The 55,654-nt window shown below is 51.2% G+C and carries 62 protein-coding genes, 1 pseudogene and 1 riboswitch (1 of these 64 cut by a window edge); of the genes and pseudogenes, 14 read left to right on the forward strand and 49 right to left on the reverse strand.

Annotated elements, in window-relative coordinates:
* Positions 1–302: 302 nt before the first annotated feature.
* Positions 303–1,190: a nucleotidyltransferase-like protein gene (locus tag DFP95_RS18720; protein WP_245987730.1), complete on the reverse strand. Its 888-nt coding sequence runs from the start codon at positions 1,188–1,190 to the stop codon at positions 303–305.
* 200 nt (positions 1,191–1,390) lie between these two features.
* On the opposite strand from DFP95_RS18720, the gene DFP95_RS18725 reads away from it, so the two are divergent.
* A complete protein-coding gene (locus DFP95_RS18725) occupies positions 1,391–1,768 on the forward strand; it encodes a DUF2614 family zinc ribbon-containing protein (protein ID WP_115994184.1) in 378 nt (125 codons plus the stop codon).
* A 105-nt stretch (positions 1,769–1,873) separates the two neighbouring features.
* On the opposite strand, the gene DFP95_RS18730 is transcribed toward DFP95_RS18725, so the two are convergent.
* The 8 genes from DFP95_RS18730 to gatC form a co-directional block, all read right to left on the reverse strand.
* On the reverse strand, positions 1,874–3,622 hold the full coding sequence (locus DFP95_RS18730; RefSeq protein WP_245987731.1) for a glycosyl hydrolase family 18 protein: 1,749 nt from the start codon (positions 3,620–3,622) through the stop codon (positions 1,874–1,876).
* Positions 3,623–3,782: 160 nt separating this feature from the next.
* Positions 3,783–4,214: a Fur family transcriptional regulator gene (locus tag DFP95_RS18735; RefSeq protein WP_115994186.1), complete on the reverse strand. Its 432-nt coding sequence runs from the start codon at positions 4,212–4,214 to the stop codon at positions 3,783–3,785.
* A gap of 128 nt (positions 4,215–4,342) precedes the next feature.
* Positions 4,343–4,999 carry a DUF6677 family protein gene (locus tag DFP95_RS18740; RefSeq protein ID WP_115994188.1) on the reverse strand — a complete coding sequence of 219 codons (657 nt, stop codon included), beginning with the start codon at positions 4,997–4,999 and terminating at the stop codon, positions 4,343–4,345.
* A 19-nt stretch (positions 5,000–5,018) separates the two neighbouring features.
* A complete protein-coding gene (locus tag DFP95_RS18745; protein ID WP_115994189.1) occupies positions 5,019–5,723 on the reverse strand; it encodes an MgtC/SapB family protein in 705 nt (234 codons plus the stop codon).
* 110 nt (positions 5,724–5,833) lie between these two features.
* On the reverse strand, positions 5,834–6,301 hold the full coding sequence (locus DFP95_RS18750; RefSeq protein ID WP_115994191.1) for a GNAT family N-acetyltransferase: 468 nt from the start codon (positions 6,299–6,301) through the stop codon (positions 5,834–5,836).
* Positions 6,302–6,379: 78 nt separating this feature from the next.
* The gene (gatB, locus tag DFP95_RS18755; RefSeq protein WP_115994192.1) at positions 6,380–7,813 is read right to left on the reverse strand and encodes an Asp-tRNA(Asn)/Glu-tRNA(Gln) amidotransferase subunit GatB; all 1,434 of its coding nucleotides are present in this window, start codon (positions 7,811–7,813) and stop codon (positions 6,380–6,382) included.
* A 12-nt stretch (positions 7,814–7,825) separates the two neighbouring features.
* On the reverse strand, positions 7,826–9,286 hold the full coding sequence (gene gatA, locus DFP95_RS18760) for an Asp-tRNA(Asn)/Glu-tRNA(Gln) amidotransferase subunit GatA (protein ID WP_115994194.1): 1,461 nt from the start codon (positions 9,284–9,286) through the stop codon (positions 7,826–7,828).
* Positions 9,287–9,305: 19 nt separating this feature from the next.
* Entirely contained in the window at positions 9,306–9,593 is a 288-nt protein-coding gene (gene gatC / locus DFP95_RS18765) for an Asp-tRNA(Asn)/Glu-tRNA(Gln) amidotransferase subunit GatC (protein ID WP_115994196.1), read from the reverse strand.
* Positions 9,594–9,743: 150 nt separating this feature from the next.
* Here gatC and DFP95_RS18770 point away from each other — a divergent pair, with 150 nt between their 5' ends.
* Complete coding sequence (locus tag DFP95_RS18770) at positions 9,744–10,820, forward strand: EAL domain-containing protein (RefSeq protein ID WP_115994198.1); 1,077 nt, start codon at positions 9,744–9,746, stop codon at positions 10,818–10,820.
* Between the two features lie 119 nt (positions 10,821–10,939).
* Here DFP95_RS18770 and DFP95_RS18775 read toward each other — a convergent pair whose 3' ends face one another.
* The 14 genes from DFP95_RS18775 to uptA all read right to left on the reverse strand — a co-directional run bounded on the left by DFP95_RS18775 (position 10,940) and on the right by uptA (position 20,902).
* The gene (locus DFP95_RS18775; RefSeq protein ID WP_115994199.1) at positions 10,940–11,320 is read right to left on the reverse strand and encodes an ATPase; all 381 of its coding nucleotides are present in this window, start codon (positions 11,318–11,320) and stop codon (positions 10,940–10,942) included.
* Between the two features lie 126 nt (positions 11,321–11,446).
* A complete protein-coding gene (locus DFP95_RS18780) occupies positions 11,447–12,655 on the reverse strand; it encodes a M24 family metallopeptidase (protein ID WP_115994201.1) in 1,209 nt (402 codons plus the stop codon).
* Between the two features lie 139 nt (positions 12,656–12,794).
* Positions 12,795–13,277, reverse strand: coding sequence for a hypothetical protein (locus DFP95_RS18785; RefSeq protein WP_115994202.1), 483 nt, complete (start codon positions 13,275–13,277; stop codon positions 12,795–12,797).
* A 15-nt stretch (positions 13,278–13,292) separates the two neighbouring features.
* Positions 13,293–13,724 (reverse strand): hypothetical protein, encoded by a 432-nt coding sequence (locus DFP95_RS18790; protein WP_115994204.1) that lies wholly within the window; start codon positions 13,722–13,724, stop codon positions 13,293–13,295.
* Positions 13,721–13,867: a hypothetical protein gene (locus DFP95_RS28970; protein ID WP_181907510.1), complete on the reverse strand. Its 147-nt coding sequence runs from the start codon at positions 13,865–13,867 to the stop codon at positions 13,721–13,723. The genes DFP95_RS18790 and DFP95_RS28970 overlap by 4 nt, the downstream gene beginning before the upstream one ends.
* Positions 13,868–13,899: 32 nt before the next feature.
* Positions 13,900–14,049, reverse strand: coding sequence for a hypothetical protein (locus DFP95_RS28975; protein ID WP_181907511.1), 150 nt, complete (start codon positions 14,047–14,049; stop codon positions 13,900–13,902).
* A gap of 15 nt (positions 14,050–14,064) precedes the next feature.
* Positions 14,065–14,955 carry a hypothetical protein gene (locus DFP95_RS18795; protein WP_115994206.1) on the reverse strand — a complete coding sequence of 297 codons (891 nt, stop codon included), beginning with the start codon at positions 14,953–14,955 and terminating at the stop codon, positions 14,065–14,067.
* A gap of 24 nt (positions 14,956–14,979) precedes the next feature.
* Positions 14,980–15,915, reverse strand: coding sequence for a type II secretion system F family protein (locus DFP95_RS18800; RefSeq protein WP_245987732.1), 936 nt, complete (start codon positions 15,913–15,915; stop codon positions 14,980–14,982).
* A complete protein-coding gene (locus DFP95_RS18805) occupies positions 15,912–17,327 on the reverse strand; it encodes an ATPase, T2SS/T4P/T4SS family (protein ID WP_115994207.1) in 1,416 nt (471 codons plus the stop codon). Before DFP95_RS18805 ends, DFP95_RS18800 begins: the two co-directional genes overlap by 4 nt.
* Positions 17,324–18,160 (reverse strand): CpaE/TadZ family protein, encoded by an 837-nt coding sequence (locus DFP95_RS18810; protein ID WP_115994209.1) that lies wholly within the window; start codon positions 18,158–18,160, stop codon positions 17,324–17,326. Before DFP95_RS18810 ends, DFP95_RS18805 begins: the two co-directional genes overlap by 4 nt.
* Positions 18,160–18,867: a CpaB family protein gene (locus DFP95_RS18815; protein ID WP_115994210.1), complete on the reverse strand. Its 708-nt coding sequence runs from the start codon at positions 18,865–18,867 to the stop codon at positions 18,160–18,162. Before DFP95_RS18815 ends, DFP95_RS18810 begins: the two co-directional genes overlap by 1 nt.
* Positions 18,868–19,044: 177 nt before the next feature.
* Complete coding sequence (locus DFP95_RS18820) at positions 19,045–19,671, reverse strand: MBL fold metallo-hydrolase (protein WP_115994212.1); 627 nt, start codon at positions 19,669–19,671, stop codon at positions 19,045–19,047.
* A gap of 11 nt (positions 19,672–19,682) precedes the next feature.
* Positions 19,683–20,249, reverse strand: a complete 567-nt coding sequence (locus DFP95_RS18825; RefSeq protein ID WP_115994213.1) for a thioredoxin family protein — start codon at positions 20,247–20,249, stop codon at positions 19,683–19,685.
* Between the two features lie 41 nt (positions 20,250–20,290).
* On the reverse strand, positions 20,291–20,902 hold the full coding sequence (gene uptA, locus DFP95_RS18830) for an undecaprenyl phosphate transporter UptA (RefSeq protein WP_115994214.1): 612 nt from the start codon (positions 20,900–20,902) through the stop codon (positions 20,291–20,293).
* Between the two features lie 190 nt (positions 20,903–21,092).
* Between uptA and DFP95_RS18835 the strand changes: the two genes are divergently transcribed.
* Both DFP95_RS18835 and DFP95_RS18840 read left to right on the forward strand, forming a co-directional pair.
* Positions 21,093–21,542 (forward strand): cupredoxin domain-containing protein, encoded by a 450-nt coding sequence (locus DFP95_RS18835; RefSeq protein ID WP_115994215.1) that lies wholly within the window; start codon positions 21,093–21,095, stop codon positions 21,540–21,542.
* Positions 21,543–21,594: 52 nt separating this feature from the next.
* Positions 21,595–21,906 (forward strand): dehydrogenase, encoded by a 312-nt coding sequence (locus DFP95_RS18840; RefSeq protein WP_115994216.1) that lies wholly within the window; start codon positions 21,595–21,597, stop codon positions 21,904–21,906.
* Positions 21,907–22,014: 108 nt separating this feature from the next.
* Here the strand turns inward: DFP95_RS18840 and DFP95_RS18845 are convergent, their stop codons facing one another.
* The 7 genes from DFP95_RS18845 to yyaC form a co-directional block, all read right to left on the reverse strand.
* The gene (locus DFP95_RS18845; protein ID WP_115994218.1) at positions 22,015–22,377 is read right to left on the reverse strand and encodes a hypothetical protein; all 363 of its coding nucleotides are present in this window, start codon (positions 22,375–22,377) and stop codon (positions 22,015–22,017) included.
* A gap of 154 nt (positions 22,378–22,531) precedes the next feature.
* Positions 22,532–23,242 (reverse strand): PilZ domain-containing protein, encoded by a 711-nt coding sequence (locus DFP95_RS18850; RefSeq protein WP_115994220.1) that lies wholly within the window; start codon positions 23,240–23,242, stop codon positions 22,532–22,534.
* 104 nt (positions 23,243–23,346) lie between these two features.
* Positions 23,347–23,434, reverse strand: a riboswitch (cyclic di-GMP riboswitch).
* A 59-nt stretch (positions 23,435–23,493) separates the two neighbouring features.
* Positions 23,494–25,149, reverse strand: coding sequence for a histidine kinase N-terminal 7TM domain-containing diguanylate cyclase (locus DFP95_RS18855; protein ID WP_245987733.1), 1,656 nt, complete (start codon positions 25,147–25,149; stop codon positions 23,494–23,496).
* A gap of 174 nt (positions 25,150–25,323) precedes the next feature.
* Positions 25,324–26,493, reverse strand: a complete 1,170-nt coding sequence (locus DFP95_RS18860; protein WP_115994221.1) for a class I SAM-dependent methyltransferase — start codon at positions 26,491–26,493, stop codon at positions 25,324–25,326.
* Entirely contained in the window at positions 26,490–27,152 is a 663-nt protein-coding gene (locus tag DFP95_RS18865) for a DUF6483 family protein (RefSeq protein WP_115994223.1), read from the reverse strand. The genes DFP95_RS18860 and DFP95_RS18865 overlap by 4 nt, the downstream gene beginning before the upstream one ends.
* A 4-nt stretch (positions 27,153–27,156) precedes the next feature.
* A complete protein-coding gene (locus DFP95_RS18870; RefSeq protein WP_115994225.1) occupies positions 27,157–27,951 on the reverse strand; it encodes an alpha/beta fold hydrolase in 795 nt (264 codons plus the stop codon).
* A 29-nt stretch (positions 27,952–27,980) separates the two neighbouring features.
* Entirely contained in the window at positions 27,981–28,496 is a 516-nt protein-coding gene (gene yyaC, locus DFP95_RS18875) for a spore protease YyaC (protein WP_115994226.1), read from the reverse strand.
* Positions 28,497–28,699: 203 nt separating this feature from the next.
* Here yyaC and DFP95_RS18880 point away from each other — a divergent pair, with 203 nt between their 5' ends.
* On the forward strand, positions 28,700–28,921 hold the full coding sequence (locus DFP95_RS18880) for a DUF1128 domain-containing protein (protein ID WP_115994228.1): 222 nt from the start codon (positions 28,700–28,702) through the stop codon (positions 28,919–28,921).
* Between the two features lie 47 nt (positions 28,922–28,968).
* On the opposite strand, the pseudogene DFP95_RS29830 reads toward DFP95_RS18880, so the two are convergent.
* Positions 28,969–29,144, reverse strand: a pseudogene (locus tag DFP95_RS29830) (IS1182 family transposase); the annotation flags it as partial.
* Between the two features lie 300 nt (positions 29,145–29,444).
* On the opposite strand from DFP95_RS29830, the gene DFP95_RS28980 reads away from it, so the two are divergent.
* Together DFP95_RS28980 and DFP95_RS18890 are read left to right on the forward strand one after the other, a co-directional pair.
* Positions 29,445–29,606, forward strand: coding sequence for a hypothetical protein (locus tag DFP95_RS28980; RefSeq protein WP_181907512.1), 162 nt, complete (start codon positions 29,445–29,447; stop codon positions 29,604–29,606).
* A 40-nt stretch (positions 29,607–29,646) separates the two neighbouring features.
* On the forward strand, positions 29,647–30,543 hold the full coding sequence (locus DFP95_RS18890; RefSeq protein WP_115994232.1) for a LysR family transcriptional regulator: 897 nt from the start codon (positions 29,647–29,649) through the stop codon (positions 30,541–30,543).
* Between the two features lie 203 nt (positions 30,544–30,746).
* Here DFP95_RS18890 and DFP95_RS18895 read toward each other — a convergent pair whose 3' ends face one another.
* The 3 genes from DFP95_RS18895 to DFP95_RS18905 are packed head-to-tail and all read right to left on the reverse strand — an operon-like array spanning position 30,747 to position 34,531.
* Positions 30,747–32,342, reverse strand: coding sequence for a UDP-glucose--hexose-1-phosphate uridylyltransferase (locus tag DFP95_RS18895; protein WP_115994233.1), 1,596 nt, complete (start codon positions 32,340–32,342; stop codon positions 30,747–30,749).
* Positions 32,343–32,356: 14 nt separating this feature from the next.
* Positions 32,357–33,343 (reverse strand): UDP-glucose 4-epimerase GalE, encoded by a 987-nt coding sequence (galE, locus tag DFP95_RS18900; RefSeq protein WP_115994235.1) that lies wholly within the window; start codon positions 33,341–33,343, stop codon positions 32,357–32,359.
* 3 nt (positions 33,344–33,346) lie between these two features.
* Complete coding sequence (locus DFP95_RS18905; RefSeq protein WP_115994236.1) at positions 33,347–34,531, reverse strand: galactokinase; 1,185 nt, start codon at positions 34,529–34,531, stop codon at positions 33,347–33,349.
* Between the two features lie 180 nt (positions 34,532–34,711).
* Between DFP95_RS18905 and DFP95_RS18910 the strand changes: the two genes are divergently transcribed.
* Positions 34,712–35,578, forward strand: a complete 867-nt coding sequence (locus DFP95_RS18910; protein WP_115994238.1) for an AraC family transcriptional regulator — start codon at positions 34,712–34,714, stop codon at positions 35,576–35,578.
* 2 nt (positions 35,579–35,580) lie between these two features.
* Here DFP95_RS18910 and DFP95_RS18915 read toward each other — a convergent pair whose 3' ends face one another.
* The 3 genes from DFP95_RS18915 to DFP95_RS18925 form a co-directional block, all read right to left on the reverse strand.
* Positions 35,581–36,600 (reverse strand): asparaginase, encoded by a 1,020-nt coding sequence (locus tag DFP95_RS18915; protein ID WP_115994239.1) that lies wholly within the window; start codon positions 36,598–36,600, stop codon positions 35,581–35,583.
* Between the two features lie 150 nt (positions 36,601–36,750).
* The gene (locus tag DFP95_RS18920; protein ID WP_181907513.1) at positions 36,751–37,758 is read right to left on the reverse strand and encodes a glycosyltransferase family 2 protein; all 1,008 of its coding nucleotides are present in this window, start codon (positions 37,756–37,758) and stop codon (positions 36,751–36,753) included.
* A gap of 17 nt (positions 37,759–37,775) precedes the next feature.
* Positions 37,776–39,602: a glycosyltransferase family 39 protein gene (locus DFP95_RS18925; protein ID WP_115994241.1), complete on the reverse strand. Its 1,827-nt coding sequence runs from the start codon at positions 39,600–39,602 to the stop codon at positions 37,776–37,778.
* Between the two features lie 118 nt (positions 39,603–39,720).
* Between DFP95_RS18925 and DFP95_RS18930 the strand changes: the two genes are divergently transcribed.
* Positions 39,721–40,053 (forward strand): YtxH domain-containing protein, encoded by a 333-nt coding sequence (locus DFP95_RS18930; RefSeq protein ID WP_115994242.1) that lies wholly within the window; start codon positions 39,721–39,723, stop codon positions 40,051–40,053.
* A 98-nt stretch (positions 40,054–40,151) separates the two neighbouring features.
* A complete protein-coding gene (locus DFP95_RS18935) occupies positions 40,152–40,646 on the forward strand; it encodes a hypothetical protein (RefSeq protein WP_115994244.1) in 495 nt (164 codons plus the stop codon).
* A 167-nt stretch (positions 40,647–40,813) separates the two neighbouring features.
* Here DFP95_RS18935 and DFP95_RS18940 read toward each other — a convergent pair whose 3' ends face one another.
* From DFP95_RS18940 to DFP95_RS18955, 4 genes are all read right to left on the reverse strand, one after another.
* A complete protein-coding gene (locus tag DFP95_RS18940) occupies positions 40,814–41,149 on the reverse strand; it encodes a hypothetical protein (protein ID WP_115994245.1) in 336 nt (111 codons plus the stop codon).
* A 90-nt stretch (positions 41,150–41,239) separates the two neighbouring features.
* Entirely contained in the window at positions 41,240–42,010 is a 771-nt protein-coding gene (locus DFP95_RS18945) for a sigma-70 family RNA polymerase sigma factor (protein WP_115994247.1), read from the reverse strand.
* Positions 42,007–42,447 carry an anti-sigma B factor RsbW gene (gene rsbW, locus DFP95_RS18950; RefSeq protein WP_115994248.1) on the reverse strand — a complete coding sequence of 147 codons (441 nt, stop codon included), beginning with the start codon at positions 42,445–42,447 and terminating at the stop codon, positions 42,007–42,009. Before rsbW ends, DFP95_RS18945 begins: the two co-directional genes overlap by 4 nt.
* Before the next feature lie 32 nt (positions 42,448–42,479).
* Complete coding sequence (locus tag DFP95_RS18955; protein WP_115994250.1) at positions 42,480–42,800, reverse strand: STAS domain-containing protein; 321 nt, start codon at positions 42,798–42,800, stop codon at positions 42,480–42,482.
* Positions 42,801–43,056: 256 nt separating this feature from the next.
* On the opposite strand from DFP95_RS18955, the gene DFP95_RS18960 reads away from it, so the two are divergent.
* Positions 43,057–44,283 carry an NAD(P)/FAD-dependent oxidoreductase gene (locus tag DFP95_RS18960; RefSeq protein WP_115994252.1) on the forward strand — a complete coding sequence of 409 codons (1,227 nt, stop codon included), beginning with the start codon at positions 43,057–43,059 and terminating at the stop codon, positions 44,281–44,283.
* A 126-nt stretch (positions 44,284–44,409) separates the two neighbouring features.
* On the opposite strand, the gene DFP95_RS18965 is transcribed toward DFP95_RS18960, so the two are convergent.
* The 8 genes from DFP95_RS18965 to DFP95_RS19000 all read right to left on the reverse strand — a co-directional run bounded on the left by DFP95_RS18965 (position 44,410) and on the right by DFP95_RS19000 (position 53,806).
* Complete coding sequence (locus DFP95_RS18965; RefSeq protein WP_115994253.1) at positions 44,410–44,892, reverse strand: general stress protein; 483 nt, start codon at positions 44,890–44,892, stop codon at positions 44,410–44,412.
* Between the two features lie 103 nt (positions 44,893–44,995).
* Positions 44,996–46,630 carry an ATP-binding protein gene (locus DFP95_RS18970; RefSeq protein ID WP_115994254.1) on the reverse strand — a complete coding sequence of 545 codons (1,635 nt, stop codon included), beginning with the start codon at positions 46,628–46,630 and terminating at the stop codon, positions 44,996–44,998.
* Positions 46,631–46,652: 22 nt separating this feature from the next.
* Positions 46,653–47,492, reverse strand: a complete 840-nt coding sequence (locus tag DFP95_RS18975; protein WP_115994256.1) for a CheR family methyltransferase — start codon at positions 47,490–47,492, stop codon at positions 46,653–46,655.
* The gene (locus DFP95_RS18980; protein ID WP_115994258.1) at positions 47,489–51,148 is read right to left on the reverse strand and encodes a response regulator; all 3,660 of its coding nucleotides are present in this window, start codon (positions 51,146–51,148) and stop codon (positions 47,489–47,491) included. The genes DFP95_RS18975 and DFP95_RS18980 overlap by 4 nt, the downstream gene beginning before the upstream one ends.
* A complete protein-coding gene (locus tag DFP95_RS18985; protein ID WP_115994259.1) occupies positions 51,145–52,305 on the reverse strand; it encodes a PP2C family protein-serine/threonine phosphatase in 1,161 nt (386 codons plus the stop codon). Before DFP95_RS18985 ends, DFP95_RS18980 begins: the two co-directional genes overlap by 4 nt.
* Before the next feature lie 118 nt (positions 52,306–52,423).
* Positions 52,424–52,747: a YflT domain-containing protein gene (locus DFP95_RS18990; protein ID WP_115994261.1), complete on the reverse strand. Its 324-nt coding sequence runs from the start codon at positions 52,745–52,747 to the stop codon at positions 52,424–52,426.
* A gap of 89 nt (positions 52,748–52,836) precedes the next feature.
* Entirely contained in the window at positions 52,837–53,319 is a 483-nt protein-coding gene (locus DFP95_RS18995; RefSeq protein ID WP_115994263.1) for a hypothetical protein, read from the reverse strand.
* Position 53,320: 1 nt separating this feature from the next.
* Complete coding sequence (locus DFP95_RS19000) at positions 53,321–53,806, reverse strand: DUF948 domain-containing protein (protein WP_181907514.1); 486 nt, start codon at positions 53,804–53,806, stop codon at positions 53,321–53,323.
* Between the two features lie 176 nt (positions 53,807–53,982).
* Between DFP95_RS19000 and DFP95_RS19005 the strand changes: the two genes are divergently transcribed.
* From DFP95_RS19005 to DFP95_RS19015, 3 genes are all read left to right on the forward strand, one after another.
* Entirely contained in the window at positions 53,983–54,147 is a 165-nt protein-coding gene (locus tag DFP95_RS19005; RefSeq protein WP_115994267.1) for a DUF1328 domain-containing protein, read from the forward strand.
* A 331-nt stretch (positions 54,148–54,478) separates the two neighbouring features.
* Positions 54,479–55,522, forward strand: a complete 1,044-nt coding sequence (locus DFP95_RS19010; protein WP_115994268.1) for a nucleotidyltransferase family protein — start codon at positions 54,479–54,481, stop codon at positions 55,520–55,522.
* Positions 55,519–55,654: the 5' end (the start) of a glycosyltransferase family 4 protein gene (locus DFP95_RS19015; protein WP_115994270.1), read on the forward strand. It continues 1,046 nt past the right edge of the window; 136 of the gene's 1,182 nt are visible here — the first part of the coding sequence; its start codon is at positions 55,519–55,521; its stop codon lies off the right edge, out of view. Before DFP95_RS19010 ends, DFP95_RS19015 begins: the two co-directional genes overlap by 4 nt.

Consider the following 55,654-nt stretch of genomic DNA (forward strand, 5'->3'; position numbering starts at 1 on the left):
AATCTGTAGTGCTGGTTTGCCTTCCGCAGACTCGAAAGTCCGCCTCAGACGTTTGTTGTTTCTTACGCTCAATGTTCAGTTTTCAAAGAACAATTTGTGTTTCGTTTTTCGTCGGCCGCGCTAACGGCGACTTTTATAATATACCACAGTTCGTACCTTCGATGCAAGCTTTATTTTCATTTTCTTTTGCGTCGATCGTTTTTCTCTGCGTCCGCATCTTATAGCATTTTCAGCGGCGAGATATAATTTATCACAGAAAGAAGCACCAAGTCAACGGATTTTTCGACATTTTTTTAATTGATTTATTTACTGCTAGCGGAGGTGTATCTGAGCTCTAACAATCCTTGTATGGATTGCTTGGCAGCTTTCGCAGTTTCGCGTATACACCCTCGTTGAACAAGCTTCTGGAGAAGAACCGATAACTCCAGCGAGAGTCCGGCTAAGTCGGGATGTTGAAGCAGTTCGGCGGGCGACCAAGATTCGCTACGGCTTTCTATTAAACGAATGAGAAGCGCGCAGGAGGATTCCATTTTATTAAGAATAGAAAATTCGCAAGCGAGCAGAACGAGCTGAACCCTCTGCTCGAGCGTTTCCCCGCTCGTTGTTAATTCCTCGAACAGCTTATATATTCCGGGATTCACTCGATGCATCTGCTCCCACACCGTCAGCTCGGGGTGCATTCCCTCCTCCACTAACGCGATATGAGCCCAATAATGTAAGGAAGCCAATATATTAGAATAGGCATCCAACACCCGACCGTCCCTAAGATCCTGCTTAGCTTGCAAGTACGATCGTACGAACTGAGAGAACTCGCTAAGAATCTTCTGTTCGCGTATGAGCGGCGACCAATCCATCAACCTGTCTCGTAAGCTCGTTAAATATCCGTCCCTGTCGACCAATACCTCGCCTTGAAGAAGCCAATAGATAACGTTTCTATTGGGACTGCTCACGATCCACCTTTCCAATATATCCGGAGTTACTCTTCTCACCAAAATTCTAGTGTCGTTCCATATCCAATGCTCCGTCCCTTTCTCGGGAGTCGGGGTTTTCGTTACGATGAGAACAAGGCGGTCCATACCGTCGATCAATGGTTGATACGAGAAGGGATTGGCTACTAGAAGAAGGCTAATAACCCCCTCTTCCTTACCTAGATACTCCAAATACAACGTCTTTTTGTCTGACTGCGCCACTCATTGTCACATCCTTATGAGTATTTCAGGACCGCTCGAACACACACTAGGTGGTCTGTCCGCAAAATGTGAGCTATAATTAATTTTACGAGTATGGTCTAGTTCTACAACATACGTCCCGTTTCCTGCTTATCCAAGGCTGCGAAACGGTGATGAACCGAAAATGGCGAAACGTTGTTATAAGATGGGAGACTAAGGCAATGAAATGGAAAGCTAGCAAAATATCGACGATGCGTACATGGGGGCTGCTGCTTGTCATCGTCGGCATGGGAATTATGGTATTCGGAACAGGCGGGATTCTCGTATTCGGAGAAGTCGGTAAAATCATCGCCGCTATATTCATGGTATTCGGGATCATAAGCTGCTTCGTAAGCATGGGAATTTATTTCTGGGTCGGCATGTTATCCACTAGCGCGCCGGTCATCGATTGTCCCGAATGCGGCAAACGTACCAAGATGTTGGGCTCGACCGACCGTTGCATGTATTGCCATACGATTCTAACTTCGGATCCCGCGAAAGCGACAGGCAATCCGCAACCGGAAAAAGCGAACGAAACTCCATTGCATACCCAACCTTAACACCCTTAATCCAACAACCTCATAATCCATAAAACAAAACCTCCGACATCAGGGACTAGCGTCCACGATATCGGAGGTTTTGTACGTCTTCGTTATAAATAGGAGTTATGGCCGGCTTTGCAGTTCTTTATCAAGCACGCCCCATATATCGCTAGATTCGAATCCGCGCCGCCACGAAGCGACTCCGGCTAAATTGTACTTTTTGGCCAATAAGGCCCTAGCTTGTATAGAGGTCGCGTCCTCGATCCAAATCTTCTTGATCGTAGTTCCTTCTTTGAACTCCACGTAGTTCTGTCCCGTCTCCTCCGAATAAACCGGCTTAAGCTTCTTTTCCTTGATCAGCTCGTTCACCGCGTCCATATCCATCGTTTTGGACGACATTCTATCTTCTTCTTTGTCGGCCGTAGGGTTGTCGGTCCACATCCGCGTATATAAAGGCATTCCGAGAATGAGCTTGTCTGATGGAACACCGTCTTCCTCCAAGATGCGTTTAATTGAAGTCTCTACCCACGGAAGAGAAGAAACAGAACCTGCCACGGGGCTAGCCGCCCAGTGTTCATCGTACGCCATGACCATCATGAAATCGACAATCGATCCCAACCGCTCCCTATCCAAGAAGGCGGACCACATCTCGCTATTCGATATAGGCGTTACGTCTATCGACACGACAAGATTCTGTTCATGCATGATCGGCGTCATTTCCCTCATGAATTGTACCAGGTTATCTTTATCCTTCGTATATACGTTCTCGAAGTCTATATTGATACCTTGGAGCTTAAACGTCTTCGCATAGGCTAACATTTGCTGAATCATGGCAAATCGCGATTCATAGGAAGCAAGTGCGGTATGCGTCCGATCCGGTTCGAATCCGTTGCTGAACAGTCCCCATACTTGGATGCCTTTGGAACGCGCCCACGTGGAGTAAGAGGAATCGGCTATGCTACGTATTTTACCTTTTCCATCCACGAGCTCGAACCACGTCGGACTTACCACGTTTACGCCAGCGAGCGCTCCGATCTTGCTAGTATCGGGATTAGCGGAGTACACGGCCTCCCAAGTCAGATTAATTCGTTTGCCGGTTCCCTTCCAGGCGACAAAAGGCTCATCCGTACTCGTAACCGGATCTATCGTCTCGATAGCGAGCAGCGAAACTCCTGCCTTGGCAACGTATCCGATATTTCCGGATTTAGATTGGGCCATATACCATCCGTCCGACTCGCCCCACAACCGCAGATCCGATCCCCCCGGAATATCTTCGACAATAGCAAACGATTTGCCAGGGCCTTCCCGCAATTTGATTCCTTTAACTGTTTTCTCGGGTACGGCTGCATGCTGAACCGCTTGCTCCGGCATGAAGAAGGAAACTATGCCGCTGGATTCTCCAATCTCCATCTTTACTCCGAACAATTCCGTTAAGGGAGCAAGGGGCAAGTAGAGTTCTCCATCTACCTTTTTCGCGGCAAAAGTCAACGCAAAGGGTTTTCGATTCAAAGTGGCATCCAGCTCGCCGGTCTTAAAATGCAGCACTTTCGTGTTCGTAGTCAAAATAATGGATTCCGTCTTTTCCTCGTAATGTACTCCGTCTCCAAGCAAGCTCTGGGCTACCGGCAGAGGAACGAGCAACCCCTTCTCGGTGCCTTGCGCATATGCTTCCGTCCATTTGCCTTGGATCATGATAGGAAACGGCTTGGAAGTATATTGAGGCTTCACGTAGGAAGAATTGGCGGAATGCGATGCTTGCCACCACATGACGGATGCTGCCGCCACTACGAAAACGAGCATTAAGAATATCCAGCGACCGGTTCTTCTGCGCGAACGGCGAGGACCGGCCATTAAATCCGTATTCAAGTTCATTCACTCTCCGTTTCCGCGTTTCTCGATGCTTGGCTTGTCCTCATAGGAAGGAACGATCCGATTGACCGGAAGGTTGCTAGCCCTCGAGTTAGATGATTATCAAATAAAAAACACGCCAAGGCTTTGGTCCCCCGCGTGCGTTAAAATGAAATCGTTGCGATTAAGAATGCATGCCCTTGCACGTCGGACAAAGTCCGTAAATCTCCAAACGATGACCAAAGACGCTGAAACCGGTCGATGCGGTAGCCGCTTGCTCCACTTCTTTGACCGGAGGGTGGTCGAAATCGACTATCGTGCCGCATTGGGTACAGGTCACATGATAATGATCGGACATATCGGCATCAAAACGACTGGAATCGTCGCCGTAAGTCAGCTCGCGAACGAGCCCTGCTTCCACGAAAACCTTCAAATTATTATAAACGGTAGCGACGCTTAAGCTCTGATAATGCGGAGAAAGCGCGCGAAAGATATCATCTGCTGTCGGATGGGTGAATGATTCCATAAGATATTGCAATATAGCGTACCGTTGCGGCGTCATCCGGACACCTCCGGATTTGAGCTGGTCCACGGCATGCTCGACCTTGGAGTCCATGCTCTCACAGCCTTTCGTATATCGTCAGCGTATAGAATACAAGTACATTTATATTCTACGTTTCGTATCCGAAGATTGTCAATGGAAGATCCAACCCGAACGCATGCGGATTTTTCCAAGCGATAAGCTTATTCTCCCTTGCGCGGGTGTCCTCGCGACTCCCATAACCATAGGCCGATCCCAGCCCCGATCAGAACGATCGCTCCCAACATGGAACCGAAAGAATTGAATAGCCAATTCGTCCAATTGCTGCCTGCCATGACAAGAATAGCGATACCGGCTCCCGCGAGCACGAGAATGCCCATCGGAGGCGCCCCTCTGGAAAAGCTCTCCTGGATGCTCGGCACATTCGGAAACCCTCCCCTGCCCGGGGGATTCACGTTGGGAGCAGCATTGCGTTCATTCACTACGTCCGTGTTTTGGATGGCATCGAACAAATTGTAGAAGTAAATGATCGGCAGCAACAAGCTAAGCAACACGATAGACAAAATATTTTCCGCTTCGATGGAAGCGAATACGATTGCCGTAATATCCAGAGCAACGAGCAGCATAAGCACGATGCCTTTAATCATCAACCCTAAATACATATGCCCGATTCCGGGAATTAGGAACGCCAATATTCCCGCCGTCCATTTGCTTCTCCTGACATAACTGCGTCGCCTCTCCTCATGCCTTTGCTGAGTGTCATGGCCGGACCATGGATCCTGGCTGAACTTCTCGCTAGCATTTGGATTTGGAGGCAACGGATATTCCTTTGCGTTTTCCCAATTTTCCGGCTCCTTCATGCCATTCCCTCCGACTCGATTATTCCGCCGTAACGGACCTAACGCCATTCATCTGTTTAAAATCGTCAGCTATCGCTATGAGCAAATCTCTATGGGGAAGGATGACGGTGATTGCGATCCGTTGAATGCCGGATTTGGCTTCTTGACCGGTATCTTCCTCGTCCACGAACCGAACCTTCACCAATTTAGCTCCGCGCTCGTTCAAGACGCTTTGGAAGCTTTCTATCCTTACCGTTTCGTTGTCGGCCTTAAGCGTGAACGTGCACTCGCGTCGATGGTTTACGTATCGTTTTTCGACGATATTTAATCCCCATAGAATCAGAAGCACCATCACGGCCGACAGGACGGCCGGTAAATAAAAGCCCGCGCCAACTGTAAGACCTACCGCCATAACGACCCAGATCGATGCGGCGGTCGTCAATCCGGTAATCGATTTACCCGTAAACAGGATCGTTCCGGCCCCTAGGAAACCGACCCCCGTGATGACTTGGGCGGCAAGGCGGGCAGGATCCAATCTGACGTTGGGCTCATCCGCGAAGTCCGCGAAACCGTACATGGACAAAATCATAAGCAAGCAAGAACCAAGACAAACCAACGTATGCGTTCGCAAGCCGGCCGCGTGGTTTTTGCGTTCTCTTTCAAAACCGACAAGCCCTCCCAAGAACACGGATAAGAGCAGTCGGATGACAAGATGCACGTTGTCGATCACCCATGGATTGTGCATGCGCATCCCTCTCATCGTATTATTTTTTTATTGTATCACGCTGGATTTTTGCCCTACAATGGTTTTTGGACGGGGTCATACCTAGGCTGAAGTCGGAGTTATTAATTATGCTATTCGCGCGGGTAACGAACAAGACGAAGCAATTCGATGCCTTGCATCGGACTGAAAGTATCTTGGCCGACAAACCCGAAGCGTTCGTACAGCCCGATAGCCGGGATGTTGCGGACTTCGGCCGTCACGGACCATAACGCTCCCGGAGATTGTTCCGCTAGCAATCGCTGCAACAGTTGCTTACCTATGCCCTGCCTATGATAGCCTGGGTCCACCATAACCCTGCATATCGTGAACCTCCCGTCCTTCTCCTTCTCGTACGAAATCGCTCCTACGAGATCGCCTTGAGCATCGCGACACCCTAAGAAGGTTTCGCCGCAAGCTTGGATCGATGCTACCGTATCGCTTAGAGGAGGCAGTTCGGAAACCCCGATGAGCTCCGCCTCGACCCGATAAGCCGGATGCTGCAGAGCCCAGATTTCCTCCGCGATCTCCTTGTCGCGGATATCCAGCATACGGACTTCCATCACAATACCCCCTTAGCATAATGATGTAACAAAACGGCAAACCCGCCTTTCGGCGAGTTTACCGTTCGATTGGATCACCTATGCGTTCAATCGGTCGACCAACAGCTTGTTGACCATTCCCGGATTCGCTTTGCCTTTCGTTTCCTTCATGATCTGGCCTACGAGAAAACCTATCGCTTTCTCTTTGCCGTTACGGAAATCTTCTACGGATTGCGGATTAGCTGCAATGACGGCATCGACGATGGCCACGATCGCGCCTTCGTCACTTATTTGTACCAGCCCTTGCTCCTCCACGATCTGCTGCGGAGATTTGCCGGTTTCGACTAATCCCTTAAACACCGTTTTGGCGATTTTGGAGCTTATCGTGCCTTTCTCGATGAGTTGAATCATCTCGCCCAAGCCCTGACCCGTAATCTTGACGTCGCCTAGCTCGAGATTATTGGCGTTTAGATATCCGAGAAGGTCGCCCATGATCCAATTCGCGGATGCTTTCGCATCGCTAGTATGCTTCAAGCTTTCCTCGAAGAAATCCGCTAGCTTCATCGAAGCGGTTAGCACCCCTGCGTCGTATGCGGAAAGTCCATAACCCTCGACGTATCGCGATTGACGAGCATCCGGCAATTCCGGGATGGACGCGAGGACGCGAGCTTTCCACTCCTCGTCGATATGCAATCTAACCAGATCGGGATCCGGGAAATAACGATAGTCGTGCGCTTCTTCCTTGCCGCGCATACTGATCGTTTTCCCTTGCCCCTCGTCCCAGCGGCGAGTTTCTTGAACGACCGTGCCTCCGCCGTCCAATACTTCCGCTTGGCGGATTTCTTCGTATTCGAGACCTCTTTGGACTCCACGGAAGGAGTTCATGTTCTTCAGTTCCGCGCGCGTCCCGAATTTCTCTTGCCCATAAGGTCGAATACTGATGTTGGCGTCGCAGCGAAGGCTGCCTTCCTCCATTTTGACGTCGGAAACGTCGCAATAGAGCATAATAGCGCGAAGCTTCTCCAAATAGGCCTTTGCCTCTTCCGGAGAACGGATATCCGGCTCCGAAACGATCTCCACAAGCGGAGTTCCGACGCGGTTCAAATCGACTAACGAACCGAAACCGCCGTCCATATGGGTAAGCTTGCCGGCATCCTCTTCCAGATGAAGGCGAGTGATCCCGATTCGTTTCGTCTTGCCGTTCACTTCGATGTCGATCCAGCCATTCTGACCGATCGGCTGATCGAACTGGGAAATTTGATAAGCTTTCGGCGAGTCCGGGTAAAAATAGTTTTTGCGGTCGAATTTACACCAATCCGCGACTTCGCAATTAATCGCCAACGCGGCTTTCATCGCGTATTCCACTGCTTGACGATTCAAGACCGGCAATACGCCGGGATGCCCCAAGCAGACCGGGCAAGTGTGAGTATTAGGCGGGGCCCCGAAGGAAGTGGAGCAACCGCAGAAAATTTTCGTTTTCGTATGCAGCTCGACGTGTACCTCGAGGCCGACGACCGTTTCATATTTGGACATGTTGTGCTCCTCCTAAGACAGTGCCGGACGCAGGTCGTGGAACCCGGTTTGGCTTTCGAATGCGTGCGCCGCTCTCAATACCGTCCGCTCGTCGAACGGCTTGCCGATGATTTGCAAGCCGACGGGCAAACCATCGGCCATCCCGCACGGTACGCTGATGGCAGGCACTCCCGCCAAGCTGACGGGAATCGTGCATATATCGTTTAAGTACATCGTCAGAGGATCTCCGACTTGCTCGCCTAATTTAAACGCGGCCGTCGGTGCCGTCGGTCCGATAATCAAGTCGAATTTCTCGAATACTTGGTCGAAATCTTGCTTAATCAAAGTCCGAACCTGCTGAGCCTTCTTATAATAAGCGTCATAATAGCCCGAGCTTAACGCATAAGTACCTAACATGATCCGTCTTTTCACTTCGGCTCCGAACCCTTCGCTGCGGGAGCGACGGTACAGGTCGATCAGGTTGGCAGGGTTGTCCGCGCGAACGCCGTATCGAACGCCGTCGAAACGAGCCAAGTTCGAGGATGCCTCGGACGATGCCAACAAATAATAAGTCGCGACGGCATACTCCGTGTGCGGAAGGGAAACTTCTTCCCAAACGGCTCCCATCGACTCGAACACTTTCAATGCTTCCAGAACGCGCTCTTTCACTTGAGGATCGATGCCTTGACCCAAATATTCCTTGGGAACGCCTATCCGCAAGCCTTTGACTTCGCCGGTCAGTGCCGACACGTAATCGGGTATCTCTACGTTGGCGGAGGTCGTATCCCTCTCGTCATGACCCGCGATCGCCTGCAGGACATAGGCGGAATCTTCTACGTTCTTCGTTATCGGGCCGATTTGGTCAAGAGAAGATGCGAACGCGACAAGGCCGTAACGGGAAACAAGACCGTATGTCGGCTTTAATCCGACGACGCCGCAATAGGCTGCCGGCTGCCGAATGGATCCGCCCGTATCGGAACCTAACGCGAAGTAAACTTGGCCTGCCGCGACCGAAGCCGCAGAACCGCCGCTGGATCCGCCCGGAACCCGCTCCAAATCCCAAGGGTTGCGAACGACTCGGTAAGCGGAATTCTCGTTGGATCCGCCCATCGCGAATTCATCCATGTTGAGCTTGCCCATGGTAACCGACTGTGCGGCACGCAGCTTCGTGACGACCGCCGCATCGTAAATCGGATCGTGATTTTCCAGGAACTTGCTTCCGCAAGTCGTGCGAAGACCTTCGGTGACGATGTTATCCTTGATTCCGGTCGGGATTCCGAAGAGCAATCCACGTTCTCCTTCGGACGCCAACCGCGCATCAAGAGCTTGAGCATCCTTGCGCGCTCCCTCTTCGTTCAACGTCAGGAACGCTCCGATCTTGTCGTCCGTATCGGAAATCCGTTTAATGGAATGCTCCACCAGTTCGGCAACGGATAATTGTTTATTGTGAAGACGATTATGTATTTCGGATAATCTCAAATCGAAAACGGACATTCTATGCTCCTCCTAATTTCTATTCCAGAACTGCCGGCACTTTAAATTGCCCGTCCTCTTCTTCCGGAGCATTGAGGAGAACTTTCTCAATGGGCCATGAAGGTTTAACTGTATCTTCCCTCATCACGTTGGAAAGGGGGAGTACATGGCTGGTCGGCTCGATTCCGTCCGTGTCCAGTTGGTTTAGTTTTTCGGCATATTTAAGAATAGCGTTCAGTTGTCCGGCGAATTGTTCCTTTTCCGTATCGGACAGCTCAAGCCGCGCCAGATTAGCTACGTGCTCGACTTCCTTGATCGTAATGCTCATGCTTGTATAACCCTCCTTATTTCCGCATATCCGCTCATTCTTTTCATTATATCGGACAAACTAAGGGAACTCAATCATTCGAAGGTGCTTCAATTTACCCGTTATTGGGTAATATATTTTTACCGTCGATCACGGATAGGAGGGATTTCGATGTCCCATTACCATAAAATTTCAACTTCGCTCCCTTTAAGGGATGCGGGCTTGGTAGAGTTTGCAGCTGAAAGTTCGGAAACGCGAAGCTTGTTAAGAGAAGCCATATACGATTTCGAGGACGGCGAGGATGCGCCGATAACGTTTCGCTACGATAGCCAAGAACAATTACTTAGGTTCCTGAGCAAATTGCAGCTTCGATTAAAATCGAAGGAAGACGACATCCCTGTTCAATGCCGTATTTGCTACGACCACGAACAAGAGCCCGGTTTGTTCTCTGAAGAAGAACCGTCAAGCAAAGATGGTTGGTTTGCTCTCACCGAGTTATTCGGCGAAGTAAGCGGTAGAAGCATATCGGAATACATTTTGCATCGGATGTTCACGACGCATTTGCAGCCCGTCGTACAGCCCAACGGCAATATCGTCGGTTATGAATTTCTATTGCGGCCGTTACCCGAACAAATGCCTTTCCGTCCTGCAGAGCTATTCGAAACGGCCAGAAAAACCGGACAGCATTCTTTCTTGGACCGTGAAGCGAGACATTCCGCTATCCGTCTTAGCGCGTCCCATCTCCAAACCGGGACGAAGCGATTTATCAACTTTTTGCCTTCGTCCTTGCATAAGCCCGACACTTGTTTAAAGGGAACTTTCGAACTGATGAAGGAAACGGGCACGGATCCTCGCGATTACGTCTTCGAAGTGATGGAGACGGAGTCTCTGGATGATCCGCGATTAGCCAAAGTATTCGACGTATACCGCCAAGAAGGCGTAAGTCTGGCTCTTGACGACGTAGGTAGCGGATCCGCGACTTTGGATACCGTCGATCGTTTGCAACCGGATTACGTTAAAATGGATCGTAGGTGGGTCAGCCATTGCGACAGCGACAACGGTAAACAGAAATATATCGAGAAATTGCTCGAACGCGTTTCCCGTTTCCACGGCGTCGTATTGGCGGAAGGCGTGGAACGAGCCGAGGAATGGGAATACCTGAGAAAAGCGGGCGTACCTTTATTTCAAGGCTTCTTGTTCGGTCGGGCCTCTCCCGTACCTTCAGCCATTCCCGTTGCCGCATTGTAATCGGCAATCAAACGAGAACGCACCCGACAAATCTGGGTTTATCCAGATTTGTCGGGTGCGTTTTCCGGTTCATGCGCCTTTATGCCGTACGTAAACCATGAGCTTGAGTTGAAACTCGGTTAGATCCAAGCCTTTAAGTTTACTTGACGAATGAATTCGTCGCGGGTCAGCACATCCTTGCTTGGTTCCTCGACGGGCTGTTCTTCTTGCCCGCCGTTCATAATGTGCTTAAAAAGCTCTTCGTTTCGCGTAACCAGGGCAAAATCTATCAGGGCTTCCCTCTCGATGCGGTCGACTTCGAGCTCTAGCAAAATCTCTTCCAATTCAATATCTTCGCAAGGCACGTAAAACTGCCTATTCGCTTTCGGTACTCGAATAATATAGTCGAACGCGCTGTCGTTATTGCGGTCGTAAGCTATTACGTAGCCGTATTCGCCCAGAGGCAAATTTTGCTCAAACCGGTCATCCACGATGACGATTTTCTCCCCCAGCTTCAGCATACCGATTCTCCCCTTCCGATGCGTGCGGTAATATTACTATCCTACTAGAAAAGGGTCACCATATGCAAATGTTGTCGGATACGAGTCGGAAAATGATTCTCTCGGCATTGGAAAATCGGCATCGAATCACTTGATTACATAGATGCTTTCAGGTGAAAGAGTCAACGCCTTGCATCCCGTTTCCGTAATGAGATAAGTGTTTTCCAACCCGACGACTCCTAAACCAGGGAAAGTAAACTTCGGTTCGATAGCTAGAGTCATCCCTTCCTCCAGCGGCTCGTTGAACCCTCTGGCGAGAACCGGCCATTCGTCTATTTCCAAACCGATGCCGTGTCCTAAAAACTTTACTTGATCCCGTCCGAAGCCCATGAAGTGATCGGACAACCCGGCAACTTTAGCCATCTCCAAGGCATGGGCGTACAATTGCTCGGGCGTGGCGCCGGGACGGAGATACATCTCGATACTTCTGACAATCGATTCCGCGCAATCATAGGCGGCCTGAAGCTCGGAGGTAAGTTCGCCGATAACGGCGGTGCGAGTCTGATCGATCGTATAGCCGTCGACGCAACAGCCTATGTCGATAAGAATGGGCTCATTTCTACCTATTGGCCTAGTGCTTACGCTTTGCGGAGCGGCGGGCGATAGTCCCCGCCCTCCGGCCGGACCATCGAAATACGTCGGTTCAGCCGCGGCATCACCCGCAGAGATTACGCCCGTCATGATCTCTTGGTTATACCCGCGCATCCGCATTAAACCGATATGTCCTTGCGAGCGCATCGATTTTTCGATAACCGAGATGAGCTCTAGCTCCGTCATCCCTTCCTTTAAGCTGGCCAATCCGGCTTCCAACGCCTCGGCAGCCACTTCGGCGGATCTACTTATTCTCTCTATTTCATAAGCGGATTTCACGCTTCGGACTTCTCTAAGCAAGGCAGAAGCATCCTTCCATTGCGCTAGGGGTATCGACTCCGTTAAACGCAAATAGAGCTGGGCCGGCATGACGTCAAGATCGGCACCAATAATAGGAGCACGGTCCGATGAATCGAATAGGATCGAATAATCACTTGAAAGCTGCTCGCCGAAGTTCCGGAAGGAACCTAACTCCTCCGTTCGAACTTTCGACTCGCTTTTTGCGCGAATTATACTTCTTCTCACGTAATAAACGGGCTCTCCGACCGCCGGCATAAACAAATAACCGGTTTGCATGGAACCGGTGAAATAATAGAGTCCGACATTCTGCGAAATCAAACAGGCGTCAAAGCCGCCTTCGGCTAACTTTCTTTGCATCCTCAGCCTGCGGTTCAACCACTCTTCTTGCGGCGGGGATATATGCATTTTATCGCCACTCCTTAGTTGTCCATCCATTCGCTATCCATTAGAGCAAAGATAGGACACGGAGTCAACTTGGAGATCGATTCAGGGGGAACCGAGCGCTACGATCTGCTTCGACCGTTAGGGGGACAAGTCTAATCCATCAATAAACCAACTCCGCCGTACCTTTCAAATCCCACTCGACCGGACCGAGCACCCCGAAAAGCCTTGGATACTTTACATGAATAATTAAGACCACTCCGGGGCGAAAGAGCGTCACTTCGTAGTCATATAGGTCATTCCGATAAACGAAAGGAAACTCAGAATCATCGTTTATGACTTCGAATAATCGGATTTCGACCGCATCCCTCAGAAAACTGCCCTGGACCGGATTCATCCCGTCATCAAGCGACAGGTTCGCTTGCAAATAATACAGCGTCGCCTCTTCGGCCAACGAGGCATCTATCGAGAGCACGCCCATTTCAAGCTTATCGCGATCCAATTGCTGCGCCGAGGCATGAGCGGCACGATCCACGGCGCGCTTAGCCTCGTGTACCGTGCCCATCGCGATCTCTTCGTCCACTTGCAATACATGAAGCATCCACCATAGGACGATCATCAGGACGCTAAACACTAATTTGGCCATAAAGGCTATGACTCCTTATCCGGTTGGAACATATTCGCTCATTTTCATTCCGCCTCCCGAAATACGGGCATCGTCCGAGTTAGGAGCCAAGCCGATTAGACGATCGATATTGAGCAGGTTCTCGTAAGGGTACGCGATGCGAAGTTTAATTCCGGTTCCTCTTGGCAAAGGGACGGCGGAATTATCCCCTTCCGCTCCGGAAGTGGAGGTCACTTCATATTGGAGCAAGGAGGCCTCGAATCCGAATTCCGAAAGCCGTCCTCTCGATTCCGCGAGCATATCTCCGTCGATATATCCGTACCGGCCGCTAGCTCCTATTTCAAGCAGATAGTCTGCTTCTTGTTGAAGCAACGCTTGGCGGATGACGAGCACGTGTTTATATATAGGCGAAAACATCAACCAACAAAACAAGGAAGCGAATAACACGAACACAAGAAGCTGCTTCACGGACTAATCCTTGAAATCCGTTCCGCCATGTTTCCGCCCGAATTCGTAATCTTGGCTTTCGTACCTTCGTCGCCTAAGCTAATCGTCGAATATAACAAAACTACGGTTACTATCAGCAGCATAGTCATCAACAGTTGTCGCATCTTCCGGAATCTCCTTTCCTATATCCTCCTCTTTAGGGTTGGAGGCTTCCTAGCGTAGTGTTGGCTGTCGTGCCATGAGTTTCGATTCGTGCGCGAGTACCCGTATTATCTTGAGCAACGATGGCATTAAACATCAGCGCAACGACGATCAGCATCATAACGGTTATTAATATATTTCTCATTCGAACGCCTCCCTTCTATGGATTGAGAGCGTCAAAAAGCTTAGAAGCCTCTTGCACCCAGGGGTAAAGAAAGATTTGAAAAGTATATAAAATAGGGATTCCAGCCAGCACGAACAACAGATAGGACGTCGTTTCCTTACGACTGTCCTTGGCTAAGTCGATCTGAGATTTATAGTCTCTGACGACCTCCCTGAGCATGTCGTATATTTCATCGCTTTCGTTAAGCCTGAGCGATCGCATGCTTTCGGCAAATCCGTACGCCTCGTCCGTTCCCAGCCTCTCTTTGAACAACTTCAAGGCCGCGTCGGCGTCATGGTACCATTCATTCAGCAACAATCCCATTTCGCTTCGAATGTGCCGCGTCAAGGAAAGACATTTCATAAGCTTGCCGTGGAGATTCATTCTTGAACCCGTATAGTAGAGCAATTGACTGCTAACCGCAACGATCTCTCGCCTGATTCTGTCTTTCCGATAGCGGCGAATAGACTGCAGCCACATACGGTCGCATGCCGTTATCCCGATTGCGGCCGCGAGTCCAAGGAGCAAATTAATTCGCAACAAGGATGAAATCAAACCGTTTTCTCCCAATAAATAAACGCCAGCCCCTATCAACGGAAGCAAAAATAACAAACACCGAACGTAAGACAAGTAAGCCTCGGGAGGGAATCGGATTCCGCACCCGGCAAGCAGCATTCTCCTTTCCTGGAGACTAATGCTCTCCCTGTCCGTATGCCATAGCTTAAGCCACCAAATCGGCGCCTGACGATGCTTCCATCCTCGCAAATGAATCCGCCAACGGTTATTGGGAACGAAAGAGACCCTCAATATCAGCATGAAGCCGAGAAATAAGAGCGCAAACTGGACTAGCCAGCCTATCCCGACAACCATCGTCCGAGTGAATTCCATCTTGTTCGCCCTCCTATCCCCCTCTTAAATTCTTCTTCTAGATAAGTAGAGTCCCATCATTAGGGAGCCGAAAAGCAGCACGACGGCATTCAGCAGCATGCCTCTCCCTCCGGAGTCCACAATATAGTATTCATAGCTGCCTTCGGGATTCAGACGGAAGTTAACGCCCATGAACAAAACCAAAAACAAGATCGGAGCAAAATTGGCCATTCTGATCTCGAGAAGCCTATGCCGTTCCTGTTGGTTGGCGATCTGTGCTTTGCGCATATCGAAAATGAGCTCCCTCAAGTTGTCCGATACATTGTTTCCTTCCTCCAGCGCTACTCTCAGAATGCTCCCGAAGTAATCCGACCACACGCTTCCAAAAGATAGAGAAAACCTGCGCAGACTTCCCTCGTCATCCCCTTTAACCGATAAGTTTCGGTAAAGCTGATCGAATACCGCCTGCACTTCTCCCGGAAGTCGACGTTCTTCGACAGTTCTCTGCAAGGCAATTCGGATATGACGGCAGCCGGTAACGAGATAACACTGATAAAACAGCTCCACTGCAGGTAGGAATTCTAATCGGGTCGCCATCTGCCGATTTACGAGCGACATGCGCAGAAACAAATACGGTAAACACCCCAATATAATCAGCAACATCGCCACCGACCGGATAGACTGAAACACCATCACGCCCGCTGAGATGCCCGTCAATGAGAGAGTTGCGGAACAGTAGACGAATCCTTTCGGACTCAATCGCCATCCTAATGCCGATAACAGATCTGATATATGCCGCATCGGCTTGTTTAATCGCCCCCAATATACGGATATTTCCGTATTCCAGCGAGTTTCCTTTGCAGTATGCAGCCTGCGTTTAAGAGAATGAACATCTATCCAAATCGACAAGCTTTGCCGAATGCAAAAGTACAGAAGAATGAAGAGAACAATGATAAGTGATACGATCGCCGCTTTCATCATTTGTCACTTGCCTCCCCTAGTACGGAAACAGACCCCGACTCCAAACTTCGAAAACCCTCTGGATCGTTTCTTGAAATTTTCTTCAATGACTTAGCGGAGAACGTCTCTTCGAATATCCAATTTCCCGAGGATTCATCGAATCGAACCAAGTCTCTAATTCGAATAGCCCCGTCTAGCCACTCGAATTCCCCAACCCGGGTCAGCTTCCGAACGCCGTTGATCATTCTCATCTCAAATCCGATATGAGTCACGTGCTCGGTAATCCGTCTGATCATCGTAACCGGATTCATCCCCCTACCATCTAACATGCACATGTCGGTAATCGTATCCGGGACGTCTTCCAAACCGTTGGCATGCACGGAAGTGATACTCCCTTCATGCCCCCTCGTGCAGGCTCTCACGTAAATATTGGCATCTTCATCCCGAATTTCCGCATGGCATATTCTTTGCGGGGATTGCCTAAGCGCCAGCTTAAAAGCCTGACGCGGACCATGGACCGGATCATCCTCGTCCGCCTCGTACTCCACGACGTTTTTGTCCGGAAAGTCTCTGGCGAGCATCAGCTCGTAACGGCTTTCTATCGTTATGATTCTCTCTTCATTCGGCATGGCGGAGATTAGAGCCTTGATTAAATGCGTTTTTCCGGTGTTCGTCGCACCGATCACTACCATATTGAACCGGCTGCGGACGATAATCATGAGCAGTTCGCGGACACGATCGTCCATCGTTCCGTATTCCGGTTTACATAACGTCTCCAGATTAAACCTCTTTACCGTGTATAGTCGTATGGTCAGAGTCGGCTGCGCCGTAAATCCGAAGCCGGTTAACGTCACTCGCGAGCCGTCGAGCAGAAGGACCTCCGCCCATCTCTTGCGAGGATTGATTCTGTCGTTGTTAAATAGAACAAGGTTTTGTTGAATTCTCTCCACGTGGCTCAACTCTTGAAACCGATAGGGGGAGGCTGTCGCCCTGCCATCCCGCACCTCGAAAATCCGCGTGCCTACGACTTGAACCTCCTCCAATCCCTCGCGGTTTCGAAGAACAAGCTCCAATACATTCATCCCGATAACTTCGGCGAACAATGCTTCAGCCAGCGTCGCGTAAGGTAGGCTGCCGAAGGACAGATGTTGCAGCCTTTTCTTGATGATCCAATCCGAAATAACCGCTAGCATCTCTGCCCTTTCCTGGGGAAATCCGATTACCGCGCGATTCAGCTTCTCGGCATAAAGTCTTCGCTCTTCTTCGCTCCATCCTCTCGGAGTCGCTAACATGTGACGCACTTCTTCCGTATACGCCCGTAAGCCCATCAATCCATCCTGCCTTTCGCCGGAGGACGTCGTCGATTGAATCGAGCTTTGCAAGTCGGCAGCATATGCCGAAGGAGAGAACCTTTTGGCGGCTACCTCGCTCATACGTCTCTCCGCCTATGCACCATCAGCCTGCGCATCCATGGCCGTTCCGTCTTCTGAAGTCTTTGCGCCCAATTCATACGCTTAAGCATTGGTGTAGCTAACGCATCGAATGCCGCCGCGTTTTTCTCCTCTGAGGCCAGCCACTCATCCAATCTGCCGCTGTCCAATTGCAAGTGGACGCTTTCGAGCAGCTTCAGCTCCGTGAAATCGTTACAGCCGGTCTCTTTGCGTATTTCCTTCATCCTAAATCCCCCCGACGTTCGATGATTGCGATGCAACAACACCAACCGGAACTGTTCCGGCAATATTCCGAATTGCGATCCTACTTGCCCCGTCCAGCGGTGGATATCCTCTTGGAAGTGGCTGAGGCTGTCCGTAGTGACCAGGAACCTTTCATCGGCTTCCCGCATTGCGCATACGGTCGCCGCATTATCCCAATACGCGCTTACGTCCGCGATCGTTAAATCGAACGCTTCTCGGGAAGCCGCCAACAACCGTTGCACGTCTTCCGGCTCGTAATATTCGGCCTGTTCTCTCGCCATATTGCCGAATAATACGTGAAGCCCTCCAAGCTTCGGAGAACGGAAAGCATACTGCCGTAGCTTATCGCCGGTCAACGTACCTGCCCTGATCTCGGGCTTGACCCCATCCAAGGTCACGTCCGGCTTGTCTATCCCCAAATATAAATGGGTCTTGGCGCTCTTGAGATTCAGACAGAGGTACCCAACCTTACGCCCCGTCAATGACGCTATGCGATAGGCCGTTCCGAAAGCGGTAAGGGACGTTCCGATATTCGGCGTCGATCCTCCGAAAGCAGCTAAGATTCCGGACATTATCGCTCCCCCTCCTTAATGGACGAAGCTTGGAAAGCAATCACCAGCTTAGCGCTTCCCCCTTTACAAGCAGAATCGAGCATCAGCCACTGTTCCTCCGTTAAATTCAAGTTAATAGAATCGATCGTCCCGTTCGCATCTCTTCTGGAAGCGTACATTCCTTCCTTGTCACCGCTCGCCATGGAAAGCAGATTCGGATTTTTCGGATTGTCGATTTCCAGGTTCGCGGCCGTCTTAACCCCCGCCACCCGGATCGAATCCGTATAAAGCTTGCGGGAAGCCGTCGAATCATCCGACAAATAAACGACAACCTCATCTCCGGCGCGTATGCCGTTCGATACCGATTTGACGTATTCTCTCGGGATCTGGAACGTAGATTGACCAGCCCCTGGCAACAACCGATATTTATCCACCTTCCAGCGCAGCAACGGTTCGTCTCCTCCGAGCGGTACCGAGGTTTCCAATCCGATCGCCTCCTCTAAATCGGTGATCATCTCGGACGTTATGGCCGACCGGGGCAGCGTGACGATCTTCAGATGATCCGACGTCAGCTTAGTACCCACGGAGACGAAGAGCTTGGGAACGACGACCTCCGTCGTCTCTTGCAGTTGGATCTGCCTTAATTGAAGCAAGTACACACCGTAAACGAGCAAACCCGACAGAACCGCGGCCGACAAACTGATCGTCGCCTGTCTTCGTCTATTCATCCCATTCCCTCTCCCTCTTCGGAAAATAAAAAAGAACGCAAGCGTTGGAGGATTCCCTCCATCGCCTGCGTTCTTCGCAGCGAACATTGCCTATATCGGCTTGATAAGGCTCACTATATCAAATGGCCGATCGCATGTAAAGCCTTTTTTTGACAAATTACAACACCGCTTGCCTTTTTATCTAACAAAAGGGTTCTCGCGTCTTTCATCGCCGATCGTCGTCTCCTGCCCGTGTCCGGGCAATACGAGAACGTCCTCCGGCAACGTGTATAGCTTCTCGCGAATCGATCGATAGAGCTGCTCCTGGTTGCCCCCGGGCAAATCCGTCCGTCCGACCGAGCGATGAAACAGGGCGTCTCCGGCGAAAAGCAGATCTCCAACATAGAAGCTTACGCTACCCGGAGAGTGCCCCGGCGTATGCTTCACAAGAAACGTTTCGCCGATCAACTCCAACGATTGACCGTCGGTAAGTAAATTCTCCGGCGCATCCGTCGTGATCTGCGGAGTAACGTCCGCCCAGCGATTGGAGCCGTTTTTCCCCGCGTCTGTTAGCCAATCCTTCTCGGCAGAATGGATATAGACGGGACAGCCATATCGTTTACGCAATGCATCCACACCGCCGATATGGTCGAAATGGGCATGCGTCAACAGGATCGCTTCCACCTTCAATCCGTCTAACTTGCGCATAAGCGCTCCGTCCGCCGTCCCCGGATCGATAACGACGGCATTCGTCCTTTCGGAGTTCACGACGACATATGCATTCGTCTGCAGAGCTCCCAAGGAGTAACTTTGAAATGTCAGCATCGGCGTTTTCCTCAAACCCCAGACAGAATTTCGCGAATTTCCTGCAAAATAATGGTCTGATAGCCGGTATCCTCTCCGTAACGTCGTCCCATTTCTTCTCTGGCAACCTTGATATTTTCTTGGTAATCGGGCGCTTCCCTATCCGGGTTGGCAGCTTTAAAAGCGATCATAACTTCCTGAACATGCTTAGGACGCGCTCCCCATTTGCCCAGAAGATGTCCTCCCGTATCTATGAACAACACGACCGGTATCGCGCGGCCGCCCATTGTCAGGTGCTCATCCATAAGATCTAAATTCTCTTCCATGATCAACACTTCCGTCGGAATTCCCGCTTTCTCCATCGCATGGAATACGACCGGAATATTACGCACCACGTCTCCGCACCAATCCGCCATCAGGATCATGCAACGAAGATCGTCGCGGTTGTTCAAGGATTCGTAGAACTCTTCCAATTCGGGATCGTTCCATTGAAAACGGTCTTGCCATGACTTGAAAGTGTCTTGGTTCTTCGTCATGCCGTCTACGAATTGACGCGGAGTAATGCCCTTATTTAACTTTGTCGCGATTAATTGGCTCATCGTTCTTATAACCCCTCTCATAATCGGATCTACTGTTTATTTTAGTTGGTTTTGCGTCTTCTTCGCAAATATTGATTTATGAAAAAAACGATTAACAAAGCGATTGCTGCCCAAAGAATCCATTTGATAAGAGGAGCGGCTTCTTCGCCAACTGTATCCCAATTATCGCCCAAAGACGAGCCCAGCCATACGAATAGAATAGACCATGGAATCGAAGCCAGAATCGTTAGCCAAGTAAACTTCCACAAATTCATCCTCGCCATTCCAGCGGGAATGGATACCACTTGCCTCATGACCGGTACGAAACGTCCGGTGAAAACGATCATGGGTCCGTATTTCTCGAACCATCTTTCCGCGATGTCGATATGTTTGGACTTCAGGTGTAAGTACTTGCCGAACCGATCCAGGAACGGCCTGCCTCCATAGCGACCGATCGCGTACAAAAGCCACTGTTGCAAGATCGCTCCGATGACTCCGCAAATGACGGCCACCGGAAAAGAAATGATGTCTTGATGGACGAGATAGCCTGCATAGCCAAGCACGATTTCGCTCGGAATGACTTCGATGGCAAGACCGATAATAATGCCCCAATAACCTAAACTCTCTATCCATACTAGAATTTGAGCCAACCATTCGTGCAGCGTATCCATCATAAATAAACCTACTTTCTTTCCCGAGTAAAGCTGCTTCGATGTGTTCGATAACCGTCTCTATTCTAGCACAACGCGGCCTCTTTCTTCCAGTAATACGGTACTCTTACAAAATCGTCGCAGGCTTGTCATGACCGGACGGGCCCATGCATACACTGCGATAGGTGGACAAAGTTGAAGAGGAGAGAGCGGAATGAGCAAAATCGTAATTCTTAACCGGAAAAAGATCCAGTTGTACACGGTTATCGCGGCTGTCGTCATCTTGGCCGGCGCTTATATCGGCTGGCAACAGTCCAAGCCCGCGTTGGCGCCCGCAGGAGACAGTCCAAGGGTTCTCCAAATGGTTACGGGGGAATTCAAGTCAATTTCGGACAGCGGCAAAGAGCTTGAATCGTACGTCTTTAACCCGGGTACGGTCATTGCCAAGAAAGGCGAGCTCGTCGAGCTTCGCATCTCCGGCATTAACGGCCAGTCCCATCCCTTCGTCATCGAAGGCCTGAACATCTCCGGCAACATCAACAAGGGCAAAACAACGGTTGTCCGCTTCACGCCTAAAGAAGCCGGAATTTATCCGATCATTTGTCAAACTCACGGAGATGCGAACAGCGGCGGACCCATGGTCGGATATCTCTACGTGCAGTGACCTCTTCTCTCTTCCATGCATAGGGTATGGGAGAGAGGTTTGGTGAAGCCAGATGAAGATGTTTCAAGAGAAACATTCGTCTCCGCTTCCATCCCCGCGAAGCATTCGCAGGGCTTGCGGCAACGAACTGTATCGAACCGTAAAAAGACTTAAGCAGCACGTCCCCGCCCCATTGGTCCAACAAGCCGAAGATCTTTACGTGAAACGGGTCATCGGAAATCTCATGTGGATCGTGGAAAACCGGAGTAACCGCAAGTTGTTGGCCGACTGGTGGGACGAAGAAATCAGCGAGGAAATCGCTTTGTTGTGGAATGTGGATCGAATCAAACTTATGCATGCCTTCCGCGATGCTTTCGGCGGGTAGACGGCAATGCTCCATCGCAACGGATGCCAAAAAGGAGACGACGCCCGTAGGCGGTCTCCTTTTTTGGCATCCGTTGTCTGATAACGACTTGCACGGGTCTGCTACGCTTTACCCTATGATCGCGAAGGTTTCCACTCCTGCCGGGATGAAACGCGTACGGAATAAGATCCCGTTGGCAGTGAACACGCGTAAATTGTACGATACGTTAGTCAACGTCCGGACGTTATTGAAACGGACGACTCCGAAGCGATCGAAGCTTGCCGTCGAGACGATAGTAGTACCTCTCGTAAGGCGGGCGAAAAACCCGGTCGTATCGAACGGCACTCCGTTATTCTGAACCCATATGACGGTAAGACGGGGGAAAGTTGGATTATTGACGCCGACTTTGCAGGCGCGGGCGGATATTTTCTCCCGGATAATTCGGGATTTGTTAGTGTCGCCTAGCAATGGTTTTGGACGATGAACAGCCATGAAATCACTCCTTTGTCGCTTTTGCTTCAATGTATGTGATCGCAGAGATTGTCATCACGTACAAGCTCCCATCGCCTCGTCCATTTTACTGATTCAAACAAAAAAACAGGCCTCATCGTGCCGGCCTGTCCGATTAACCGCCTATTTCTTTGTTCTATTTTCCGTTAAAGCTTTTCTTAGCTCCTATATCACGTCTTGCTTGCGCATTCATCTCTACTTGCTGCCTCAATATCAATGCCCTAAGCGGTCTGAGCATTTCCGGCTCCAGCACCTGCATCTTGGCCCCGAAATAGGCCATATTCTCCTGAAGTTCGCGTCTGACGATTTCGATTTCGCAACTAAAGCCTACTCCTATATTTACCGTTACCTTCAGCTTCGAATTCGCCGCGAAATACGGAGCGTCCTTCCCGGAGAAACTGATGCCCGATAAACTGATATCGTGAACCGTTAATTCCGCTCCTTCTTCGTAAGGCAAATCTTCTCCGTTATCGTTCAGTACGCGTACAATCCGGGCATTGCCGCTGATTTCCACCCTGGGATGCTCGCGCCGTTCCTTGAATCGCTTTTGCAAATCGGGCGGCTGCAGCAACGCGATGGCGCCTTCGTATTTCGCGAATACGATAGACGGCATGGATTGTATGCCCGCGGGCGAATAAATCGTGAGTTTGACCGTCTCGCCGAGCTCGAACTGCTCGTACTCATGAATCTCGACTTCGAATAGTTCTCCTTCAAGATGGGTCAAGACGCCTGTCGTTAATACGTTCTTGCCTTCGACGACGGTTCGGCAGTGCAGCAACACATTTAACGGAAGCAATTCCTTCTCCAACTCTGACATCTGCGATTTATTATCTCCGGCTTGTGCCATGCCCGCCAAACCACCCTTCCGCTACTTCTAAAATGACTATAAAAAAAAGGCGCCTCCGACTATAGGAAGCAGCCTGTTTCGCCTTATTCATCCCGTTGGGGACTAGTGGCAGCCAGGCTGTCATCGTTCTTGCGAACATTAGACCCTATGGCTTTGCGTCCTTGCTTTTCAGCAAGTTTGCCCTGATCGGATAACATAAATCTTTGCATCGATTGTACCATATAATGCTATGAAGCGTAACTTGTTTTCTCTTAACGCGCCATGACGACTCGATTCCGTCCCTCGTTCTTGGCTCTATATAGCGCGGAATCGGCACCCGAGAATACCTCGCGCAAATATTCCTTCGGATCCTCGAAGCTCAGCTCTTCGCTCGATTCCGAGAGAACGCCCATGCTGATCGTCACATGTACCTTCTCCGAGCCCGTATCCACCCAATTGTCTCCGACGGCAAGCATAATTCTCTCTGCTAACAGTTCCGCTTGCTCCCGGTTCGTATGCGGCAAGTAGATCGTGAATTCTTCTCCGCCGTATCTTGCCAGGATGTCCGTCCTCCGCAGCTTCGTGCGGACGATGTCCGCCGTGCTTCTGATAACTTCATCTCCGACCAGATGTCCGTATTGATCATTAATTTGCTTGAAATGATCGATATCGAACAAGAAAATGGCGAACGGAATCTGGTATCGCATATTCAACAGGACTTCATGCTCCAGTTGTTGCATCAAGTACCTTCTGTTAAAGCAACCTGTCAACCCGTCCGTAATAGCCATTTGCTCAAGCTTCTGATTCACTCTGAACAGTTCTTCCTGAATCGTGATCAATTCCAAATTCCGCTCGTGCAGCGCTTCGTTCTTCCGGTTCATTTCCATGACCAGCTTGCGAAGCTCCGATACGTCATGGAACGTAATGATGCGACCTAACAAGGTTTTCCGGTCGTCGAGAACCGGGGAAATTTGAATGGATACGTGACGCCCCGCGGTCTCCTGCAGGGAAAACTCCATTTGTATTCTCTCGTAGGGATGATGAATATACCGGTAGAGAAACTCGTACGTCTCTCCTTGAGCCTGCAACGGAGCCAAGAACTTCTCCATTTCGAAGTTATCGCCTTTGGCGGACTGTATGAAGGGCGATGCTCCCCTGTTTACCTCGAGTACTTTGCCGTTCTCGTCCACTACGATAATGCCGGTAGTCATATGTTCGAAAATATCCCTCTGCGCCATGCTCAATATATCGAACATTCCGAATCGATAGATAGCTATGACAAAGCAAAGGTCGGAAAGCAATATGCCCAAGGCAAGTAAACCGGGTATAACGGGAAGCCATTGCTCCAATAACACATTAACGAGTATGTCCATAAGCCCAAACCCCGTCAAAACGAACATTCCGATTAAAGCGGTTGCAAGCTGCTTCCTTTGATTGACTGAGCTTACCGTCTTTAGGGCATGGAACATGTTCATCAACGCGGTAAAAAAGTAGGCAAATTGGATGAGGACGAGCAACCAAAACAACGGTCCGTAAACTCGATCTAGATAGCTTCCGTTAATCGGAGACATGAATAGATGATTCGGATTCCATAAGGCTCCGCCTACGCACAAAGCCGCCGGTAAAATATATACCAATAACCGCCCTACCTTTAACTGCTCCGCTCTTCCCGTCAAGAAAAAAACGAATACCAGCCATCCTGGCCCCAACATTCCCATTGCCAAGAACGACATGTTGATGAAGAGCAATTGAATATCGGGCAAGTCCGTCATCTTGACGGAGAATTGGCCAAGCGGCCACATCATCATGATAAAATGAAAGGCCAAATACACTTTATGCGTTTGGGTTATTCTATTAAAAGCGATTACACTGACGAACAGGACAAAAAGCACCACGAAAAGAATAAAGTCCGTCCATTGAAATCCCAACACATTCACCTTTTCACTAAAGGGCTATATTCTTATAAATTGGAGAAGCATGTTTTATTTTACCATATCGCTTCTTTTTCCGACAACAGTATTACCGATAATAAACCAATTTATATGCGTTTTTTAGGAAAAAACAAGGACTTTTAACCTTCTTTTTTGTGACTTTAGACATACTCACTCCCATTTTATTTCCATAAAAGGGGATACTGACAGAAAGTCCCTAAACTGTTCGTATTCACGTTTTATGTCTTCCAAATCCGATTTCGTTCCTTTTACGGCCCGTATGAGAATATTTTTGGGAGTATGCTCCAAATCTATGAATTCGAGCAATTGCGTCCGATATCCGGCAAGCTCCAATAGATTCGCCCGAATGGCATCCGTAACCAACGCCGTAAATCGCTCCTTAAGAATGCCGTGCTTAAGCAAAGGCTTGAGTACAGGCTGGGAGATTTGTTTGAACAACTCGTGCTGGCAGCAGGGAACCGACAAAATAACGCTCGCATTCCAACCGATCGCTTTCAGCAGAGCCGCATCCGTTGCCGTATCGCAAGCGTGCAGAGTGACGACCATGTCGACCGAGTCATGCCCCTCGTAGTTCGAAATATCCCCCACGGAGAAGGTAAGGTCGTTCCATTTCAGCTGGGCGGCGAGTCTTGAACACGTTTCTATGACATCCTGCTTGAGATCCAACCCGATAATTCGAACGGGAAGCTGCTCTTTGATCGCGAGCAGGTGATATAAGGCAAAGGTAAGGTAAGACTTTCCGCATCCGAAATCGACGATGGTTAATTTCCTGCCGCGCGGTAGATCTGCGATCACGTCGGATACCATTTCGAGAAACCGGTTGATCTGCCGGAACTTGTCGTACTTCGCTTTCATGACGCGGCCCTCGGGCGTCATGACCCCGAGTTCGATTAAAAAAGGTACGGGTTCCCCATCGGGCAGTACGTACGTCTTGCTGCGATTATGCGCTTGCGGGACGGCTTCCCTCTTCGTTTCTTTCGTTCGAGAAATAAGGGATAGAGCCCCCTTCTTGTTCGCCAGAATTTGCACGTCGGCATCCGGAGTCTTGAACAAGGCTTGCTTATATTGTTCCATCGTTTCTTGCAGTTGTTGCTTCAGCTTGTCCGGAGCAACGTTATCGTGAAAAACTTTATTATTAATCTGACGTTCGAATTGATAGAATATCCCTGTCTTAAGCTTGATCGGACGTACGGTCAGTTTGCGGGAAGTCTCCTCGTCTTTACGTCTCGGAGAACTGAACGAAGCTTGCAGAAGCCGGCCTTCCATTTCGATTTCGCTCAAAAACGCTAGCCATTCCTCGGGTTGCGCCTTGCCGTTCATTTCGCACTCTCCTTCATTAACGCAGCCCATTGCCTGCGTCCTTCTTCTAGCTCGTCGCGCGGCAATCCGCCCGCCTCCAGGTCAGAATCGGCATGCGCGGACAATCTTTCATAGAAAGCGCCGCCTTCCTCTGCCGATACGTTATCTTCTTCCACTAGCTCATATAACATATTTTCCGCATCGGCCAGTTGGCCGTTAAATTCGTACCACGGCCACAAGGCTTGTTTCGTTTGGGCATCCATCTCGTATACGGATAACGCCGTTATGAGCTCGCCGACGCGGCCTCTGATGTCCCAGCCCTCTACTTCCATATCGTTTCTAATCAGATAAAGATTTAACCTCAGCGCCTTGGCGAATCTCGGAAAGCTTTCATCTTCCTCCCCCAAGTCCGCGAGCAGTTCGGCCTCCTGTTGCAGCACTGCCGCCACAACGGCGACCGATTCCGCGTTCGGGCTGCCCGTGACCTTCAGCATGGCCAACAAATCTTCATCCGATAAACCCATCGCGAGGCGCGAGCGCAAGCGCAGCTCCTTACCTAGAAATTCATCGATCAAACCCAACGCTTCCTTCTGCTTCTGCTGCTGGCGAAGCTGCATGGCTTTGCCGATCATGAGTCCCGCTTGCGTCAGCAGGCGGACTAGATAATCGCGTTCAAACATGAATTCACCCCCGACTGTCGTCCAGAAATAAATGGATGGCGTCGGCGAATGCTTTGGGATCTTCTACCATTCCCATATGCGCGACGTTTGGAAGCAGAATTTGGGTTACGTTGTCTTTGGTAACCGGGAACCTTTTCTCCGGCGGGATCACTTCGTCAAGCTCCCCGGCTAGAAGCAGCACGGGAACCTTCAAGCTTTCGAGAACCGCAGTCCGGTCCGGTCGTTCTCTCATTCCGAGAGCGCATCCGATGGCACCATCCGGCGATGTTTCGTACCCTATTTCTATGGCTTTCTTCAATTTCTCGGGCATGCTCGCTCTGTGATCCGGAGCGAATAGCTTGGGGATCAAACCTTCCACGAAGGCCGCGACTCCTTCCGCCCGGATCGTCTCGGCCGCTTTAAGCCGATTAGCTTGCGCGGGCTCGCTGTCCGGATAAGTGGTCGAATGCACCAATCCGAACGCCGCTAGCCGCTCTTCGTACTTTTCCGCGAACGCTAAAGCCGCATATCCTCCCAACGAATGTCCGAAGAGATTCGCTTTAGGAATCTCGAGCTCGTCTAGAAGCGCCGCTATATCATCCGCTAACGCTTCCATGGAATAGATGCCTTCGCCCGTCGATGATTCGCCATGTCCTCTTAAGTCCGGAGCAATTACGCGTCCTCGGGAAGCAAGCAAGGGGACGACTTCGTCCCAATAGCGATGGCTTCCGCAATATCCGTGAAGGACGACAATAGGTTGGCCGCTGCCAGCCTCCGAATAAGCGATTGTTCTTCCGTTAGATAGCTTGATGCTTTTCATCCGCTTTACACTCCTTTAATTGGTTGGAATTATGCCTGCCACTGGACTACGATTGCATCCGCTATTTCTTTAGCCATTGCCATTACGCTATATAGAGAAGTAGACTGCAGCGTCCAATAAGGCTTCAAGCTGGTCGCGTTCACGACGGCCGCGATGCTGTAAGCGCCTATGGCGCCGAATCCTCCGTTCACCGATTGCGCGGGAACGAGGGGACCTTGCCTGACGAGGTACGCTCCTACATTCTCGGGCCGGCCCAAGCAGGCATCTACTGCTATAATTGTACCCATGTCCGCCAATTTTGGCACGATTCCGGGCAGTTTATCCGCGTCGCAAGGCTCCCGCAACGTTCCGATAACCCTGCTAAACCCTCGTTCCTCTAGGAGAGTTCCCACCCATGGTCCGAGACAGTCTCCCGTCGACCGGTCCGTGCCTATGCAGAGGAAGGTCAAATCCTCCTTGGCGTGAGCGGAAGCTATATCCCTCATAAAGCTTATTAATCCGTTCGCGTCCACCCGAACGGCTGCTTGTACGTTGCGGTCGAACATATTGCCCTCCCCGTCGCTTCCGAATAACGCTTGCTTATTTCTTCAGGTTACCACTCCCGCTTGAGGAATGCCACAGATGGACCCGATGGGCGGACATCGTTAGGCGGCTAAGTCTGTCTCCCGTCAATTGTTTCCGAGCGGCATGTCTTTCGCATATGTTACAATAACAGCATCCCTAATCCGTAATGAGAGGAAGTTGAAGAATGGACTTAAACCAACCTACACAAGAAAACGTTGAATATATGATCGAGGCCATCAAAACCAAACTTCGCATGGCAACAGGCGCGGCGATGCAAGCATCGAGCTTCACGAACGAGAAATACGAAGATTTGAAAGACATTTACGACATGGTGGCATCCAAGGACAGATTCAGCATCAGCGAAGTCGAAGCGCTCGTCTCCGAGCTTGGCAAATTGCGTAGTTAAGCTATTGCAAGATAATAAATCATGTAAAAGAAACGGCGGTGCAAGGGTTATCCTTGCATCGCCATCTTTGATTTTGGTCTAATGCTGCTTTTTGAGCAGGTTGCGGACAATCTAGAGCCATCCAACCTCCAAGCTCACCTTTCGGCAAGACTCGAAGCAGAAAACGCCGCAATCCCCCGCTGTTCTTCAATTGTCCGATTACTCTCTCCGGTTCATTCATCCGCCCAAAGATCATGTATCATGCATAGCCTTCTAGGAACATAGGAGCCGCCTTTCCGTAGTCGATTTTTTCGACTATGACGAGCGCCCATTTCTGTGACACCTTACCACGAGACAGACACCACCAATTTATATAGCGACAAGCAACATGCTTCTGCCCATTTCTTCCCGTAATTACCGGAGCAGCTAGAATGATTGCGTTTCCATCGAAAATATTGATACCTAACATGAAAAAGGCTCAATAACTGGTTTTGTCTCCCAACTGTTATGCTATTCTCACAAAGAAGCGCAGGAGGCGAAAAACATGTTGATTCATGAATACTCTACCTATAAAATATGGGAAAGCGATCAGCAGGAACGCGGTATACGTTTATCAAGGTTAGTGGACGCAAGGGACGTCAGGGCTACTCCCTCACGCCATACTTGGTTGGGCTTGCTCTTGTCTAAGCTCTCGGGTCTGCACTAATACCGCTGCTGTTCGTATCATGAAGGGGCGATGATACGGCATGGATTTAATTTACTTGAGATCGTTCCTGGAAGTCGCTCGCTGTCAAAGTTTCACAAAAGCGGCAGAAAACCTCGGTTACGTGCAATCCAGCGTCACCGCGCAAATTCAGAAATTGGAAAACGAATACGGCGTTGTACTATTCGAACGTTATGGACGCACTATGCGGCTTACATCTGCCGGCGAGCAATTACGTGGCATGTTCGAGAAGATTCTCGAAATATACGACGACTCCAAACGGCTGATCTCCAGACAAGCCAAAGGAAACCTTGAAATCGGAACGATCGAATCGCTGATGGGATTTTACTTGCCGCCGCTACTCCACCGTTTCTTGCAAAGCTTCCCCGACTTCAACCTTCAGGTAAAAGAGCTTGACCGATCGGATATGCTGCAGTCTATTAGATCGGGCATACTGGACATGGGCATCCTAATCGATCACCCCATCGTCGACGACGATATCGAAACTACCATCATACGCCAGGAGCCGCTCGTGCTTGTCGCTAACCCATTCCATCCGCTCTGCTCGGCGGACGCGATCGGCGTACAAGAATTAGGCAGCCATAATCTAATCGTGACTCAACTAGGCTGTCCTTATCGCGCAGCGCTCGAACGTCTTCTAGAACAGAATGGCATCGCCTATCATATTCATAGCGAATTCGGCACTCTTGAAGCGATTAAGCAATGCGTCGGCTTCGGCCTTGGAATCGCTCTTCTCCCTCATATTTCCGTCAAACGGGAACTCACCGAACAAAGATTGGTCACCCTTCCGTTTAATCATTCAGACATCACTTTCTTTACCCAAATCGTACATCACAAGAAAAAATGGCTAAGTCCCGCATTCCGGCATCTGATCGAGCTGCTGGCGGAACCCGGCGATGTCTCCGACTCTCTGCATTAAGCTCTAGATAACGCCAACAACCCGCCTCGGGAATTCCGTAGGCGGGTTGTTTTCAGTCCGGATCTTACTGAACGAGAGGTCGCAATAGAGCTACCGCTTCCTCCGCTTCTATTTCCGCAAATCCAATCCTTTAATGAATTGCCAAGTCTCCTCGTGCTCTAAGGTCGAGCCCTCTCAAGGTTGTATGAACAGTCTTCCGGCGCCTACACCAGTCCCGTATCGGTCAGGAAACGACGGAATGCCGCGCGTCCGGGTTCTGTTCCTTTGTATACGCCCGCATCCTGCAGAACGGCGTAGAACTTGTCCCCGACGTCGGCTTGGAGCAATAAGCGCACGGCATCGTCCGATCCATCCGTGCCGTAGAGGTCGACCAGCGTCCAGATCCAATCCGCGTGTTTGTTAAGCGGATGCTCCGGCGAAGCGATCTCCGCTTCGTCATAAGGAGCTCGTCCGGTCAGTATGTCCGAGATCAGCCCCAGTTCGGCTTGCAATCTTCCCGGCAATACGGCGAGTCCCATCACTTCGATCAGACCGATATTTTCCTTCTTAATATGGTGGAGCTCCTGGTGAGGGTGGAAAATACCATCCGGATGCTCCGCGCTCGTACGATTGTTGCGAAGCACCAAATCGAGTTCGTATATCCCGTTATCCTTGAATCTGGCGATCGGCGTAATCGTATTGTGTTCGACGCGGCCGTCTTCCCTCTCGCTGAAGGCGAGGATCTCGGCGGACTCGTCGCTGTATCCGCGCCACTTGGCAAGCACTTCGGCAGCCGTCTCCAGAATCACATGACGATTGCCGGAACGAAGGCGCAGCACGGACATCGGCCACTGAACCAACCCGATCTTCACGTCGGGCTGGTTGGCGCCGGTCAGCCATTCCGGCACGGGAGCCGTCTCCATCGGGAACACGTGGCGTCCCGCTTGGAAATGGTCGTGGTTCAGGATCGATCCTCCGACGATCGGAAGGTCCGCGTTCGAGCCGATGAAATAGTGCGGAAATTGCTCGACGAAATCGAGTAGCCTCGAGAAGGTCGTCGGCGATATTTTCATCGGAACATGCTCGCCGCGGAAGACAATGCTATGCTCGTTGTAGTAGACGTAAGGCGAATATTGGAAGAACCAATCCTCTTGGTTCAGACTCAAGGGTAAAATACGTAGATTCTGACGAGCGGGATGATCCGGACGTCCGGCATATCCGACGTTCTCCCTGCATAACAAACATTTCGGATAACTGGATTGCGGCAGCTTCTTGAGCAATGCGATTTCCCGCGGATCCTTCTCCGGCTTGGAGAGATTCACCGTAATCTCGATCTCTCCGTCCGGTGTACGGTGTTTCCAATATCCGTTCTTCTTAATACGATCCATCCGAATATAGTTGGAATCGATATTCAGCTTGTAGAACCAATCCGTCGCATAGGCAACACCTTGCCGCTGCGAGATCGATTGGAACTGTCGCGCCGTCTCCGAGGGTCTCGCCAAGAGCAAGCCCATGATCCTCGCATCGAACAAGTCGCGGTACGTCAGCGTATCGTCGGGCATTAAATCCCTGAAGAACGCCGCGTCCAACAGCGGCTCAAGCAGAGGCACCGGGCTATCGGGAAGCGTATCCGCCTCAATTCGCACGCCCTCCGCAGGTTCCTTCACGCCGAATAAATCCAGAAGGGAATTGCGCGCCGAATCTACATCGAGGGTTTCGATAAGTCCATTGCGATGAGCGAACGCGATCAGTCTCTCGATCAGGATCGCCAGCATGTGATCTGTCGGGGCCGATGGGATCGATGATGTCGTTTCTTGCATGCCGTCTCCTCCCATTACTTCGCGTAACCCGTCGGGTTCTCGCGATGCCAGTTCCACGCGCTCGTTACGATATCCTCCAACTTGTCGCGGCGCGGAGTCCATCCCAGCTCTTTGCGGGCACGATCCGAAGAAGCGATCAATACGGCAGGGTCCCCCGCCCGGCGCGGCTCGATGGCGGCCGGAATCGAATGGCCCGTAACTTTACGCGATACGTCGATGACTTGCTTAACGGAATAACCGTTGCCGCTGCCCAAGTTGTAGATCGCGCTGTCCTCGCCTTTGCGCAGCCTTCCCAGAGCAAGGATGTGGGCGTCCGCCAAGTCGCTGACGTGAACGTAATCGCGAATGCAGGTTCCGTCTTCCGTGTCGTAATCGTCGCCGAATACCGAGATGTGCTCGCGCTGGCCAAGAGCGACTTGCAGCACTAGCGGAACGAGGTGGGTTTCCGGACTATGGTCCTCTCCGATCTTCCCGGACTCGTGCGCTCCCGCCGCGTTAAAGTACCGCAGGGAGACGAACTTGATTCCGTGGGCGACGTCGAACCAGCGAATCATTTTCTCCATCGCCAGCTTCGTTTCCCCGTAGGTATTGGTAGGCAAAGTGCGGTCGAATTCGTCGATCGGCACTCGTTCCGGTTCGCCGTACGTCGCAGCCGTCGAAGAGAACACGATGCGGGATACTCCGGCCTTCTGCATTTGCTCGAGTAGGCATAACGTGCCGTAAACGTTGTTGTGATAATATTTGCCCGGATCCTTCATGCTTTCGCCGACCAAGGAATTCGCCGCAAAATGAATGACTCCGTCTATGTCGTTCTCCTGAAATACCTTCGCGAGGAAATCAGCGTCCCTCAGATCGCCTTCATACAGCTTTCCTCCGAGAATGGCATTCCGGTGACCTTGATATAAATTATCGACGATGACGACCTGCTCGCCTTGCTCCAATAAAGCCGCTACCGCATGAGACCCGATATACCCCGCTCCGCCTGTTACAAGTACCGCCATGATTTATGCCTCCCCTTTCAGTTGGTGTACTCCGTCCCCGATATCGCATACGTAGAATGCCGGCGTCAATCCCGTTGCCGTTTCGTACTTGCTTCCGACTTCCTCGATGAATCGTTCCACGGAATCTTGATGAACGAGGGATACCGTGCAACCTCCGAAGCCCGCCCCCGTCATACGGGAACCTAGTACGCCCGGAACGGCGCGAGCGGCGTCGACCATCGTATCCAATTCGATTCCCGTAACTTCGTACAGATCCCTGAGGGAATCATGAGAAGCGTTCATCAATTGGCCGAAAGCGGCTAGATCGTTGTCCCTCAGCACTCCCATTGAGCGCGAGACGCGATGGATTTCTTCCACGACGTGGCGCGCGCGACGGCGAACGGTTTCATCCTTAATAAGGTGCTCGTTCGCTTGATATTGCTCCAGCGTCAATTGTCCGAGCAACGTCAGCTCCGGGAAAGCCTGCTTCAAGTCCCGCACCGCTTGTTCGCATTGGGAGCGGCGTTCGTTGTATTTGGAATCCACGAGTCCGCGCCGTTTGTTCGTGTTGCCGATGACTAGCTTGTACTCTCCGGATCTGAAGGGCACCAGCTCGTATTTCAAGGTATCGCAATCTAGTAAAATAGCGTGGTCTTTCCGGCCGTTCGCCACGGCGAATTGGTCCATGATGCCGCATTTGACGCCGATGTATTCGTTTTCCGCATGCTGGGACCACAGAGCGATCTGCACGGTGTCCGTCGGCTTGCCTTCCAAGGTCAGGAAGGCGTAAGCCGTGACGACTTCGATTGAAGCAGAAGAGGAAAGACCCGCTCCGTTCGGAATTTCGCCGTGAAAGAGAAGATTATAACCGCGACTTAGAGAAATGTTTCTTTGGGCAAGCTCCCAGACGACGCCTTTCGGGTAGTTGGCCCAGTCATCCTCTTCCGCGAAAGCGATGTTATCTAAGGATACTTCTTTGGAAGCCTCCGGAAAATTAGTAGAGGCCAAGCCGAGCTTGCGATCGTTTCTCGGAGCGATCAGCAGCGTCGTCCCGAACGTTAACGCCGCGGGGAACACGGAACCGCCGTTGTAATCCGTATGTTCGCCGATCAGATTGACGCGGCCCGGCGCCAGAAACGCTTGAACGTCGGCTTCGTTGCCGCCGAATTGCAGGATGAACTTCTGTTTCAACTCTGTTAGCTGTGCCATCTAGAATATCATCTCTCCTTGAAGGTTCGTCGTTTGATCCTAGTATACCGAATAGGAGAGCGAATGAGAAATGGCGTGATATGCTTTCAATATGGAGAAATGTGACTTTCCTCCAAGAACTGCATTAGACTTTCGTGATAAGATAAGAGGAATCAGCTTCCTGCAGGAGGAAACCCAGTCATGAACAGAACGCCCACGTACCGTGTCGCGTCCAATCCCGTCAGCTTTCAGGCGCGCGAGTTAACTGTTCTATTCGCGGGGGAAAGCCAAACAAGGCCCCAGCATCGCATAGGGCCTAAAGTGGTCGATTATTATTTGCTGCATCATGTCATTTCCGGAAGCGGAACCTTTCGCACGGGGGAATTCGAAGCGAAGCTTACCGCGGGAGACAGCTTTCTCATCCAGCCGGGGCAGCTCTTTCATTACCTGTCCGACGAAGAGGATCCCTGGAGGTACCGATGGGTCGCCTTCGCCGGCACCCAATCCGAATCGCTTCTTGCCGAAGCGGGACTGGGTACGGAGAGGCCTATCGTCCATTCGGGAGGAAACCGGAGTCCGGGAGACCGTTGCCGCTCGATCTTCGAAGCTTTCCGCGAGCGAGGCAGCTCCGCCTCCTTAACGGCCTCCGGTCATTTGCACCTGTTGTTCGCCAGCCTGCACGAGGCCGCTTCGGATGGGATCGCCTCCCCGATCCGGCCGGATTCCCATAGCGACGAGCTTGTCCGGCAAGCGGTCGGTTACTTGTCCACCCAATACGCCGAACCGATCACTATCGAAGGAATGGCGGAAGCGCTCGGGTATAACCGTGCTTATCTGTCTCGTCTGTTCAAGCATCGCACGAGCCTATCCCCGGTCACCTTCCTTACGAAGCTGAGGGTGGACCACGGACGCCGGCTGCTTCGCGAGCGTCCGGAGTTAACGATAGAACAAATCGCCTCGTCCGTCGGCATTCAAGACTCGCTTTATTTCTCCAAGCAATTCCGCCGCTGGTACAACCAGTCGCCCACCGACTACCGGGTCGCCGTCGGGAGATCGTTGAAAGATTGACGTTACAGCTTGAAAACCGGATCCCAACGCCCCGCGATTTCATTGGCGTCGTTGAGAAATTCCGTCGGAAACGTCTTCTCGAGAAGCCGTTCCGTTTCTTCGGAAATGCCTCCGATCTGCTTCAATATCTCTTTGACGATATGCGGCCATGCGATCTCGGTTCCGTCCGTTACCGCGATGGATACCCCTAACCGCTCCTTCTTCAATCCGAAAGCGAATACGCCGTGAGCTCCGCTCTTGGCGACGATGTTGGGATCGGACAGCAAGAGGCTAGCCAGGCGATTGCGTCCCTCTACCAAGAGCGGGTTTGCGTTCATCGCTTCGGCTACCCGCCGTGCAGCCGCGCCGGCTTCGGCGTCCTCTGCCAATTCCGGACTCGCCAGTCTCCCGTAAATGAAGGCTAATCGCCACAAAGGCATCGCGGCTACCGGGAATCCGCAACCGTCTCTCCCGATCGTGACCTGCTCTCCTTCCGCGTTCGCCCAAAGCTTAATCCTCCGAACGATCTCTTGCTGCGCAGGGTGATCCGGTTGAATATATCCCTCTAGCGGCCACCCCTTCAGCTTGCTCCACGCCAGTACGCCCAGATGCTTGCCCGCGCAAGTGTGGTATAACTTCCTTGGCTTGCCGCCCGATGTTACGTACTCGTCTCTCGATTGACGTCCAACTGGCAGCGTCGGTTGAATCGCCAGCGATTGCTCGCCGATTCCGGTCAATCTCAGGATTTCTTCCAAAGCGGCGATCTGCTCCCTGCTCCCTCTGTGAGAGGCTGCCAGCAAAGCCAAATGCCGAGCTTCGTAACCGTAAGCTTCCGCTGCGCCGTCGAGCAGCGACGCGATCGCTTGAATGGGCTTAGCAGTCGATCGTACGTAAGCGGGTTCCATGGCATCTCCGCACGAATGCATGATCTCTCCGTCTAGGGATGAAACGACGCTTATCCGTCCTCGGTGTACGTTTTCCGTTCGTCCGCCTCTGTTCATAACGACTAAAGGTATATCTGCAGGTAAATTCGTGAATGTCATATCGTTGCGACTCCTTCGTTCTTATCGTGTAAATAATTATAATTTTGAAATCCACTCATTGGCTGCGGTTGCCCCGACAGCCGCAAAAATCCAGACGTCGCCGTCTGGATTATCGCCTAATACGAACACAGCCTTCTGACTTCATGCCTATTATATCAGAGTACCTACGCCAATCTTCTCCGCATCCCGATGTCCCGGTAACCGGGAAGCTTCCGCTTCTTCCGAGAAATTGATCGCTTCGGCGACCAGATACAACGGCCGTCCTTTCGCCTCTTCGTACGTCCGTCCGATATATTCCCCCAATACGCCTAGCAACGACAAAGTAATGCCGTGGAAAAGCAGGCTGATCGCGATCAACGAAGTCCAGCCTTGGGTTGTCGATTCGGTGAAGAAATGCTGATACAGAACGACGAATAAGTAAACGAATCCTACAGCCGACAAAACGAATCCGAGCACGCTGGCGATTTTGAGCGGCTTCGTCGAGAAGGAGGTCATCGCATCAAGCGATAACCGGATCATTTTGCGAAGCGGATACTTCGTCTCTCCCGCGAACCGCTCTTCCCTCACGTAATCCACCGACGTTTGCTTAAACCCCGCCCAACTGACCATGCCCCGAATGAAGCGGCTGCGTTCCCTCATAGAAGTGAGCGCGTCGCATACCTTTCGGTCCATCAAGCGGAAATCTCCGGTATCCACCGGAATGTTAACGGACGTCATCGACCTTAACAGCCGATAGAACATCGAAGCCGTCAGCTTCTTGAACCACGACTCGCCTTTGCGTTCGATTCTCTTGCCGTATACGACGTCATAGCCCTCTCTCCAGCGAGCGACCATATCGGCGATGAGCTCGGGAGGATCCTGTAAATCCGCGTCGATCAGCACTACGGTTCTGCCGCCCGAATGATCCATCCCCGCGGTTACCGCGATCTGATGGCCGAAATTGCGAGAAAACTCGACGAGCTTAACGGAACGGTCAGCGGCGCACAGCCTCCGCACGATATCCGCGGTTCTGTCCCGGCTGCCGTCGTTGACGAATACGATCTCGTACGTTTCCCCCAACTGATCCAACACCGCCTTCAAGCGGCGATAGGTCACTTCGATAACCTCTTCCTCGTTGTACATCGGAACGACCACCGATAGAAAACACGACTTCTGCACGAATAAACCTCCTTTCTTTAGAAGCCCCAGCTAGGCAACCAACGGATCGCAACGTTCATCCATACCCGACTGATGGTCATCCCCGTATAGATCGGATAAAACCAGATGAACAGTCCCGCGGCTACCGCTACGAACGCGTACGTTATCCTGCGGTTATAGTAACCGCGTTCTTCGAACCAGCGGAGCATCCACACGATGGACAGAATGAGCAGCGGTACCATCGGAAAATAATGATATAAGAACGTTATGCTCCGCGGAGCTACCATCCACGGTACGTAGAAGGACAAATAAGCGACGGCTAAAGTCAGAACGATTCGATCCCGTCTCCGCCATCCGAGCCACCAGGACGCCAACAAGGCGAGCAATCCCCCCCACCAGATCAGGGGATTCCCGATTGCGGCGATGCTCTGGGCGTCGCCCTTCTCCAAGTCTTTGCCGCCGTAATACCAGACCGGCCGTTTCATTATCGGCCATGTATACCATTTCGAAGCGTAAGGATGTTTTTCCTTCACGCCCTTATGGTAATGGTACATATTTTTCTGATACTGCCACAGGTCTTTGTAGCTGTCGTCCGTTTTAGTCGCTTTAAGATAAGGCACGTAAGATGCGGTGTATACGCCTACCGGTACGGCCACGAACAGGATTACGCATGCCATTAACGTTAGTATGGTACGCCGGACATAATCGAAGTCACCGCTCCAACGTCCTTCTCTCCAGCGGCGCGCAAGCGCGAAGGCAAGCAGGATCGCGAGTCCGGCTCCCCCGTACAAATAATTCCATTTGACGGCGGCCGCGCAACCGAAGAAAAAGCCGCTGAGAGCCAAATAGCCGAAGCTTCGCCGGAACCCTCCGTTGCGCCATGCCGTCTCGCCGTACCGATACATCGCGTAAAACATAAGAATCGTGAAGGTCACGCCGATTATGTCTACGTTTGATGAACGCGAATGTACGAGATGGAAGCCTTCGAGAACGAGCAGCAGCGCGGCCAAGAATGCATACCTCGTCCGCTGGAACATGCCTTTGGCCGCGGCATAGAAGATCGGTACCATCAACGTACCGAATACCGCCGCCATGAAGCGCCAACCGTACGGAGTCATATCGAACATTTTCACGCCGATGGCAAGAATCACTTTGCCTAGCGGAGGATGCGTATTCTCGTAAGGCTCCATCAACTCGACGAATTCATAAGCGGTGCGTCCATGATAGATCTCGTCGAAATACATGCCGTTGCGGTAATCCGGTCGGTATGGCGCGAGATCTTGCTCGTCGAACACTTCATAGCCGCTTCCTTCGGACGTCGGGGAATTGTCTTCTTCCCCCTCGATCTTCACGACCGGAATAGCTCTAGTTACCCCATTAGTGAAAAATCCCGCCTCGTACAACCGATAACCGGTCCGTACCGTCGTAAATTTCATATACCGAGCTTCTACTTTTTTCTCGTCCAGCTTCCAAGTAAACACCCGGTTCGTCTTGTGCTCGACCTCTAGATAGGTTTCCCACGTTTGACCATCCTTCGACCATTCGATCTTGGTGTCCCCTTTGGCTCCGGGACCTTCGTACAGGTTTATCCGGTCGACGGTCCTTAGCTGCCCGAAGTCGACGGTGAAGTGATCCCCCGCCTTATCCGGCTTCCAGAAAGTTTGCGGAGCCGAACGGTTTCCCAAGTCGGTGAAAGACATCAACGCCGAGATTAAAGTTAGGAGAAGTACTAATACGATATCGATCGGTCTCCACCGGCGATCCTCCCGGTTACGATCGGAGCTCGTTCCCCATTGCACCGGGCCAGATCCGGCAGTCTGTCTCAAATCCATGTCCGTCCTCGCTTTCGCCTTGTTGTCCGCCATTTTTTCCTGTCCCTATTGTAGTCGAAAGCGCTGCCCTCTGGAAAGGGTGCGTTTCATTTTGCCCCATACGGGTAATTCAGATCATGGACGTATCGAACCTATATAGGAGGAATGACAAATGGCTGAATCACGCGGAACATTAAAAGGTGCACTAATCGGTGGGGTCATCGGCGCTACGGCGGCCCTTCTTCTCGCTCCTAAATCGGGACGCGAATTACGCGGCGACATTCGCGACCGTTACGCTACCGTACAAGATCGCACCAAACAAATGGTAGCGGACGCTGGCAACAAAACCCAGGAGATCGCCAAGCAGGTGAGCCAACACGCTTCGGGTATCATGGATAAGACGCGTTCGGCCCTATCCACCGCCAAGGACGAGGTACAGTCTTGGAAAGACGAGAACAAGGCGGAGGCCAAGGACGAACCGAAGCAAGAGCAAAAATTCAACTAACTATCCATTCCTCTTTCCAGCAAGCGACAACGATGAGCCGCCGCCGGCGAACGATAGCCGGTGGTTGGCTTATGTTGATTATGAAAGGAGAATGCAGAATGAAATCCAAACAATTGATGATCATTGCCGGCCCCGCCTTGAAGATTAAGGAATCCTTATCCCAAGCGGGGTTCGTTCGCGACTTCGTCCACCAATCCACCTACCGGACGGAGCTGGATTCATCCGATGGAGTTTATGTTTTCCAAATTCCGTACGAAGAATCGGACGGATCAATGACTTTATTCGGAGAGACCTCGTTCTTCGAAGGGGTATCCGACAGCGAAGTGCCGGAGGAAGTCCAAGCGGCCGCCCTGGACCGGTGGTATGCGCTGAAAACCCGGGTAGGGAACGCCGACCCGCAAATCTATTCTCCCGATCGCGGGGATCGCAGGCCCTCGTCGCCCATCCCTTCCAGGTCGGTCGAAACCGCCAAGAACGGTTCGATGGTTCAGGACTTCTCCGACATGAAGCGGTTAGGCCAAGACATGGACCGAATGAAAACCGAGCAACAGCTCAACGACGAAGGGCTTGTGAACGATCCGATTCAATATTAGTGTTCTTATCGCCGTGTCGTTAATCGCTGACCGACTAGTAACTTGCCGTATGGAAACCCCAATCCTTCATCTAGGATTGGGGTTTTTTTCTTCGTAATGAGGCATCAAAAAGCCGGTGCCCGACCGCTCGGACACCGGCTAAACGTTCTTATCGTCTTGTCTTCAAATCAGGCTTCGTGCAGCAAGGCGTTCTTGTCGAGCATGTCTCTCATGTCTTCCACGCTTATATCCTTGTCTAGAAGCTCCGGCACGGGGATCGACTGCATTCCGTCCTTCTGAAAGTTCGAGCTCTCCAAGTGATAACCGTATTCCTTGATTAACGTATACACCTTGCAGAACTTTTCGGCCGCATCGACTGCTCTACCCAACGAAACGTATTCGGCAAGCTTGTTTCCGAAGCTGAGCGGATTTACCCGGGAACCGATCGTGAGATGGAACCCGTCTTCCTTCTCCAATACGAAAATGTCGCTTTCCGAGCATGGGATCCGATATTTGACCGTCATGATCTCCAACTCCTTTGCGGATATATACAACGTCCGGTAAGAGTTATTACACACACTGGGTAGGGATGAAACGGTCGAAGCGGCCTATTTTCAAATCTCCTCGGCATCCTGGATGAAGCCCTTCAGCTTATCGATCGCGCGCTTCTGAATGCGGGATATGCTCATCTGCGACACGCCGAGCTCGTCGGCGATCGAACGTTGCGACAGCCCGCTCTCGAAAACCAGCATCAGCACTTGGCGCTCTTCCGGCTTCAACTGCTCCATCGCTTCTTGCAGGTCCAGCTTTCTTTCCAATACCGCGAAATCGTCGGCCGGCGAACCGATCAATTCGCCAAGAACGGCCGTATTATCGTCATCGGAGATCGGCGTGTCTAACGAGACGTAGTGGTATAGGTCGCGACCGGCCAGTATTTCGAGCGTCTCTTCCGTCTCTAATCCTAGATACGCGGCGATTTCATCGATATTCGGAGACCGCTCCAGCTTGCTCATCAGTTCGTCGATAGCCTGCTGGACTACAAGTCCCTTTTCCTTGATTCTCCGGGGAACTTGAATGTACCACGACTTATCCCTTAGATAGTTCTTCATGTGCCCGATAATGCTCTTCATCGCATAAGGCTCGAAAGGCATTCCGAGCGTCGGATCGAACTGCTTGAGCAACCGGAAAAGGGACATCTGACCCACTTGGAATAAATCGTCGTACAGATCCGGACGGTTACGCGACATCTTGTTGGCGGCCATCTTCACCATCGGCTCGTAATTCCGAATGAGCTGGTCCGCTAATTCGTTGCTTAGTGATTTCTGATATTCAAGCAATATCGCAATCGCGTCGTCGGGCAAACGCGCGGAGTGGGATACGCTCATGCCGTCTCTTCGGATTTCATCCGTTTCTTCGTTAATACGACCTTCGTTCCGCCCTCATGTTGGACTTCCACCCGGTCCATAAGCGCCTGCATCAAGTATAGACCTAATCCGCCCGACTGGATCTCTTCAATGGACTTCCCGTGCAGCGAAGGCGATTCCTTGTTGTCCGCCAGCGTAAAGCTTCGGCCGAAATCCCGAACCGTAATGGACAGCTCGTCGGCTTCGGACAAAAACTGAACTTCGATTTTGCCGTCTTCCCCGCCGTAAGCATGAAGCACCGCATTATTGCAAGCCTCGGAAACCGCCACCTTCATATCCTCGATATCCTCGAACGAAAACTTCATTTTGCTTGCTATTCCATACAATGCAAGACGAACCAGATCCACGTATTCCGGTAATGCGGGCACGGTTAGCGATACGTTTCTTTCTTTTGTCATGGGAGTCTCTCCTCATTCCTCTCTACGTGTAATTATTCCGCCTTAGCCAGAAAAGGGGTGATCCCCGTCATATCGAACAGCTTGCGTATATGGGTCGGAACGTGCTCTACGTCGAAAGGGGCGTTTCGCGCATGTCGCGCTTTAACGACGGATATGAGAATTCCGATACCCGTGCTATCGATGTACTTCAGATCCTGCAGGTTCAAGGTCAATCTGCGATCGGCCAACTCGATAAGCGGTTCCATCGCCGCCCGCATCTGCGTAGCGACCTCCAGATCGAACTCTCCTCCAACGAACACGATCGTTTGACCTTCCCGATTTTCCGTGCGGAGCGTAAATTTATTTGTAACCATGAACAATCTCCCTTCTTCCTATTCCATGGACGTTCTCTTGAGTCTGTTAGAAACTACTCTAATTTTGTTATAACCCGTTTATCGGATCTTTGAAACAGAAAAAGAGGAGGTCGACGAAAAGTTTCAAGGTTTAGGGGTCGTGGTAAGACCGTAATAACCCGATCCGACGAATAATTCCCGGAAATGGGTAAATCGTAATCATTAGCGCTTTCAGCTCTTTGGAAGCTCTCATTTCCCAAGAAGAGGTGCCCCGCGCATGAGTCTACATTTCGGATCTCTATTCTGGCCTAGCACTTATCCCGATCCGACCCGTTTTCCCGCGTTGAAAGCCCGTGGGAAAACGCGTGCCGTTATCGTCGGCGGAGGCATGTCGGGCGTCATGTGCGGCTATGTGCTGGCGCGCAGCGGCATTGACGCCGTCTTGATCGAACAAAATACGATCGCGTCCGGAAGCACCTCGGCGAATACGGGATTATTGCAATATTCCAATGACAAAATGTTAAGCGAATTCGTCGATCAGATCGGCGAAGACGACGCCATACGGTTCTATAAAGCCTGTAAACAGGCGGCCGAGCAGCTAAACAACATCGCCGAGGGATTGCGGAGGGAAGTCGACTTCAAGCGTCGAAGCAGTCTCTATTACGCCTCGACGCCTAAGGATGTACCCTCTTTACGAAAAGAATTCGATATGCTTCATGGAAATGGTTTCAGCGCGGAATGGTGGGACGAAGAACAAATCGCAGCTCATTTCCCTTTTCGCAAAGCAGCCGCCATAGTAACGCGAGGAGACGCCGAGGTAAATCCCTTTCTGTTCGTTCATGCTTTGGCGGAAGAAGCCGCTCTTAGCGGCTTGGCCATTCACGAGAAAACCGCGTTGTTATCCGTCGACAAATCCGCGAGCGGATATGTCGTTAAGACGACCGAGGGAGAGATCGAGACGGAACATGTCATATACGCGGTCGGGTACGTACCGGAGCAAGCCGGCGGACGATGGATCAAAGCGCAGATCAATCGTTCTTACGCCATCGTCACGGATCCTGTTGCCTCCTTGTCGGAATGGCATCAACGTTTTCTGCTGTGGGAAACGGAAAGACCTTACCTCTACATAAGAACGACGACGGACAATCGCATCATCGTCGGCGGCTTGGACGAGAATATCCGTCAGCCCGTGTTATCCGAATCGGAGCTTCATAGCCGGTCGATGAGGTTGATGTCCGAGCTCCATCTCATGTTCCCGGACTTAACCCCCGAAATCCGTTACGAATGGTGCGCAACCTTCGGAGAATCCGAAGACGGGCTTCCGTGGATCGGCGAAGATCCGGATCGTCCCGGTCAACACTACTGTTTGGGTTATGGAGGCAATGGCACCATATACAGCATGCTTGGTGCAGAGATCATCCGCGACCGCCTTCTAGGCGTGGATAATCCCGTTGCGCCGATCGTTCGTCCCGACAGGACAGTTACCGTTTCAAGCCAGACTTGATGGAACAAAACGAAGCCCGCTCATTCCCACAACCAATGGTGGAAACGAACGGGCTTTGTTCATTCAATCTCGTTACTAAATCCGGATTCTTCGACCGCGAATGGAGAAATAACCTATTCTTACTCGTCAACCCAAGACATCAGCCCCGGCATGCTTAAGCAGACTTTGAGAACTAATATCCGAGTCCGCATCAGACACGAGAACGTATTTCCCATTCTCGATCGCATGGCCGCACCGTTCCGCGGATTGGCTTGGAATTCCGATAGCCCGAAGGATTCTTTCGCTATCCGGAACATCGTCCGAACCGAGTCCGGCGAGAATGACGCCGGACGGTCCCGAGCTGCTTACGGAAGTACTGCCCACCGGATAACCCGCCGCGATAGGCGCGACGCCGAGCGGGAAGCTCCCGTCATCGTCGTGACTGCGAGCCGATTCGATTCTGTATAACTCCTCTATGTTAACATTGCCGTCTGAAGCCAGCATCGGAGCGCCTTCCCTGTTATTCACGACCACCCGGATCTCGTCTTGATCGACCCCCGCTTCGCGAAGCAGCCGAATAGCGTCCAATACATCCTCTTCCTTCTCGAAAATACCGATAGATATCGCCATGTTATACCCTCCATTCACGTATTGCCCTCTGCGAGCTTATATACATAGGTATACCCTGAACGAAGCGCTTTGAATCGATTATCCTGCATTTACGAAATCGCCGTTAAGCGGGCAATGTAGGCGACCAATCGAAAGGAGCTACCGAAATGGCGCAGACAAAATGAGCCCCCGGTCCTTCCTGCTTCTCCAACCGGATTTCTCCGCCCATCGCTTTGGCAAGGGCATGGCTTACCGCAAGACCCATGCCCATCCCGCCGAATTTGCGAGTGAGGGACGAATCGAGCTGGGAGAACGGCAAGAACAACAATTCTCTTTTCTCCTCGGGAATTCCTATGCCCGTGTCTTTGATCGACGTTTCCAGTTCTATTTTGTCGGTGTCCCCAACCTCCGGCTTCTTCGCACGCACCGAGATTTCGACGCCTCCTCGCGAGGTGAACTTCACCGCGTTTCCGATAAGCCGCGACAGAATTTGCCTGTATCGCAGGGGATCCCCAACGATATATTCCGGAACGCTCGAATCGAATTCGCATTTCCACTCGAGCGATTTTTGTCCGGCTTCCTCTTCGAAGGATGCCATCGCGTATTCGATCGTCTCCCGTACGGAGAAGGGCTGCACGTCAAGCTCCAGCTTGCCTGACTCCAGTTGGGTAAACTCCAAAATATCGTTCATTATCGTTAACAACCGACCGGCATTCTCCCTAATCGCTTGCGGGAAGGCTCTTTGCTCTTCCGAAACGGAAGACTCTAGGAGCAACTCGCTCATTCCGATCAATCCGTTCATCGGCGTGCGGATTTCATGACTGATGACGGCCAAGAACTCGCTCTTGGCTCTAGACGCCCTTTCGGCTGCGTTCTTCGCCTCCGTTAACTGGCGAAGAGTGCCTTTGCGCTCCGTAATGTCCCGTACGGTGCAAGCGAACAAACGTTGTTGGTTGATCACGGAATCTCCCAATTGGATCTCCGCTTCGAAAGCAACCCCGTTTCTCCTAACCGCGACCATCTCGCTTACGAGTCCGGTCAAATACCGTGCGTCGCTTGCCGAACCTTGTAGAGCGGCAAGGTTAGGCCTTCGCATTTCGGCTAGATTGGGAAGCACCAGTTCCGCATTGACCCCGATCATATCCGCGGCGGGGTAACCGAAAAGTCTCTCCATAGCAGGATTAACCGACAAAATGATTCCTGCTCCATCGAAGGTAAACATACCGTCGATCGAGGTGTCGAATATCATTCTGGATATGGCTTCCTCGGTAGATAGATCGTAGGTTACCCTTAAGAGCTCCATATTTACCGCTTCAAGCTCCGCTTTCTGTTCATGCAGCTCGTTACGTTTCGCTTCCAGCTCGCGTTTATTCTGATACAGCCTTACGAAAGCCGCTATCTTGGCCTTCACGATCGACGGAGTAATCGGTTTGACTAAATAATCGATCGCCCCCGCGGAGTAGCCTTCGAATTGATCAACCGTATCCCTGCTTGTCGCCGATATAAAAAGAATCGGAGTGTCCCTCGTCTTCTCCCTGGCTTTGATCAACCGAGCGGTTTCGAACCCATCCAACCCTGGCATTTGGACGTCCATGACGATGACCGCGAAATCTTCCCGTAGCAAATACCGCAGCGCGGCTTCTCCGGAGTCTGCCCGAACCAAGCGATAGCCTTCCCCCGCCAATGTCGCTTCCATTACGAGCAAATTTTCAACGTGGTCGTCCACTAAGAGCAGCGACACGGGTGTGACGTCAGGCAACTCGCCCCCTCCTTTCTTACGATTAACGAATTTTCCTGAATATCCTTTGCTGATCGTTCCAGGTTTCGTATCGTTCGGCCACCGGCGTGAAAGAGATGGATTCTTTGCCCCCGACGATCAAAAAACCTTGCTTCGCCAGGCTTTCGTAGAACAGCCGATGGACTTGGTCTCTAAGCTGAGCGTTAAAATAAATCATGACGTTGCGACACATGATGACGTGAAATTCATTGAAAGATTGGTCGGTTACCAGGTTATGCCGAGCAAATACGATATTGTTTCGAAGATAAGGCTTCAGCATCACGATTCCATGATCGGAAGCATAATAATCCGAAAATGATTGCGCTCCTCCGGATGCTTGATAGTTCTTCGTATACAGCTTCATATTGTTAATCGGAATGATCCCGTCTTTGGCTCTTTGCAAGGCATTCTCGTTGATGTCTGTCGCATAGATGCGAGTTTTGTCCAGCAGGCCCTCTTCATGGAGCATAATGGCCATTGAATGAACTTCTTCGCCCGTCGAGCAGCCTGCATGCCATATCCGAATATAGGGAAGATTCCGCAATAACGGAACGACTTCCTTCCTGAACGCTTGGAACATGTCGGGATCCCGAAACATTTCCGTTACGGGAATGACGAGATCTCCTAGCAGACGGAGAAAAGTATCCGAATCATGCATTACCCGTTCCTGCAGGAATGAAACATTAGCCAGTCCTTCCAGATTGATCCGGTGCCAAATGCGCCGGCGGATCGAAGCATAGGAATAGTTGCGAAAGTCGTACCCGTATCTGCGATAAATCCCTTCCAGCAACAAGGTGATTTCGATTTTCTCCAGTTCGCCTTCCGAGGATTCATGCTTACTCATCGATGTAACCACACTCTCATAAGGGATAGAAGTTGATCCGTATTCACCGGCTTCGTAATATAGTCCGAAGCGCCGGCTTCGATGCATTTATTGCGATCGTCCTTCATGGCTTTGGCAGTCAACGCGATAATCGGGATTTTGTTCCATGCTGAATTTTCCCTTATCCGCTTCATCGCTTCGTACCCATCCATTTCGGGCATCATGATATCCATCAAGATCAGGTCGATATCGGTCTCCGTCTCTAGCTTGCTTAAAGCTTCCAGGCCGTTCTCCGCATAGACGACTTTCATGTTTTTATGTTCCAGCACGCTCGATAAGGCGAATACGTTACGGACATCATCGTCGACGAGTAATATTCGTTTGCTGTCGAACGTGGCTTCATGTCGATGCAGCTTGCTCAGCAGACTTCTCTTGTCTTCCGGAAGCTCGGATTCCACCCGATGCAGGAATAACGCGGTTTCTTCCAGCAGACGTTCCGGCGACTTAACGTCCTTAAGAATAATGGAATCCGAGAAGTGCCGCATTTTCGTGACGATTTCGTCGTTCTCCTCGTTGCCTCCATGCACGATAATCGGAATTTTCCTTAGCTCATCCGAGCGTTGGATGCGATCCAGAAAATCGATTCCGGATCCGTCCGGCAAGCTGGAGTCCAATACGATGCAATCGTAGGACAGTTTTTGCAATTCGTTCCATGCGCTTTCCGCATCCGGAACGGCTATTACGTTAACGTCATCGTAGACGATCAGCTTAGTCAGGCTATCGCGCATATCCTCCTGCTGCTCAACAAGCAACAGATGTTTAGGCTTACGCTCCAGCACCTTCGCGAGTTTGAGGAACACCTTGTCCAGTTGTTCACCGGTTGCCGGCTTCTGAAGATGGTCGATCGCTCCCATTCGCAGCCCTTGCGAGGATTGTTCGACGACGGAAATCACGTGCACGGGGATATGGCGAGTCTGCGGATCGCCTTTCAGTTCGATAAGAACCGACCATCCGTCCGTCACGGGTAATTGGATATCGAGGATGACCGCATCCGGTTTCAAGGATTTGGCTAATTCGAGCCCCTCGTCGCCTTGAATGGCGATTACCCCTTTAAAGCCTCGCGAATGAGCCATCTCAAGAAGTACCTTGGCGAAATTGACGTCGTCCTCGACGATAAGCAATACCTTGTCTTCCTTGGCCAGAGTTGCGCGGTCATCGTCAGGCTTGACTTCCGGTTGAACCGCTACCGTCGTTTCCGAGGAAATGGCCGTAAGCTTGGAGGTGTAGTTCCCCTGTAGCTCCTCCATAATTGGAGCGTTATCTTGGATTCGTTCGGGAACGACAAGAGTGAACGTACTCCCTTCGTCAACCTTCGTCTCCAAGTGAATCCAACCGCCGAGCAGATGGGCAAGCTCCCTGCTGATCGTAAGCCCAAGGCCCGTACCTCCGTATTTCCGGCTGGTCGTACCGTCCGCTTGCTGGAAGGCTTCGAAAATAAGCTCGCTTTTGTCGCTGGCGATGCCTATACCCGTATCGGTAACGGCTATCGCGACATAATCAACATCTCGCTTCCAGTTGCTCGAACGTAGCTCGTTCTCGTTAGGTTTGCGAATTTCGACGGAGACGGAACCTTGATCGGTAAATTTAATCGCATTGGATAGCAGGTTTCGGACGATCTGCTTGAGCCTATGTCCATCCGTCCAAATCGCTCCCGGAGTATCTTCGGAACGCTCCAGAACAAGCTTCAGATTTTTCGAATCGGCCATCGGCGTATAGAGATGGTCTAGGAACGTAGCGATATCGTCCAAAACCGTCCATTCCGGATGGATATCCATCTTCCCCGCATCCACTTTGGATAAATCCAATATTTCATCGATCATCTTTAGAAGATCGTTGCCCGAGTAATGTATCGTGCGCATATACTCGCGCTGCTTGTCCGTTAAGTTCCCTTCTTTGTTTTCGGCAAGAAACTCGGAAAGAATAAGCAGGCTGTTCAACGGAGTTCTCAGCTCATGGGACATATTCGCCAGAAACTCCGACTTGTATTTGCTGGTCAACGCCAATTGAATAGCTTGGCGCTCTAGCTCGGAATTGGCTTGCGCGATCTGGCTGTTCTGCTTCTCGACCTGTTGGACGTGTTGCTCCAATGCCTGAGTCTTGACCGTCAGCTCTTGATTCGCGTGCTCAAGCTCTTCCTGTTGCTGCTGCAATCGATTCTCCGACTTCTTCAACTCGTTCCGCTGGCTCTCCAGCATATCGTTCGTCTCCCGCAGCTCTTCCTGCTGGCTGACGAGTTCTTCCGACTGGGCTTGAAGCTCTTCCGTCATCGCCTGCGATTCCCTTAGCAATTCTTCTACCCGCTGGCGAGACCGCATATTGTTGATAATCGTTCCAAGCCTATCGCTTAGTGCCTCGAGCAATTCGCGGTTTTCCGGGCTGAAGCCCGTTAATGAAGCTAGCTCGATGACTCCGATAACCGTGTTTCCGTACTGTATCGGTTGAATCATAAGCGCCTTAGGCTCAGCATCCCCGAGACCCGAGCTCACCTTCATGTATCCTTGCGGCATTTCATCGACCACTATTGGTTTCGCATCCCTATAGCTCTGTCCCGTCAGTCCTTCTCCGGAATGAATGAAATGCGGTGCCGTCGAAAGCATCCCGCTCCCGTCATCTCCCGACTTCGCGTACGAGCCGTTCAATTCCAATCTCTTCGTTCCCGGGGCTGGATCGTTTAGATAGAGAAGCCCGTATGAAGCGCCGAGCACCGGCGCGAATTCGGAAATAAAGGACTGCGAGACTACCTTTACGTCGGAGTCCTCCTGCAATAATTCCGTCACGCGGGCAATTTGTTCGTTCAATCGCCCTTGCCTTCTCTGAACCTCGGACAACATGGCTTCCCGCTCATTCTTGAGCTGCAGGTCGAGGGCGATTTGCTTGAACACCTGCGCCAATTGCCCGAGCTCATCCTGCGACTTGATATCGAATCGCGCGAACCCCTTAAGCCGGCCTTTGCCGAACCGATCCGCCATCCGACCCAACAAATGAAGCCCTTTCGTAATGCTCGGGAAAACCCAAACTACGATTCCCAGCCCGAGCAGCAAACCTACGATCGTAAAGATCGCCACCATTCGGACGGACCGATCATACAAGCTTTGCGATTGCTCCATTTCCTCTTTCAAGGCGATTTCCTGGGTTTTCACCAGCCCGTCCATCGAATCGATGACTTGCCTTTGCTCGTTTCGGAGCTTGTCCGCATATAATTTCTTAGCCTCTTCCACTTTGCCTGTTTGAAGAAGCTCGATAAATTGTTTCAATGATGCCGTGTAACCCTCGGCCGTTTTCATGATACCGTTCATTTGTTCCTGTTCGGAGCTGTTGAGCTCCAAATTCTGCAAATTCTTGAATTGCTCCGCCGCAGTCGTTAATCTTGTCGTAATTTCCTGGACGCCTTCGTTTGGATCCTGATCGCCGATCATGATATCGTTCATCACGCGACCGGAGGAATTAATCTCCCCTCTTACCGCTAGGGCCGCGGTGACCTTCTCGAAGCGGTTGTCGTAGAAATGATTGATGGAATGATGCATTTGGCTTAAACGTTCGTAACCGAACGAAGTCACGCCTAACAAGAGCAAAAGCAATAAAGTAAATCCGATCGTCAATTTCGACTTGATTTTCACGGCTTCGCTCCTCTCGGTATGACTTCGACTTTAACCAAGCACCGATCGTCCGATCGTCCGTCTAAAGGCTTGATAACGATTAATTGTTCGATGCTGGCTTCGTCTTCTCTGGCTTGATGCAGGAAGGATGCCAGCTGTTCCAGCTGTGTTTCGTCATCCCCTTGGAACGGACTTAAGATGCCGTCCGTAAACAGATACAAAGAATCGCCGGGCGACAGCGAAATGCTTCTGGAAACGATCTCCATAGAATCGAACATGCCAAGAGGCGCGGAGCTAACCGAAAGCCTCTCCGGAAGCGACGCTTCGGCATTGTATAGCAATCCCGCCGGATGCCCTGCATTGGCATATTCCAGCGTGCGACGTTCCAAATCCAGCGTGACGTAAATACCCGTACAATAATAATGGACCAATTCGTTCTCCCACTGAAGCCCCATTAGCCTACGATTGATCTCCGCGAAAACCTTGTCAGGGGACCAGAGCGTTCTCATGGACTCCTTCAAGATAGAAGCGATGAACATACTGACGAGAGACGATGATATTCCGTGTCCCATGGCATCGATAACGGCGATCGCCCAACGATTGTCGTCGATTTTATGCCATGCATACAAATCCCCGGCTAATTCCTCCGAGGCTTGAAAATAAGCTTTAATGCGTAAATTCGATTCCTCGATTTTGTCCGGCAATACGGATTCCTGCACTTGGCGGGCGAGCAGAAGCTCCTGCCGCATCCGGGAATCCCGCTCTTTGTGCCAATCCAGCTCGCGTTTAAGCTTGAGTGCCGAACGAATTCTCGCGAGCAGTTCCGTCTTGTTGATCGGTTTCGTCACGAAATCTATTGCCCCCGCGTCGAGCGCTTCAGCTAACTTCCGCGAATCCCCGATCGCGGTCACCATGATCACGGGAATATCCTTGAATCGAATATTTGCTTGCAGCCTGCGGCAGGCTTCGATCCCGTCCATTGCAGGCATCATTAGATCTAGCAAGATAAGATCGATATTCGGAGTCGCGATGGCGTTGCCTTCTCCATGATTATTGAGCAACTCGAACATTTCTTCCGCGGAATAAGCCACGCGAAAGTCATCGTATCCCGCCCTTTTCAGCATTTCTTGAATTACCATGACGTTCATAGCGTTGTCGTCCACGATCAATACGGTCATCTTTATCTAATCTCCTCGTGAAATCGTGTTTACGCGCGTTAAGCCCAAGCAACAAACGCGAATAAGGAATGAGCGACGTATTTACGTCCTCATTCCTTATTCCCATATGCTCCCGAGCTTAGTGGCGAGCCATTACCAGCACTTTGCCGTTATCCAATTCCGCCTCGTACATGCTCGCTTCGTAAGAATCGAAACCCATCGATTCGATTTTGTTTCGCAACACGTCTCCGCGATTTCGAAACAAATTCGCAATCGTTTCGAACATGCCCTCTTCCGATAAGCCGACCTTGTTCGTATCCGCTACCTCGGCTATCCGGCTCGTTTGATCGCTTTCGTGCGCCAGAACGTATATTTCTTTTTCCGTAAAGCCTTGTCGATGCAGGTCGTTAACGACATCGAACGCTTCCAGACCGTTATTTACTAGTTTAGCATAAGCTTTCATGTTTTCTCTCCTCCTCTTTCGCCTTCTCTGTATGCTTATTATTAAACCTAATACTATTTACTGAAACATGCGCATCATCGTCATTTTTATTACAAATTGCAAGGATCGGAGAACAAATCCAAGGAAACGGGATCTCCGTTCTCGTTGACGAATACTTTAAGAGCTTCGGCGCCATGCACGATCCCCCAACCGTCATCCGCCTCGAACTCCGGCCGGCCGAGCGCTTGCCGTAAATCTTTGTTTCCCATCGGAATCACTTGGCCATCCAGGTTGGCTTTTTTGGCGTTTACCGTCACTTGAACGAAGGAGACGATCCCGTCGCACATTCCGACGTTTTTTTCTTTGTCGTATATCCACGTATCGCACTCGTTCAACCAATCGCCGGGCGTTATTTCAGTCGGTCTGCCCCATGCCTCCTTAACCTCCCGCGCGGTTGCTCCCAGCTGAATTCCGTCCAATTGCCATTGCTTCGGGGGACTCGTCGGTTGGATCACGGCCGCAGGAACCGCCGCAGCCGGCGCCGTTCCGCCGTTCACGATCGAAGAAAGCAGAATGAGCCATGAAATCAACATGTTAGAGGTCCTCCTTCGCGTACGATTGAGCTTGCTCCTTTTGCTGGTGCAGCTTCCAACCCTTCTGTATGCTCATGGCTACCCGCGAACCCATCGCCGCCCACTGCAGCCAAGAAGGAGTCATATCCTTTTTCTCCATGGAGGCGGCTTGCTTGCGTATCGAATGCGTAAAGCTGTGAGCGGCTTCCCTTGCCGTACCGGTCACTTCGCTTAACATGATGCCCACGTCCTGCACGGCGCTGAACAAGGGATCCGTCGATTGCAGCTTACCTCTGATGTCGCCCGCGACGTCATTAACGTTCTCGGCCAATTTCTTGACTTCGCCTTGCAGTCCTTCGACGGTTTCCTTCACTTCCTGCAACGCGGATTGAGCGGTCACCAGCGATCGCTGCGCCGTCTTCATTAAAGAAATCAAAAACCCGCATAATACGACGAACGCGACGACGGCAATCGCTATGCACCATGTCATGATATCGTTGTTTTCCACAAGCAGCCCTCCACTATTCTTAAATCGTTGTAAACTAACCTTACCCATGGCGAAGACGTCCCGAAACAAACGCGGCGAAAAGATTCATTGGCCGACGAGCGGGGTAACCAAGGACTAACACGGGATTCGGTCGAAGCGAAAGCGAAAGCCGGGTCTTCATCTAAGGAGGAATTGCTATGTTGCATTGGGCATTGATATTTCTGGTCGTCGCCATCGTCGCAGCGATATTCGGATTCGGAGGACTTGTCAGCGCCGCCGCCGGAATCGCGAAAATCCTGTTCTTCGTCTTCTTGGTTCTATTCATCGTTTCTCTTTTCACGGGTCGTCGCGGCAGGGCTTAATGCTAAAATTTATGAGCTAAAGTTAGGGACAAGTCATATGGATATTAGTTGCAGTAAATTCCTTTTTAAGGTAAAGTAGGCTTTAGCATAAGCCATCTGTCCTCCCTTCCGCTTCATATCCGGGGCAAGCCGATCTGCCGATCGCAACAGAACATTGCAGCCTACTTTTCCGAAAAAGAAACTCTAACCGATACAGACGCTTCCCTACGCTTTCGCGGTCCGGGAGGCGTCGTTTTTTTCATGGAGGTGATTGAAAACTAGACGAATACGTTTAATGGTAGTCAGTTGACCCTGAGGGGAACACATCAATTAAACGGAGGTTGATCCTATCATGAAAGCATTATTTCTCGCCGGCGGTTTAGGAACCAGGTTACGCCCCTTAACGGAACATCTTCCGAAGCCGATGGCCCTGGTGGGTAATCGTCCTTGGTTAGAGCACTTGCTTCTACACTACAAGGAACAAGGCGTTAACGAATTCGTCGTTGCCGTGAAACATTACCGCGAGCTGATCGAAAGCCATCTCGGCGACGGTTCCAAATACGGAGTGCGCATCGATTACGCTGTAGAAAAAGAATTGTTGGGCACGGCGGGCGCCATCAAGAACGCCGAGCATCTGTTAAGCGATCGCTTCATCGTCGTAAACGCGGATATCATCCATCAAGTCGATCTCGCTTCCGCCATGAAATTTCACGAAGCCCACGGCGGGGCGGTGACCATATGTTTGACGGAGGTAGAGGACCCTTCTCACTACGGAGTCGTCGAACAATCCGATAACGGCCAGATTACCAGATTCGTTGAAAAACCTAAAAAAGAAGAAGCACCGTCAAATCGGATCAATGCCGGCATATACATTATGGAGCGCAGCGCGCTCGATTACGTGCCGTCCGGAAGATCGGTCTCCATCGAGAAGGAAACCTTCCCTTCCCTGATCGAGAACGGCAAGGGCGTCTACGGACATCCGATCGGCGGTTATTGGATGGATATGGGAACGAAGGAACGTTATCGCCAGCTCCATTGGGATTTGCTCGATCGTCGCTTTCCCGTTGCGATCGACGGCAAAGAAATGGAGGACAAAAGCATTTGGATGGGCAACAACGTACGCGTCGGTCAAGGCGTTCTGTTCGTTCCTCCCGTTATGATCGGAGATGACGTTACGATCGGCGACCGCGCGATTATCGGGCCTTACGCGGTCATCGGCAAAGGAAGCCGAATCGGCAATCAGGTTCGCCTGGCCAACTCCATTCTATGGGATCGTTGCAAGATCAGGGCGGGAGCCCAACTGAACGAATGTATTTTCGGATCGGGCATGCAGGTCGGTCCCCACATTCTTCACGAAGCGGTATGCAATCGGATTATGGAGGTGCAAAGCAGATGAACAACCGTCTACCCCAGATCGCTTACGTAAGTACTTATATTCCCAAGAAATGCGGACTTGCTACCTATACCCATCACTTGCGAGAAGCGATCACTCATGCCAAGGGCAATCGTTCGATCGACCCCGTTATCA

Source organism: Cohnella lupini, assembly GCF_003386205.1.
GTDB lineage: Bacteria > Bacillota > Bacilli > Paenibacillales > Paenibacillaceae > Cohnella > Cohnella lupini.

What these genes read in the sequence shown, in the direction of transcription:
- gatC (WP_115994196.1), bottom strand. Translation starts at nt 9,593, where the DNA reads ATGAGCATTACGATCAAGGAAGTCGAGCACGTAGCTAATCTGGCGCGG.
- DFP95_RS18835 (WP_115994215.1), top strand. Translation starts at nt 21,093, where the DNA reads ATGAGCAAAATCGTAATTCTTAACCGGAAAAAGATCCAGTTGTACACG.
- DFP95_RS18930 (WP_115994242.1), top strand. Translation starts at nt 39,721, where the DNA reads ATGGCTGAATCACGCGGAACATTAAAAGGTGCACTAATCGGTGGGGTC.
- DFP95_RS18840 (WP_115994216.1), top strand. Translation starts at nt 21,595, where the DNA reads ATGAAGATGTTTCAAGAGAAACATTCGTCTCCGCTTCCATCCCCGCGA.
- DFP95_RS18990 (WP_115994261.1), bottom strand. Translation starts at nt 52,747, where the DNA reads ATGAAAGCTTATGCTAAACTAGTAAATAACGGTCTGGAAGCGTTCGAT.
- uptA (WP_115994214.1), bottom strand. Translation starts at nt 20,902, where the DNA reads ATGATGGATACGCTGCACGAATGGTTGGCTCAAATTCTAGTATGGATA.
- gatA (WP_115994194.1), bottom strand. Translation starts at nt 9,286, where the DNA reads ATGTCCGTTTTCGATTTGAGATTATCCGAAATACATAATCGTCTTCAC.
- DFP95_RS18975 (WP_115994256.1), bottom strand. Translation starts at nt 47,492, where the DNA reads ATGAGTAAGCATGAATCCTCGGAAGGCGAACTGGAGAAAATCGAAATC.
- DFP95_RS18915 (WP_115994239.1), bottom strand. Translation starts at nt 36,600, where the DNA reads ATGACATTCACGAATTTACCTGCAGATATACCTTTAGTCGTTATGAAC.
- DFP95_RS18985 (WP_115994259.1), bottom strand. Translation starts at nt 52,305, where the DNA reads ATGACCGTATTGATCGTGGACGACAACGCTATGAACGTCATGGTAATT.
- DFP95_RS18865 (WP_115994223.1), bottom strand. Translation starts at nt 27,152, where the DNA reads ATGTTTGAACGCGATTATCTAGTCCGCCTGCTGACGCAAGCGGGACTC.
- DFP95_RS18860 (WP_115994221.1), bottom strand. Translation starts at nt 26,493, where the DNA reads ATGAACGGCAAGGCGCAACCCGAGGAATGGCTAGCGTTTTTGAGCGAA.
- DFP95_RS18780 (WP_115994201.1), bottom strand. Translation starts at nt 12,655, where the DNA reads ATGCATATATCCCCGCCGCAAGAAGAGTGGTTGAACCGCAGGCTGAGG.
- DFP95_RS18735 (WP_115994186.1), bottom strand. Translation starts at nt 4,214, where the DNA reads ATGGACTCCAAGGTCGAGCATGCCGTGGACCAGCTCAAATCCGGAGGT.
- DFP95_RS18820 (WP_115994212.1), bottom strand. Translation starts at nt 19,671, where the DNA reads ATGCTGACATTTCAAAGTTACTCCTTGGGAGCTCTGCAGACGAATGCA.
- gatB (WP_115994192.1), bottom strand. Translation starts at nt 7,813, where the DNA reads ATGTCCAAATATGAAACGGTCGTCGGCCTCGAGGTACACGTCGAGCTG.
- DFP95_RS18745 (WP_115994189.1), bottom strand. Translation starts at nt 5,723, where the DNA reads ATGCACAATCCATGGGTGATCGACAACGTGCATCTTGTCATCCGACTG.
- DFP95_RS19010 (WP_115994268.1), top strand. Translation starts at nt 54,479, where the DNA reads ATGAAAGCATTATTTCTCGCCGGCGGTTTAGGAACCAGGTTACGCCCC.
- rsbW (WP_115994248.1), bottom strand. Translation starts at nt 42,447, where the DNA reads ATGACAAAAGAAAGAAACGTATCGCTAACCGTGCCCGCATTACCGGAA.
- DFP95_RS18910 (WP_115994238.1), top strand. Translation starts at nt 34,712, where the DNA reads ATGAACAGAACGCCCACGTACCGTGTCGCGTCCAATCCCGTCAGCTTT.
- DFP95_RS18890 (WP_115994232.1), top strand. Translation starts at nt 29,647, where the DNA reads ATGGATTTAATTTACTTGAGATCGTTCCTGGAAGTCGCTCGCTGTCAA.
- DFP95_RS18730 (WP_245987731.1), bottom strand. Translation starts at nt 3,622, where the DNA reads ATGAACTTGAATACGGATTTAATGGCCGGTCCTCGCCGTTCGCGCAGA.
- DFP95_RS18965 (WP_115994253.1), bottom strand. Translation starts at nt 44,892, where the DNA reads ATGGCGATATCTATCGGTATTTTCGAGAAGGAAGAGGATGTATTGGAC.
- DFP95_RS18935 (WP_115994244.1), top strand. Translation starts at nt 40,152, where the DNA reads ATGAAATCCAAACAATTGATGATCATTGCCGGCCCCGCCTTGAAGATT.
- DFP95_RS18995 (WP_115994263.1), bottom strand. Translation starts at nt 53,319, where the DNA reads ATGTTGATTTCATGGCTCATTCTGCTTTCTTCGATCGTGAACGGCGGA.
- DFP95_RS18850 (WP_115994220.1), bottom strand. Translation starts at nt 23,242, where the DNA reads ATGGCACAAGCCGGAGATAATAAATCGCAGATGTCAGAGTTGGAGAAG.
- DFP95_RS18960 (WP_115994252.1), top strand. Translation starts at nt 43,057, where the DNA reads ATGAGTCTACATTTCGGATCTCTATTCTGGCCTAGCACTTATCCCGAT.
- DFP95_RS18940 (WP_115994245.1), bottom strand. Translation starts at nt 41,149, where the DNA reads ATGACGGTCAAATATCGGATCCCATGCTCGGAAAGCGACATTTTCGTA.
- DFP95_RS18905 (WP_115994236.1), bottom strand. Translation starts at nt 34,531, where the DNA reads ATGGCACAGCTAACAGAGTTGAAACAGAAGTTCATCCTGCAATTCGGC.
- DFP95_RS18795 (WP_115994206.1), bottom strand. Translation starts at nt 14,955, where the DNA reads ATGGAATTCACTCGGACGATGGTTGTCGGGATAGGCTGGCTAGTCCAG.
- DFP95_RS18845 (WP_115994218.1), bottom strand. Translation starts at nt 22,377, where the DNA reads ATGGCTGTTCATCGTCCAAAACCATTGCTAGGCGACACTAACAAATCC.
- DFP95_RS18725 (WP_115994184.1), top strand. Translation starts at nt 1,391, where the DNA reads ATGAAATGGAAAGCTAGCAAAATATCGACGATGCGTACATGGGGGCTG.
- DFP95_RS18925 (WP_115994241.1), bottom strand. Translation starts at nt 39,602, where the DNA reads ATGGCGGACAACAAGGCGAAAGCGAGGACGGACATGGATTTGAGACAG.
- DFP95_RS18945 (WP_115994247.1), bottom strand. Translation starts at nt 42,010, where the DNA reads ATGAGCGTATCCCACTCCGCGCGTTTGCCCGACGACGCGATTGCGATA.
- DFP95_RS18870 (WP_115994225.1), bottom strand. Translation starts at nt 27,951, where the DNA reads ATGAAAAGCATCAAGCTATCTAACGGAAGAACAATCGCTTATTCGGAG.
- DFP95_RS19005 (WP_115994267.1), top strand. Translation starts at nt 53,983, where the DNA reads ATGTTGCATTGGGCATTGATATTTCTGGTCGTCGCCATCGTCGCAGCG.
- DFP95_RS28975 (WP_181907511.1), bottom strand. Translation starts at nt 14,049, where the DNA reads ATGAGAAATATATTAATAACCGTTATGATGCTGATCGTCGTTGCGCTG.
- DFP95_RS18750 (WP_115994191.1), bottom strand. Translation starts at nt 6,301, where the DNA reads ATGGAAGTCCGTATGCTGGATATCCGCGACAAGGAGATCGCGGAGGAA.
- DFP95_RS28980 (WP_181907512.1), top strand. Translation starts at nt 29,445, where the DNA reads ATGTTGATTCATGAATACTCTACCTATAAAATATGGGAAAGCGATCAG.
- DFP95_RS18955 (WP_115994250.1), bottom strand. Translation starts at nt 42,800, where the DNA reads ATGGTTACAAATAAATTTACGCTCCGCACGGAAAATCGGGAAGGTCAA.
- DFP95_RS28970 (WP_181907510.1), bottom strand. Translation starts at nt 13,867, where the DNA reads ATGCGACAACTGTTGATGACTATGCTGCTGATAGTAACCGTAGTTTTG.
- DFP95_RS18805 (WP_115994207.1), bottom strand. Translation starts at nt 17,327, where the DNA reads ATGAGCGAGGTAGCCGCCAAAAGGTTCTCTCCTTCGGCATATGCTGCC.
- yyaC (WP_115994226.1), bottom strand. Translation starts at nt 28,496, where the DNA reads ATGTTCGACCGCAACGTACAAGCAGCCGTTCGGGTGGACGCGAACGGA.
- DFP95_RS18740 (WP_115994188.1), bottom strand. Translation starts at nt 4,999, where the DNA reads ATGAAGGAGCCGGAAAATTGGGAAAACGCAAAGGAATATCCGTTGCCT.
- DFP95_RS18895 (WP_115994233.1), bottom strand. Translation starts at nt 32,342, where the DNA reads ATGCAAGAAACGACATCATCGATCCCATCGGCCCCGACAGATCACATG.
- galE (WP_115994235.1), bottom strand. Translation starts at nt 33,343, where the DNA reads ATGGCGGTACTTGTAACAGGCGGAGCGGGGTATATCGGGTCTCATGCG.
- DFP95_RS18775 (WP_115994199.1), bottom strand. Translation starts at nt 11,320, where the DNA reads ATGCTGAAGCTGGGGGAGAAAATCGTCATCGTGGATGACCGGTTTGAG.
- DFP95_RS18810 (WP_115994209.1), bottom strand. Translation starts at nt 18,160, where the DNA reads ATGTCCGGAATCTTAGCTGCTTTCGGAGGATCGACGCCGAATATCGGA.
- DFP95_RS18800 (WP_245987732.1), bottom strand. Translation starts at nt 15,915, where the DNA reads ATGATGAAAGCGGCGATCGTATCACTTATCATTGTTCTCTTCATTCTT.
- DFP95_RS18825 (WP_115994213.1), bottom strand. Translation starts at nt 20,249, where the DNA reads ATGAGCCAATTAATCGCGACAAAGTTAAATAAGGGCATTACTCCGCGT.
- DFP95_RS18880 (WP_115994228.1), top strand. Translation starts at nt 28,700, where the DNA reads ATGGACTTAAACCAACCTACACAAGAAAACGTTGAATATATGATCGAG.
- DFP95_RS18785 (WP_115994202.1), bottom strand. Translation starts at nt 13,277, where the DNA reads ATGGCCAAATTAGTGTTTAGCGTCCTGATGATCGTCCTATGGTGGATG.
- DFP95_RS18815 (WP_115994210.1), bottom strand. Translation starts at nt 18,867, where the DNA reads ATGAATAGACGAAGACAGGCGACGATCAGTTTGTCGGCCGCGGTTCTG.
- DFP95_RS18770 (WP_115994198.1), top strand. Translation starts at nt 9,744, where the DNA reads ATGTCCCATTACCATAAAATTTCAACTTCGCTCCCTTTAAGGGATGCG.